Genomic DNA, 56,706 nt, shown 5'->3' on the forward strand with positions numbered 1-56,706 from the left:
AGATCCTCCAGGCGAAGAAGAACATCCGCATCCTGGTCGCCCCGGCCTGGAACCCGCCGCCCGCCGAGGTCAAGCAGGTCGGCGGCGGCATGCTGGTCCAGATGTCCGACCGGATCGACGCACCCGGCGACGACCCGGCGAACTGGACCCTGGCCACCGGAACGCCCGCGTCCCCGGCCCAGCTGACCGATCTGGTCTTCGCGTGGCGGGCGATCCGCAGCGTGAAGAGCAACGCGATCCTGCTGGCCAAGGACGGCGCCACGGTCGGCGTCGGCATGGGCCAGGTCAACCGGGTCGACTCGTCCAAGCTGGCGGTGTCCCGCGCGGGCGCCGACCGGGCGGCGGGCAGCGTGGCGGCGTCGGACGCGTTCTTCCCGTTCCCGGACGGCCTGGAGGTCCTGATCGAGGCGGGCGTCACGGCGGTCGTCCAGCCGGGCGGCTCGGTCCGCGACAACCTGGTGATCGAGGCGGCGGAGAAGGCCGGCATCACGGTCTACCTGACGGGTACCAGGCACTTCTTCCACTGATCGCACGCTTCGTGAGGCGGCCCCGGCTCTCTGCCGGGGCCGCCTCCGTTTTTGCGGTACGAGCGCGGAGCGCCGTCCCGTTCTGAGCGCCCGGGCCGCGACTCCGGGTCACTTCCGGAGGGGGCGGCTGTCCTGGTCGTCGTGGACGTCGAAGACCGGACCCGCGGCTCCGGAGACCAGGAGCCTGCGGCTGATCGGCTGGTTCGAGATCCTGGAAATCGACATATTCCGATGTCACGCCCGGCCGGTCAACGGTGGTTATCAGGGCGGTGTACCCGAAGCGAAGCTCGTGGGGCGTCCTCTCCTGGAAAGGTGGGGTGGAGGGCCGCCCGGCGATCTCCCGCGGGCGGGCAGTACGCTCGTACTGCTAAGCGTGTGTTTCGGAGAGGAGCGCCGGCCGATGGCGAAAATCAAGGTCAAGAACCCGGTCGTGGAGATCGACGGCGACGAGATGACCCGGATCATCTGGAAGCAGATCCGCGAGCAGCTGGTCCTGCCGTACCTCGACGTCAACCTCGAGTACTACGATCTCTCGATTCAATATCGGGACGAGACCGACGACCAGGTGACGATCGACTCCGCCAACGCCATCAAGCGGCACGGCGTCGGCGTCAAGTGCGCCACGATCACGCCGGACGAGGCGCGGGTCGAGGAGTTCGGGCTCAAGAAGATGTGGCGGTCGCCGAACGGCACCATCCGCAACATCCTCGGCGGGGTGGTCTTCCGTGAGCCGATCATCATGAGCAACGTACCGCGGCTGGTGCCGAGCTGGACGAAGCCGATCATCATCGGTCGTCACGCGCACGGTGACCAGTACAAGGCGACCGACTTCGTCGCGCCGAGCGCCGGCAAGATGACCGTCACCTTCACCCCGGCCGACGGCTCCGAGCCGATGGAGTTCGTGGTCTCGGACTTCCCGGCCGGCGGCGTGGGCATGGCGATGTACAACTACGACGAGTCGATCCGCGACTTCGCGCGCGCCTCGTTCCGGTACGGCCTGGCCCGCAACTACCCGGTCTACCTCTCCACCAAGAACACCATCCTGAAGGCGTACGACGGACGCTTCAAGGACCTGTTCGCGGAGATCTTCGAGACCGAGTTCGCCGACCAGTTCAAGGCCGCCGGCCTGACCTACGAGCACCGGCTGATCGACGACATGGTCGCCGCCGCGCTCAAGTGGGAGGGTGGCTACGTCTGGGCCTGCAAGAACTACGACGGTGACGTGCAGTCCGACACCGTGGCCCAGGGCTTCGGCTCGCTCGGCCTGATGACCTCGGTGCTGATGACCCCGGACGGCCAGACCGTCGAGGCCGAGGCCGCGCACGGCACGGTCACCCGGCACTACCGGCAGTGGCAGAAGGGCGAGAAGACCTCGACCAACCCGATCGCGTCGATCTTCGCGTGGACGGGCGGCCTGAAGCACCGCGGCAAGCTGGATGGGACGCCGGAGGTCACCCAGTTCGCCGAGACGCTGGAGAAGGTCTGCGTCGAGACCGTCGAGGGCGGCCAGATGACCAAGGACCTCGCGCTGCTGATCAGCCGGGACGCGCCGTGGCTCTCCACCGACGAGTTCATGAACGCGCTGGACGAGAACCTGGCTCGTAAGCTCGCCGCCTGAGTTTTCTCATCGAGGACGAGGCCCGCCGGCTGGCACCGGTGGGCCTCGTTTTTTGCTGCGCAATTCGGATGTTTAGGGACGTAACCTCAGGGTAAGGGGATCCGTTCTCTTAGTGGAGTGAGCGGATGCGCTTACCCGTCCCCTTCAGCGGGGGCCTTGTCCCGGGCCCCCGCTGAGCTGTCTTCACCACTCGCTCTTCTCGACCAGCGCCCACTCGTGGTCGTCGCCGGTCACGCACTGCGAGAGGGAGAGCCGGACGTCCTCGGCGGTGTCGCGTACGCCGAGAACGTCCAGGCAGAGGTTCGAGGACGTGTTGACCAGCCGGTAGTACTCCCACCCGCCCGAGGTGAGCTGCGGCTGCAGGCGGTAGTCCTGGTTGTCCACCTCGAAGCAGTTCGTCTCGGTGACCTCCGTACCCGAGGGGACCGGGTCCGCGCCGGGCACGTCGAGGCAGAGGCCGTCGTCCACGTTCCGGATCCAGTAGAGCTGGTCGCCGTCCGCGTCGATGCCGTGCGGCACGAACTCCCACTCCTGGTTGTCCTCGCCGGTCTTGACGCAGGAGTGCTGGTAGACCGCCTGGTCGGCGACACCGGGGCCGCTGCCCGGCAGATCGACGCACTCGCCGGTCGCCAGGTTGTGGATGAAGTAGGGACCGTACGCGGACGCCCCGCTGCCGTCGGCCGACTCGACCGGGGGCTGGTTCGTCCGCTTCGGCGCGGCGGTCTTCGTCGCCTTGGGCTTCTTGGACCGCGACGGGCTGGGCGAGGCGGACGGCGACAGCGACGGTGACGCCGACGCCGAGGCCGTTGTGGACGCCGGGCTGGGCGAGGCCGAGAAGGCGGCCGGTGCGGCGGCGGGCTCGGTGAAGATCGGCGCGGGTGGGTCGGTGTTCGAGTGGAGGGCGAACCCGGCACCGCCGACCAGCGCGATCACCAGGAGAAGCAGCGCGGGCACCAGGAGCCTGGGGCGCGGTTTCGCCGCGGTGACGGCCGGAGCGGCGACCGTCACCGGGCCCGAACCCAGCAGGCCGGCGAGCAGGTCACGAGCGGTCGGGCGCTGCTCCGGGTCGACCGAGAGGGCCCGCTCGACCAGGGTGCGCAGCGGCCCCTCCGCCATGCCGTCCAGCATCGGCGGCTGCGACATGATCCGGCCGAAGGTCGCCATCGCCGAGCCGGCCTCGAACGGTGCCTGCCCGGTTCCGGCGTACGCGACCACGCAACCCCACGCGAAGATGTCCGCGGCCGGGGTGATCGCGCGGGCCGGTCCGTCGAAGCGCTCCGGCGCCATGTAGCTGATCGTGCCGAAGAGCTGGCCGGTCCGGGTGTGCCCGTCGGTCGCCTGCGCCTCCATGGCCCGGGCGATGCCGAAGTCGATCACCTTGGGGCTGCCCGGCGCGAGCAGCACGTTGCTCGGCTTGAGGTCGCGGTGGATCACCCCGGCCTCGTGGATGGCGGTCAGCGCGGTCGCCACCCCGATCGCCAGCCCGTGCAGGTTCGACGGGGTGAGCGGGCCCTTCGCGGCGACCTCGTCGGCGAGCGTCGGGCCCTCGACGTACTCGACCACCAGGTACGGCTGCGGCGCCTCCGGATCGGCGTCGAGGACCTCGGCCGTACAGAAGGGTGGCACCTGACGGGCCCGGGCCACCTCGTCGCGGAACCGGCCCCGGAACGCGGCGTCACGGGCCAGCGCCTCGTGTACCACCTTGACCGCTACTCGCCGGCCGGAGCGTGACCGGGCCAGATAGACGACGCCCATCCCGCCGGCGCCGAGCCGGCCCAGCACCTCGTACTCGCCGATGTGCGTGGGGTCGTCCGGTTCCGGCCTGTGCTCGTTCACATCCTGCTCCAAGGCCACATTGATCCCGATAGCGACGGGGGATGCTATCAGGACCAATGCGGACCGTTGGGTGGTTACACGTCGCGGAGGAGCTGCGCGGCCTTCTCCGGTACGACGTCACTCACGAAGGCGCCCATCGCGGACTCCGAACCAGCCAGGAACTTGAGCTTGTCGGCGGCGCGGCGGATGCTGAACAGCTGCAGGTGCAGGTAGCCCAGTTCGCGGCCCTCGCCGACGACCGCCTGGTGCCAGGCCGAGATGTACGGCATCGGCTTGTCGAAGAGCCCGTCGAAGCGGCGCAGCATGTCCAGGTAGAGCGGGCCGAACGCGTCCCGCTCCGCGTCGGTCAGCCCGGGCAGGTCGGCGACCCGGCGGTGCGGGGCCAGGTGCACCTCGAACGGCCAGCGCGCGGCGGCCGGCACGTACGCGGTCCAGTGCTCGTTGGCGGCGATCACCCGGACCTTCGCGGCCTGCTCGGCGGCGAGGACGTCGGCGTACAGGTTGCGGCCGCCGGTCTTCTCGGCGTGCTTGCGGGCGGCCCGCAGCATGGCCTCGGTGCGCGGCGGCACCGTCGGGTACGCGTAGATCTGGCCGTGCGGGTGGTGCAGGGTCACGCCGATCTCGACGCCGCGGTTCTCGAACGGGAAGACCTGCGCCACGCCGGGGAGCGCGGACATCTCGGCGGTGCGGTCGGCGAGGGCGTCGACGACCGTACGCACCCGGGACGGCGAGAGCTTGCCGAAGGCACTGTTGTGGTCGCTGGTGAAGCAGACGACCTCACAGCGGCCGTGGCCCGGGCGTACCGGAACGAGCTCGGTCAGTTCGGTGATCTCGCCGCCCGGCACCTCGCGGTAGCTGAACGACGGGAACTGGTTCTCGAAGACCGCGACGTCGTAGCTCGGCGCCGGGATCTCGCTGGCGAACCGCTCGTTGGTCGGGCAGAGCGGGCAGGCGTCCAACGGCGGCAGGAAGGTCCGGGTCTGCCGGTGCGCGGCGACCGCGATCCACTCGTCGACCAGCGGGTCGTAGCGCAGCTGGGAGGCGGGCGGCGGCGGCGGGAGCTGCCGGGTGTCCGGGTACGCGGCGCGGCCGCTCTCCGGCTCCTCGTCGAAGTAGATCAGCTCGCGGCCGTCGGAGAGGGTGACGGTCGAACGGTACGGGGTCGTCATTGGGGGCTCACCACCAGAAGTTCGGGAACGGTTTCGGACAGGAGGGTGCGTGCGTTCGTGTCCAGACCGTCGTCGGTGATCAGGACATGCGCCCGCTCCAGGGGCACGATCGAGGAGATGCCGACGGTGCCCCACTTGGTCGAGTCGGCGAGCACGACCAGGCGCTCGGCCGCCTCGACCAGGGCGCGGTCGGCGTCCGCCTCCATCAGGTTGGGGGTGGTGTAGCCGGCGCGTTCGCTCATCCCGTGCACGCCGAGGAAGAGCACGTCCAGGTGCAGGGTGCCGATGGCGGCCACCGCGACCGGGCCGACCAGCGCGTCCGAGGGCGTACGCGTGCCGCCGGTGAGGATCACCGTCTGGTCGGGGCGCCCGGCCCGGTAGAAGACGTCGGCGACCGGGATCGAGTTGGTCACCACGGTCAGCGAGGGGACGTCGACCAGCAGCTGGGCCAGGACGGCGGTGGTGGTGCCGGCGGAGAGTGCGATGGCGTCGCCGGGGGAGACCAGGCTCGCGGCGCGCATCGCGATCGCGGCCTTCTCGTCGCGCTGCCGGACCGACTTGGCGGCGAAGCCGGGCTCGTGTGCCGAACCGGGACTGACGGTCGTCGCTCCGCCGTGTACCTTCGCCAGCAGGCCGCGGTCGGCGAGGGCCTCCAGGTCGCGGCGGATGGTCATGTCGGAGACGCCGTACTCCGCGGCGAGCTCGCTCACCCGGACGCCACCGGTGGCGCGTACCCGGTCGAGGATCGCGGCCTGGCGCTGCTGAGCTAGCATCCCGAATACCGCACTATTTCGAACACACTCGAACAATACCCTGTGATCGGGTGTGCGCGAAAGAGTGACTTCAGATACCCCTACCCCGTTTATGCAGGGCGGACAGCACATTCTCCACCTTCACCGCACCGGTCAGCGCGGCGATGGCGATCGCGGCCCGCGGCTCCCGCCAGTTCGCCCGGACCGCCTCCTTGCTGAACTTCCAGGCCTGACCGCGGTTGCCCGAGGCCGCCGACCAGCAGGCGAGCTGGCCGTAGACCCGGGCCGCGCCGGGTGCGCAACCGCTGATCTCCGGGTGCCGGCGCATCATCCAGCGCAGCGAGGAGATCTTGGTGGCGTACTCGTACGCATAATGTGAGGTCCGCCCCCAGAGGACCTGGACCAGAGGCTCGTCCAGATGCACGATCGGCGATCGGCGGGCCGCCCTGAGGAGAAGGTCCCAATCCTCGTTCTGGCTACCCGGTGCGTCCTCGGCGACCAGGCCGACGGCGTCCTCGGCGAGCGCCTCCCGGCGGATCAGGAACGACGAGGAGTGCAGCATCGCCATCCGGGAGCGGGCCAGGTCGTCCACGGTCACCCGGCTCCGTCCGGCGAGGCGTGCGGTGGTGTGGCCCTCGTACTCCACCTCGATCGCACACGTGGCGAACTCCGCGTCCGGCTCGGCGAGCAGCGCGGCCACCTGCCGCCGCAGCTTGTCCGGCTGCCAGCGGTCGTCGTCGTCGCAGAACGCCACCAACTCGCCGTCGAGGGCCAGGATGCCGGTGTTCCGGGCGCCGGCCAGGCCGGGCGCGCGCCAGTTCGTCAACACCGTCACGGGTACGCCCTCGCCCGGGTCCGTCCCCGCGAGCCGGTAGTCCGGCTCCGCCTGGTCGTAGACGACGACGATCCGCAGATCACCCGGGTACTTCTGGGCCCGGACCGCGGCGATCGACCGGCGGACCAGCTCGGGACGGTGCCGGGTGGGGATCACCACCCCAACGGACGGCCAGTTCATCGTGCCTCCTGGGGGTTCCGGGGGTATCCGTACGCGTGGAGCAGCGGTGCGCAGACCGCGCCCACCAGCCGGCGCTGGGCCGAGGGCAGCGCGTGGACCCAGGCGTCGTCGCGGCGCAGCGGCAGGCGGCCGACGGTGAAGCGCATCGGGTTGCCGGCGGCGCTGTGGCCGACGGTCAGATCGGCGTGGTCCGGGCGGAGGAAGTCCAGGTCCGAGGGGTGCAGCGGGAGATCGGCGAAGTCGGCGATGTCCAGCAGGCCGGCGCGCGGGTCGGCCACGAACTCCTCGTAGCGGATCCGGCGCACCGGGACGCCCCGCCGGGCGAGCAGGCCGAAGGCGGCGTTGTGCGCGTTCCAGAGCAGTGCCGAGCGGCCGGGGGAGTACCGGGTCATCTCGTCGGTGCCGTCCGTCTCCGGCCGGCTCACCTTCTTGGTCCAGGAGTACGCGACCCCGCGCGCGTCCCGGACCACGTGCACCACCCGCAGGTCGATCCGGTCGGACCAGCGCAGCACGTGGGCCAGGGCGGAGTGCTTGGACGAGTCGACGACCAGCCGGGCACCGGAGACCTCGGCGGCGGCGGTGTAGACACGGGTGTAGTAGGCGGCGTACTCGCGAACGGCCTCGGTGGGCGCGGTGCCGGCGGCGAGCCGGGGGATGTGCCGGGTCCGCTCGACCGCGTCGCGCAGTGCGTGCACCCGGTCGACGTCGACGCCGGCCCAGCCGCCGAAGGCACGCTGCCCGACCCGCTTCCAGAACGCGCACCCGGAGAAGCGCGAGCCGCAGCCGCAGCGCTCGTCGTCCCGCAGGTCCCGCTGCCAGAGATGGACGACCTCGCCGAGAGCGCACACACCGGGAAGCTCACCGAGCAGGCGTTCGACGAGCGTGGTTCCGCTTCGCCCCAATCCGCCCAGAAATAGCACCTGTGCCACTTTGGCTCGCCTTCGATCGTTTCGCTCTGGTAACGAGTGAAGCAGGCAAAAGGAGGCGTTAGATGGGTATCGAGGCTTTCGAGCGCGTGCACCTGGACGGCACCGGAATCGACCGGATCACCGAGGACGAGGTGGTCGCCGTGGTCCGGGACGCCCTCGCGCACCGTCGCGGCGGACGCATCGTCACCCCGAACGTCGACATCCTCCGCCGTGCCGCCGCCGACCCCGAGGCCCGCCGCCACCTCGACGACGCCGACCTGATCGTGGCCGACGGCATGCCGCTGATCTGGGCGAGCCGCCTGGGGGGCTCCCCGCTGCCGGAACGCGTCGCCGGCAGCAGCCTGATCTGGTCGCTCTCCCAGGGGCTGGGGCGCGACGGCCGCTCGATCTTCGTGATCGGGGGCAGGCCCACCACCCGCAAGGTCGGCAGCGTGCTGGCCGAGGACGTGGCCCGCCTGGAGAACGGGGTGGACCGGTTCGCCGCGGACGTCAGCCGCCTCGCCGCGCAGGTCGGCCGCCTCGCGGACGCCAAGCGGGTCAGTCGCTTTGCGGGTGCCGAACGTGCCGGCCGGCTTGCGGGTGCCGAACGTGCCGGCCGGCTTGCGGGCGTCGAACATGTCGGCCGTGTTGCGGGCGTCGCCGGGGAGGAGGGCTGGGCCGCCGAGGGGCGGCTGATCCGGCCCGCGCGCCCGGGGCTGCCGCTGGACGGGGCGGAACGCTGCGCGGCGCGGTTGGTGGCGGCCAGCCCCGGGCTGCGGATCGCGGGGACGATCAGCCCGGCCTTCGGCTTCGAGCGGGACGAGGAGGGGTACGCGATGCTCTGCGCGCGGGTGGCGGACGCCCGGCCGGACCTGGTCTTCGTGGGGCTGGGCTTCCCCAAGCAGGAGCGGGTGATCGAGCGTCTGCGCCCGGACATGCCCGCCACCTGGTTCGTCGGGTGTGGAGCCGCGGTCGACTTCGTCGCCGGCGACGTCGAGCGAGCACCGCGCTGGATGCAGCGCACCGGCCTGGAGTGGGCGCACCGGCTCGGCACCGAGCCCCGCCGGCTGGCCCGCCGTTACCTCCGCGACGACGCCCCCTACGCCCTGCGCCTGCTGGCCCGCGCCCGCCGCCGCGACCGCCGTGTCTGAATGCCCCACCGCCGGCTGGCGTTCATGGGTGTCTCAGCCGCTCCGAGGGACCCTTCAGCGCCAGCTCGTCCGGGCTGCCGGGATGTCGTGTACCGCTACCACCCGGCCGGGCGTGAGCGGCGGGGGTTTGCCTGGCGAGCAGAGCCCAGCCCGCGACCGAGCGCGGCAAAGGCGGCGGCTGGCCGAGTGATCACCTTCGGCCAGCCGCAGGCGTGAGCGGAGGATCGACGCGAATGGGAGCCGAGGCAGTGGGCGTGGGCCTGGGCGCAGACGCGGGCACGGGCACGGGCGTGGGCGTGGGCGTGGAGAAGGAAAGCGAGGGGCGGAGGGCGAGTGAGGCGAGTCAGCGGGAGCGGGTGAGGGCGAGTGAGTGCGGGTGAGGGCGGGTCAGCGGGAGCGGGTGGGGCGGGGATTGCGGCCGGAGAGGCGGCGTGGGGCGTGACAGCGGAGTAGGCCGGCCGGTGGGGCGTCGATCAGGGGCTGGGGGTAGTCGGCGGACTCGTACGACGAGTGCCAGGGGAAGTGGTTCGCCGGGGAGGGCCAGACGAGCTGCTGGAGACGGACCCGGGAGCGGCCGTAGCGGGCCAGCGCTGCGCCGGGCCAGAGGTCGGTGGTCGGCGTGCCCTGCAGGACGATCACGTCCTGCTCGGCGATCAGGTCGGGGAGGTGGCGGCCGTGCTGGAGGCGGACGCCCTCCTCGATGATCCGGCCGGCGATCTCGTTGATCAGCTGGTGGCCCAGGTCGGACGGCAGGCCGGCGATCAGCAGCTCCGGGTGGGCGGCGGCGGTCAGGCCGACCGTGTAGGCGAAGGCGACCGCCTCCTCGGGGTCGTCGTCGGCGGGGAGGACGTGCACCACCGCCCAGCCGAACCGCTGGATGAACGCGGTCTGTTCATGGAAGAAGTCGTCGCGGAAGGACATCGTTGACCCCTTTGGCTCGGCCGGGACGAGGACTGAGCCAACTATGGAACACACGTACGACAGTTTTCCGGGGATGGAAACCGTACGGTCGTACGGTCAGGGTGGGGTCATGGGGTTCAGCATCGATGATCTGCACCATGTCCAGCTGCTGATCCCGGGTGGGGGTGAGGCGGTGGCCAGGGAGTTCTACGGCGGCGTGCTGGGCATGGCCGAGGTGGTGAAGCCGCCGGTGCTGGCGGCGCGCGGTGGATGCTGGTTCCGGGCCGGCGGCTGGGAGGTGCATCTCAGCCCGGTGCCGGAGTTCGCGCCGGCCCGCAGGTCGCACCCGGGCGTGCTGGTCCGGGATCTGGAGGCGCTGGCCGTGCGGCTGGCGGCCGCCGGGCACCCGGTCGAGTGGGATCCCCACTTCCCGGGCTACCGGCGGCTGCACAGCGCGGACGGTCACGGCAACCGGCTGGAGTTTCTGGAGCGGATCACGGATTGAAGTACGGATCCTCGACCAGTGAGTGGAACGCGCCGAACGCCGCTCGATCGCCGCTGAGGCGGAACTGCTGGTTCGGGCCGTTGCCGTCCGGATCGGACTCGAAGTACGCGACCGCCTTGATCTGCCGGTTCGCCTTGAAGGTACGTTCCGCGTCGGCGAGCCAGGCCGCCCTGTTCGCCGAGCCCCACGCCTTCGCCACGCCGAACTCGCCGATCACGATCGGTTTCGGTCGCTGCGCGGCCCACTGTAGGAACGGGCCCATCAGGTCGCCGATCGGCTGGAACTCCGCGCCGGCGTAGACGTCCACACAGGTCCAGTCCACCTGGTCGTCGCCGGGGTAGAAGTCGGGCGCCTCGCCGCGGACGAAGCCCTCGGCGGTCGGGCACCAGACCCAGGACACGTTGTCGGCCCGCTCCTGCTTGAAGATCGCCCGGACGTACTTCCACGCGGCGACGTAGTCGGCGGCCGACCACATGGTGGCGCGCAGGTTGGGCCGGTCCATCTCCCAGCGCATCCGCAGCATGACCGGCCGGCCCACCGCGCGGATCGCGCGGGCCTGCTGCCGGATCAGGCGATCGTGCTCGCCGTCCAGGATGGACCGGTTGTCGCCGGTCGCCCAGCTGATCATGAGGTTCTGGCCGTCGGCGAGGAACTCCACGTCGGACTCGGTGCCGACCATCTGGTCGAAGCGGCGGTACGTGTTCAGGAAGTCCAGCCGCCGTCCGAGCGAGGTCTCCAGCTGGTCGACCGCCTCCAGCCGGCCGACGTGGGTCAGCTCGTCCGGCTTGATCCAGGCGCCGACGTAGGCACCCGCGGCGGGCGGCCGGAACGGCCCGGCGGCGAACGGCCCGTCCTGCACGGCGACCGCCGCGGGACGCGCGCTCAGGTCCGGCGCGGGCGGCGGGGTGGGCTTCGGCTCGTCGTCACCACAGGCGGTGGCGAGCAGTATCACCGCGGCGGCGAGCGCCGCCAGTACGGCCCTACGCATGGACCCGGCGCGCGGTGTAGAGGACGTTGACCGCGTACCCGTCGAAGCCCGGCACCCGGCGCGCGGCCGAGTCCGCCCAGCGGGCCACCTTGTGACCGTGCAGCGACGGGGTGAGCATGGAGAACCCCTGGCGCTCGACCACCTCGAAGCCGTGCCGGTCCAGCAGCGCCTCCACCTGCTCGTGGGAGAGCTCGGAGAACCAGCGCTCGTTCTGGTGCCGCTTGGCCCGCAGGTGCCGCAGCGATCCGGCGTTGCCATGGTTCTCCACCACGAGCAGCCCGGAGCCCCGGTGTGGCAGCGCCTTCGCGGCGAATGCGATGGCCCGGTCCCGGATCGGGTCCGGGACGTTGAGCAGCAGCCGGAAGATGGTCACCAGCGCGGGGAAGCCGGCCGCCACCGGCGTGGGCACCGGGCCGTCCATCGGCACCTGGTGCCAGTACGCCCGCGACCCCACCTCGGCCGCCTTCGCCATCATCTCGGCCGAGGTGTCGTACCCGTGCGCCTCGCGGACCAGGCCGTGCAACGTCCGGATCGCCCGCCCGGTGCCGCAGGCGAAGTCGTGCTGGACCGGTGGATGCTGTCCCTCGAACTCGTCGCGCACCAGTCTGCGCAGGTAGTCCCGCTGCCGGTCGTTGATCCGCGACGCGTAGCTGTCCGGGGCGTACGTCACGGTCTCGTACTTCTCGACCGCCTCGGCGTCCTGGAACACCTCGGTGTAATCGCTGGTCAACTCTCCTCCTGGTTTCGTCGGGTGAAGGCGGCGAGGGCGAGCCGGTCGCGGAGCAGCCACGCGCCGGCCAGGAAGGCCGGTACGGCGAGTGCGACGGCGGACGCCAGTGCGGCGGGACCGGAGCCGGCCAGCGCGGTCACCGCGGCGGGCAGGGCGCCGAAGCAGGCGGTGGTGAGCAGGACCGCGGCCCGGGTGCCCGGCCCGAACGGGTGCAGCCGGGCCGCATGGTGGATCTGGGCCAGCGGCAGCAGGTTGTTGGCGACCACCGCGCAGGCCAGGCCGGCGGCGGCGCCGAGCGCGCCCCATCGGGGGATCAACAGCACGTCCAGGCCGATCGTGACGGCGAGGGCGACCAGGACGTTGGCGAGGTTCGCCGAGGTGCGGCCGGCCATCGCCAGCACCATGTCGACCATGCCGCAACCGGTGGCGACCAGCATCGCGCCGGCCAGCACCACGACCACCGGCGCGCCGGACCGGTAGCCGTCCCCGAAGAACCCCAGGTAGTACGGCGCGAAGAAGATCACCAGCAGGCAGATCGGCCAGGTGACCAGCACCAGCCAGCCGGTCGCGACCTGGTAGAGCCGGTTCGCGGCGTCCCGGTCGCCGGTGCTCAGCGCCTCGGCGAGGCGGGGCTGGACGGACTGCGAGACGCCCTGGTTGGCGAACTGGATCAGCACCACGAACCGGCCGGCCACCGCGTAGACCGCGGCCGCGCCGAGCCCGCCGAGCGCCGCGACGAGCAGCACGTCCACACGTTGCAGGGCGAGCTGGGCCACCGCGGCGAGCGCTCGCGGTCCGGTGAAGCGCCAGAATTCCCGCCGGATCCGGAGTCGCTCCGACCGGGTCGAGACGGCGTCCGCGGGCCGTCCCTTTTCAAAGGCACTTCTTGCGGCGTACGCGGAGAGGAGCGCGACCGGAAGGTAGGGGGCGACCCACGCGGCCGCGAAGATCGGCAGGGAGGCCGCCGCCCAGAGTGACGCGATCCCGGCCGCACCCACCGCCACGAGCTGTAACGAGCTGCGCAACAGGCGATCGAGCAGGACGGTGGGCCGCATCCGCCGATAACCGCGGGTGACCGTCAGGAGGGCGTCGGTGAGCGCCTGGAGGGGCAGGAAGACGGCGAGCACGCGCAGGGCGGTGGTGTGCTCGGTGAGGACCGCGCTGGACCCGTGCGCGGTGTACCGGGCGATCCACGGCGCGAGCAGGACCATCGCCGCCGCCAGGACCAGCGAGAAGACCGCGACCGGGAGCAGCCCGGCACGCAGGCACGTGCCGAGCAGGCGGCTCTCGCCGGTGGAGCGCAGCCGGGCCGGCCAGTAGACCAGACCGGTGTTGGTGCCGAGCTTGGCCAGGCCCCCGGCCAGCACGAACGCGGCGGTGGCGGTGAAGAACGCGCCGGCCTGCTGGTGACCGAGGCTGCGGGCGACGATCCAGGTGACCACGACCCCGGTGGCACCGGCCAGCGCGGCGCCGGCCATGTTGGCCAGGCCGCCGCGCGCCACACCCCGGGCCTCGCGGGCCGTCGGGAGGGTGCCGGTGGTCATAGGCGTCGCCAGATCGGCGTACGGCCTAACCAGCCCGCGAGCGCCTCGTCGTGCGACTGGTAGTAGTTCCACAGGTCACGGCGTACCCGGGGGTCCATGTCGGACTGCCGGGGGCGCGCGTTGTGCTGCTCGAACGTGGGACGTTCCAGATCGGCGGGCAGGCCGAGGAACGCGCAGACCTCGTCGTAGACCGGGTCCGGTTCGGTGAAGAAGCGCTCGCTCTCCACCACGTGGATCCGCTCCCGGCCCACGTGCTGGACCATCACGCTCAGGTATCGGGCGTACTCGCCGCGCGCCCGGTACGCGTGGTGCTGGTGGGCGAAGCTGTAGTGCTGCGGGTCGCGGGCCAGCCGGGTCTCCTGCTGGTGCACGCGGGCCGGCTCCAGCGCGATCGCCGAGCCGAAGTCGCGCTCGATCTCGAAGCCGCGGGCGACCTCGTGGTGGTGCTGCGAGTACGCCCGCTCCACCGGATCCCGGACCAGCACCACGAGCTTGGCGAAGGGCAGGTCACGGGCGATTCGGGCGACCGCCTGCGGGTGGTACATGTAGTACGGGCTGGACTCGAAGGTCTGCGCCGGTACGCCGTACCGCTCGGTGATCCGCTCCGAGGTGCGCAGCGTCGGGAAGTGCGCGCGATACCAGTCGAGCCCCCGCTGGTACGACGTGTCGAAGTAGTGCACGCCCTTGTGCAGCACCGCCTTGAGTACCACCGGGTGCGCGGCGAGCGCCCGGTACAGCGAGGTGGTGCCGCACCGCTGGCCGCCGCAGATCAGGAACGACGGCAGCATCCGGCTCTCCGCGGTGAGCCGGCCGTACGAGCGGGACCCGAGGTGCACCACCCGCTTGACCGGGGTCGGCAGGTTGCGTACGTGCATGGTGTCTAGAGCTCCTCTACGCGGCGGACGAGCACCGGCAGCAGCCAGGTGCCGAGTACGCCGAGCCGGGCGCCGGCCTCGGCCTGGCGGTCGGTCAGGTAACGGACGGCGAGGTCGACCAGGTAGAGCAGCGCGGTGATCTCGCGGGCCACCGGGGCGACGCCGAACGGGGCGAGCAGCTCGTCGGCGCGCCGCAGGGTCGCCTCCACCGCGCCCCGGGCGTCGCCGGTGTTCTGGATGCGCCGCTGCAGCTCGTGGTGTACGGCGTCGAAGCCGAGCGGCACTCCGGTGGCGAACCGCTCCCAGTCCCAGACCAGCAGCGCGTCGGCGAGGTTCGCCATGTTCCAGGGCGCCCAGTCGCCGTGCCAGGCGCCGTACCGGAGGGTGGTCTCGCCGCTGTGCCGGGCGAGCATGTCGACCGCGGCGACCAGCTTGCTCCCCTCGGCCCGGTCGCCCACCGCGGCCAGCTTGCCGCGCAGGTCGTGCCAGTACGCGCTCCCGGTCAGCGGCCCGGTGGTGTACCCGGAGCACCCGGCGATGTCGAGCATCGCCGCGGTGAGCCGGCGCGGGGTGAGCGGCGATCGCGGCAGCCAGACCGGCAGGGCCGACTGGACCAGCACCTGCATGCCGCGCCACTGGCCGGCGTGCAGCACCCGGGGCACGGTCAGCCGGGTCAGCGAGCAGGTGCCGAGTGCGGTGAGCGCGGCGGTCTCGGCGCGGACCAGCCGCTGGGTGAGCGGGCCGGTGCCGATCTTGGTGAAGCCGAACGTCTCGCCCTCGGGGGAGAGCAGCTGGAGCACCGGTTTGCGGTTGGCTCGCGCCGGGCCAATATGGACAGATACTGACAAATCGCGCCGTAGGGCGCTGCTCAGGTATCCGTCGATGCTGGCGGACACCGGGCCGGCGATCCTGATCCGGTCCCGGAGGAGCAGCCCGGTGGTCCGGGTACGGACGGCGGCCACCACGGCGTCGCGCTTCAGCCGGGCCATCCGGGACTGCGGTTCGGCGTATCGGCGGACGGCGGCTGCGGCCACCGAGGCCGACGCGGCCGGGATGAGGAGACGGGGCCTGCGGGCGTTCGGGACGACCAGGTACTCGGCGATCTCCGGATCCCCGTCGCCGACCGTGCAGGGTGGTGGATAGAGGAGGCCGAGAACCTCTTCCAGGTACTGGGTGCGCAGGGCAGCGTCCCCCGCGGTCAGCTCCGCCGGCGCGGTCTTGACCGGACTCATGTGTTGTCCCCCTCCATCCAGTTGCGCCAGAGCAGCGCGTACGCCAGAACCATGAAGGCCAGGGGGGTGACCAGGGAGTTGTACCAGAGCATCGCCGAGAAGCTGGTGACCAGCGCGCCGCTGCCGGCGATGCCGATCGGGCTGCGGTCCCGGCGGAAGCGCCACAGGCCGTACGCGAAGAAGCCGAGATAGCCGACGGTGCCGGCGGCGCCGTGCGAGTAGAGCAACTGCCAGAGCTGACCGTTGCCGCCGACGGTGAAGTTGCCGCAGCGCTCACACTCCGAGCTCTCGCCGACCGTGATCGAGTTGCGGCCGCCGAGCGTGTTGCGGGTGCCGCCGTACCCGATCACCGGGGAGCCGGCGAAGCCGTCCACTGCCCGCTCGATCAGGAACGACCGGACGCCGTTGGACTTGCCGTTGTCCAGCCGCGCCTGCACGGTGCCGCCGAGCGGGGTGGCGGTCAGCGCCAGGGCCAGCGCGGCGCCGGTGACCAGCAGCGCGCCGAGCACCCAGACCCGGCCGGCCAGCACGTGACGGATCGCCACGTAGCCGATGAGCACGCCCATGCCGATCCACAGTCCACGGTTGAGCGAGAAGATCGCGGGGGCGATCGAGGCGAGCAGGCAGAGTACGGCGAACGTGCGCTTGCCGGCGCTGCGGGTCGCCGCGGCGGCCACCACGAGCCACCCGGCGAGCAGGCAGAAGTTGTTACCCCAGGTGTTGGTGTATCCCCAGGGCGCGGCGGGGCGCGGCTTGTCCCCGCCGACGATGTCCATGATCTGTGCGGCGTACGGGTGCACCAGCGACCGGACGAAGCCCTTCTCCCGGATCCCGTGCGGCAGCAGCCACTCGACCGGCGAGGTGAACTCGAAGTTCCCGGCGACCATGCCGAGGATCCCGCCGAGCACGGTGATCACGAACATCCCGCCGAGCAACCGGACCAGGCGGCGCTGGGAGAGCTCCCGCTCGGCCAGGTTGCCGGCGTAGACCAGCAGGACGGTCAGCGCCAGGTACATGGCCAGCTTGTAGGCGGCCGGGAGCAGGCGGGTGCGGGCGTGCTCGACGACCGTACCGGCCGGGTCGGCGCCGAGCGCGGCGATGCTGATCACCGCCACCGCCAGGAAGACCAGCCACCAGGCGAAGCCCGGCGGCAGGAGCAGCGGCCGTCCCGCCGCCCGCCGCCGGATGAGCAGGAACAGCATCGGCGCGGCCATCATCGGGAAGATCAGCACGCCGAGCCCGAGCGCCCACCAGAGCGGGTAGAGCAGCAGGATGCCGGCGACCGGCCAGGACGGCAGGTCGCGGTTCTTGGTACGGCTCCCCGGAGCGGCGAACGGCGTCGCCGGGGCGACCGTCGTCACTTCTCGTCGCCGTCCGTGGCGGTCTTGACGGTGTCCTTCATGCCGGTGGACTGCTGCGGTGCGCCCTTGAGCGCGGCGAGCTGCGCGGTGGACTCGTCGAGCACCGGCAGCACGGCCGGCGAGAGAGTGACCGCCGGGGCCTCCGTCTCGCCGTCGCGCCGGCCGGTGAGCCGGGGCAGGACCACCGCACCGAGCAGCCGGGTGCCGACCCGGTGCAGCTGCTCGGTGGCGTCGGTCAGCGCCGGGCGGCCGGAGCGGCGCAGCTCGACGGCGAGGATCGCGGCGTCGGCGAGGCTGGCCAGGCTCTGCGCGTCGGCGCTGCTGCTGGTCGAGGGCGCCTCGATGACCACGTACCCGCCCTGCCGGCGCAGCGTCTCCAGGGTGTCCTTCAGCCGCTGCGACTGCATCAGCCCGGCCGCGGTCGCGGCGCCGCCGGTGGTGATCACCCGCAACGACGGGATACGTGCGGTCTGCTGCAGCGCCCGGGCCAGGCCGACCCGTCCGGCCAGCAGCTCGGAGAGGCCCGGCGTGGCCGTCACCCCGAGCATCCGGGCCAGCGGCGCGGCGTCGACCACGCTGTCCGGCAGGTGCGCGCCGATCAGCACGACCTCACTTCCGGTACGCGCGAGAGCCGCCGCCAGATTCGCCGCCACCAGCGTGCTGGCCGATCCGCGACTGGTTCCGGTCACCACGATGACCTGGTCGCTCGCGTCCAGTGTGGCCAGCACCTCGTTGCGCAGCCGGTTGAAGATCCGCCCGCCGGGACCGTACGGCTGGAGCACGTCGTCGAAGTGCGGGGTGGTCCGCTCGTCCAGCGCGGCCAGCACCGGCACCCGGCCCCGGTCCCGGACGTCCGCGGCGGTGACCAGCCGGCGGTCGAACCGCTCGCGCAGGTACGCCATCGCCAGCCCCACGAGCAGGCCGATCATCGCGCCGGTGGCGATGTCCAGCATGGTGTTCGGGCTGCTCGGGGCGTCCGGCAGCCGGGCGTCGCTGATGATGCTGCCGCCGCCGACCGTGGTGGTGGTGAGTTCGTTCAGCTTGCCGGACAGGTTGTTGAGCTGGTTCTGCGAGTTGTTCCGCAGGCTCAGCAGGTTGCTCTCGATCGCGCTGCCCCGCTTGGCGATCGCCAGTTTGGCGTTGATCGAGGTGAGCGCCGTGGTCAGCTGCCTGACCTTGAGGTTCAGCGAGGCGGTCTGCCGGTCCAGCTGGGAGCGCGCGGTCTCCTCCCGGTTGCGCAGGTACGCCTCCGCGAACGCGTGCGACCCGGCCTGCGCCTTGGCCGGGGTGTCCGCCTGGAACGTGATCACCAGGACCGTGGTGTTCGCCGGTACGCGTACCGAGACCGAGTGGGCCAGCTCGATCGGCGACACCTGGGTGCGCAGCAGCTCGGCGGCCTTCGCCGCGACCGCGCCGGAGCCGACGAGCTGTGCCTCGGTGTCCAGGTTGACGGTGCCCTTGGTCCGGCCGCCCTGGGCGTTCACGTCCTGGTCGACGGATTGCACGAGGACGGACGAGGAGGACTCGTACACCTTGGTGGCGGCCACCGCGGTCACCGCCCCCGCGCCCAGCCCGGCGACCGTCGCCGCCAGCGCGATCCACCAGTGCCGGCGGATCGCGCCCAGGTAGTGCGCGACATCGGAGGACGGTGGACGTGACGCTTCCATCGGGTTCGCGGCCTTTCGAGGAGTGGTGATGCCGGCCCTGGGGCGTGCCAGCTTTGGGCGTTTCGCCCCAGAGGGGTAACGCCACACTCCTGCCGCGAGTGATGGGCTTACGTGAGTTTGGGCTCTATCCAGCCGTTCTCCACGAGGTGGTTGAGGACCAACTCGACGGCCTCCGGGAGGGAGACCGTGCTGGTGTCGATGGCGAGCTCGGCGTCGAGCGGCTCCTCGTACGGGTCGTCGATGCCGGTCATCCCGCGGAGCTTGCCGGCGCGGGCCTGCGCGTACAGGCCCTTGCGGTCACGCGCCTCGCAGACCTCGAGCGGGGTGGAGATGTGCACCAGGATGAACCCGGCGCCCGCCTCCACGGCCATCCGGCGGGCGGCGGCGCGGGCCTCCTCGTACGGCGCGATCGGACAGGCCACGGCCATCCCGCGGTGCCGTCCGATCTCGGCGGCGACCCAGCCGATCCGGCGGACGTTGCGGTCCCGGTCGGCCTTGCTGAACCCGAGACCGGCGGTGAGCTCGCGCCGCACCACGTCGCCGTCGAGCAGGGTGACCGTGCGCTCGCCGGTCTCCCGCAGCGCGTCGGCCAGGTTGTGCGCGACCGTCGACTTGCCCGAGCCGGAGAGGCCGGTGAAGAAGAGCACCAGACCGCGGTGCCGGCGTGGCGGGCGGACCCGGGACAGCTCCTTCGCCACGGCCGGGGGCGTGTGCCACTCGGGCAGCGGGAAGCCCCGGTCCAGCAGATCGTCTATCTCGGCCGGGGCCATCGCGAGACGGCGGTTGCGCGGCGGGATGTCCTCGCGCCAGCGCCACTGGCCGTCGCGGTTGTCGTACGCCAGCTCCCGCGGGACCAGCACCCGCACACCCGCCCCGGAGAGCGGCGCCTCGCCGGTGGAGAGGACGTGGCTGACGCCGTACGCCGAGGCGACCCGGGCCCGCAGCAGCGCGTCGGCCATCTCGTCGCCGCGGTCGAGTACCGGCACCGCAACGATGGTCGCCGGGGGCATCCGGTCGCGGGCCGCGAAGATCGCCCGGACCAGCGACTCCGGGGGCAGCCCGTCCGGGCCGGGTCCGCTCACCGGGATCAGGATCAACAGGTGGGCCGCGAGGGTACGGGCGGCGTGCGCGATCTGGGCGAGCTGCGGCCGGTGCAGTGGCCGGTCGGCGATCACCCCGAGCACGCGTCCCGGCGGGAGCAGACCTCGTACCTCCTCCGGCGTACGCCGCAACCGCTGGAAGGGTCCGTGTCCTCCGTCACCGAGAGGCCGGACCGGGCCGCCGGCGCCGTACCTGTTCTCGGCGATCCGCCAGACGTCGGTCGCCTCGAGGGTGGCGACCGGCGCCCCCTCCAGGTCGGTGAGGACCACGGTGCGCTGTCCCGGATCGGCCGGATCAAGCTTGGTGGCCAGCTCACCGGGGAGTTCCAGGGTGACCGGGACCGGCCAGTGCGTGCCGTCCGCGAGACGGCCCGTGCGCGCGACCGAGGTCAGGTCGGCGCGGCCCAGGAAGCCGGCCAGCGGCGCGTACGCCCCGGACAGGAGTAACTCCAGGTCGGCCAGCTCATAGGGGCGGGGTGCATACGACGGAGCGTCCCGCAGGACGTCCTCGGGTAGTACCGAACCAGTCACCTTTGTTATCCCCTTGCCGACGACTTGGGTGACAGTTTCTCAGCCCGGAGCGTGTCGGTCGAGGCGGGCTCGCGATCTCAATTTTCGGACCACGAAATCACTTGTTTACCCGAAACTGGTTGAAAAATCGGGCTTCCTGGACAAAGGGGAGTATCCCTTTGATACTGGGCGGTTGTGAGACAGATCTACTCCTTTGTCGGGGTGCTCGTCATGGTGACGGCGGCCCTGATAGCACCCACTCCTCCCGCTGTCGCGATATCGACGAATCCGGCGCACCGTTCCTGCCACACCGGTCCCAGACTGGTCCCCACCTGCGGAATCCTCTGGGGTGTGGCGCCCGGCGCGTGGACCGACGCGCGCGGTTTCGCGGCCCTCGACGACTTCGAGCGCAAGACCGGGCGGCATCAGGCGGTCTTCCACTCCTACCACCGGGGTGTCCGGCAACTCTTCCCGACCGAACAGGAGATGGCGATCGCCCGGCAACCCGGCCGTGAGCGGATTCTTTTGATCAACTGGAAACCGGAGAGCACCACCTGGGCGCGGATCGCGCGCGGGGACCGGCGTACCGACGAGTTCCTGGACCGGCTCGCCGCGTACTGGAAGCAGAATTTCCGGGATCGGTTCTTTCTCGCGATCCACCACGAGGCCGAGGACCAGGTCCGGGAACGGCGTGGCTCCGGGTACACGGCCCGCGACTACGCGGCGATGTTCCGGCACGTGGTGGACCGGCTGCGGGCGAACGGCGCGACCAACGCGGTCACCGTGCTCATCCACATGGCGTATGTGCCGCACACCACCAAGAGCTGGTTCAGCGACATGTACCCGGGCGACGACGTGGTCGACTGGATCGGCTTCGACACCTACTCCTACAGCGACCCCGGGTACGGCCACGGCGACTTCGCCGAACTGCTCAACCGCCGGTCGTCGCTCAAACCCGGCTGGCCCGGCTTCTACAACTGGGTACGCATGCACCACCCCAGCAAGCCGCTGATGGTCGCCGAGTGGGGTGTGTGGTTCTCCAAGCGTAACCCGGGTCACATGGCCGAGTTCTACCGCGAGGTGGGTCAGCAGATCGGCCGCTTCCCGGCGATCAAGGCGATGGTCCACTTCGAGACACCGGGGAACCGGAAGGGCCAGGACTCCCAGGTGGACAGCACGCCCGCGGCCCTGCGTGAATACCGCCGTCTGGGGAAGCTTCCTGTCTTCCAGGTCGCCGTTAGCTGAGTGTGGGAAACGCACATGAGGCCGGGCGGATGGGTTGGCTGGATGCACTGAGAGGACTGGCCGCCATCACGGTCGTGTGGTGGCACCTCGGTGCCGCGGCGATCGTCAACCTGCAGGACTGGCACGGCCAGGCCGACTTCGGTAAGGCCGGCGTCGTGCTCTTCTTCCTGGTCAGCGGCTATGTGATCCCGATGTCACTGGAACGGTACAACGATCTGCGCCGCTTCTGGATCTCCCGCATCCTCCGCCTGTACCCGGCCTGGGCCGTCTCGGTGCTGCTCGCCCTCGCGGTGCTGGCGGCCGGCGGAGAGGGCGTGCCGGAGCCGCTGAGCCGCGACCCGCTGAGCGTCCTGCTCGGTCACCTCAGCATGACCCAGGGGCTGCTCGGCATCCCGAACCTGGTCGGCGTCTACTGGACCCTCTCGTACGAGATGGTCTTCTACCTCGTGGTGGCCGGGCTCTTCGGGCTCGGCCTGCACCGGCGGCACGGCTGGCCGGCCCTGCTGCCGGCCGGCGTCGCGCTGCTCGCCGGGCCGCACCTGCCCGGCGGCGTCCTCACCGGATCCGCGGGTCAGCGGCTCCCGGCCGCCGTGGTGGTGCTCACCGGCCTGGTCTTCGTGGTGATCGCCGCGGTCAGCGGCCGGCGTGCCCTGCTCCTGCCCGCCTCGGTCCTCGGCGTCGCGATGATCGCGCTCCCGCTGGTCAACGGCCGTCAGTCGGTCCGGGACGGCTGGCAGACGCTGCTGATGATGGCGGTGATGTTCGCCGGAACGGTGATCTACCGGATGCACCGCGGCCAGATGAACCGGCTCGCGGGCGCCGCGGTGCTGGCCGCCGTCGGCGGGTGCTGGATCGCCGGGGCGTGCCGCTACCTCCCGCCGGGCCAGGAGCGCCGGGTGTGGATCGCCATGCTGGTGCTCGCCGCGGCCGGGTTCGGTGTCGGATTCCTGATGCGCCACCACTCGGTGCCCCCGCTGCTGACCTGGCTGGGCCGGATCAGCTACTCGGTCTACCTGCTGCACCTCACCCTGCTGGTGGTCTTCACCCGGATGACGCCCGGACTCGCCGAGCGCTCCCTGCCGGTACGCATCCTCGCCCTCGTCCTCTACCTGGTGGTGACCCTGGGCCTGGCCGAACTGGTCTACCGCTACGTCGAGGTGCCGGCGCAGAACCTGGGCCGCCGCGTGGTCCGCCGCCGGGCCCCGCTGCCCACCCCGCGCGCCGAGAACCCGGCCGAAGCTGAGAGGAAGCTGAGGCTCCTCGGGGTCGACTAGGGGTAAAACCCGATCCGGCCCGGTGACAGCGTTTTCTACGCTGACGCGGTGACCATCATCGCTACGCAGGCGCTGACGAAGACGTACGGGGGCGGGGTGACCGCCCTCTCGGACCTGACCGTGGACGTCGAGGCCGGTGTCATCGGGCTCGTCGGCGCCAACGGCGCCGGCAAGAGCACCTTCATCAAAATCATGCTCGGGCTGATCCCGCCGACCAGCGGCGACGTCCGGGTCTTCGGCCTGGACCCGGTCACCGAGACCGACCAGGTCCGCGCGCGGGTCGGCTACATGCCGGAGAACGACTGCCTGCCGCCGGACGTCTCGGCCGCCGAGTTCGTCACCCACCTGGGCCGGATGAGCGGCCTGCCGCGGACCGCCGCCCGGGAGCGCGCCTCCGAGGCGCTGCGGCACGTCGGCCTCTACGAGGAGCGCTACCGCCAGATCGGCGGCTACTCGACCGGCATGAAACAGCGGGTCAAGCTCGCCCAGGCGCTGGTGCACGACCCCGACCTGCTGCTGCTCGACGAGCCCACCAACGGCCTCGACCCGGCCGGCCGGGACGCCATGCTCGCCCTGGTCCACCGGATCGGCACCGAGTTCGGCATCTCCGTGGTGGTCTGCTCACACCTGCTCGGCGAGGTCGAGCGGATCTGTGACTCGCTCATCGCGATCCAGGGCGGCCGGCTGCTGCGCGCCGACCGGATCTCCACGATGACCGCGGCCTCCGACGTCCTCGCGGTCGAGGTCGCCGACGGTACGGACGAACTCGCGGCCGCCCTCGCCGCCGCCGGGTTCGCGGTCTCCCGGGAGGGGCGGCTGCTGCTCGTGCCGATGGACTCGGACGAGGCGTACGACCGGATCCTGCGCGCCGTGACCGAGCTCGACCTCAACCTGCACCGCCTGGACCAGCGCCGGCACCGCGTCGCCGAGCTCTTCACCGCGAAGGAGACCGCCGATGTCTGAGGCCGGCGTCATCCACGACATCGGGTACCAGCGGTACACCGGCCCCCGGCTGGGCCGCGGCGCCGCGTTCGGTGCCCTCTACCAGCACGGTCTGCGCGCCGCGTTTGGGCTCGGCCGCTCCGCCAAGGCGAAGATCTTCCCGTGGCTGGTGATCAGCGTGATGCTGCTGGTCGCGGTGATACTCGCGGCGATCCGCTCGCAGACCGGGCAGAACCTCGTCGACTACTTCGAGTACGACGACAGCATGAGCTGGCTGATCATCTTCTTCGTGGCGATCCTCGCGCCGGAGCTGGTCTCCCGGGACCTGCGCTCGGGCACGCTGCCGCTCTACTTCAGCCGGCCGCTGCGGGCCGTCGACTACGTCGCCGCCAAGGTGGCCGCCACGGTCACCGCGCTCTGGCTGCTGATGGGCGTACCCCAGCTGATCATGTTCCTCGGGGCCGCGTTCACCACGAAGGACGGCGCCAAGGGGGTCTGGAACGAATTCCTCGACCTGCTCCCCGGCTGGGGCTACAGCCTGCTCTGGGCCGCCCTCTTCGCCGCCATCGGGCTGCTCGTCGCCTCGCTCACCGGCAAGCGCGCGTTCGCGGCCGGCGGCATCGTCGCGGTCTTCCTGATGACCACGCCGGTCGTCGGGGTGCTCAGCGTGCTGCCCTCCAGCACCACGAACCACCTGGCCTTCCTGGCCAGCCCGATGACCCTGATCCAGGGCGTCGGCGTGTGGCTGCGGGACAACCACGAGACGATCGACCTGGGCCGCTTCGGCCCGATCTACGGCATCGAGGCGGTCTGCCTGATCACCGCCTGCCTGCTGCTCCTGCTCGCCCGCTACCGGAAGGTGGCCTCGCTGTGACCACCGTCGACCTGACCAACGTGACCCGGTGGTACGGCAACGTCGTCGCGGTCAACGACATCACCATGTCGCTCGGCTCCGGTGTCACCGGCCTGCTCGGCCCGAACGGCGCCGGCAAGACCACGGTGCTGCACATGATGGCCGGCTTCCTCGCCCCGTCCCGCGGCGCGGTGACCATCGACGGCAAGCCGACCTGGCGCAACCCGGCCGTCTACCGCGACCTCGGCCTGGTCACCGAGCGCGAGGCGGTGCACGCCTTCCTCACCGCCGAGCAGTTCGTGCTGGCCTGCGCCAAGATGCAGAAGCTCGGCGACCCGGCCGGGGCCACCCGCCGCGCGCTCGAGCTGGTCGAGATGACCGAGGCCGCCGGCCGCCGGATCGGCACCTTCTCCAAGGGCATGCGGCAGCGCACCCGGGTCGCCGCGGCCCTGGTGCACGAGCCGAAGGTGCTGCTGCTCGACGAGCCGTTCAACGGCATGGACCCACGTCAGCGGATGCACATGATGGAGTTGCTGCACAAGCTCGGCGACAACGGCCACACCATCCTGTTCAGCTCGCACATCCTGGAGGAGGTCGAGCAGGTCGCCGGACTGGTCCAGGTGATCGTCGCCGGCCGCCTCGCCGCCTCCGGTGACTACCGCAAGATCCGTCGCCTGATGACCAACCGCCCGCACGTCTTCGCGGTGCGCAGCTCCGACGACCGCAAGCTCGCGGTGGCGCTGATGGGGGAGGACTCGGTGGCCGGCATCGAGGTCGCCGCCACCGGTCTGAGCGTCCGCGCCTCCGACTACGGCAGTTTCACCCGGGCGCTGCCCCGGATCGCGCTCGACCAGGGCATCCGGCTGCAGCAGCTGGTGCCGTCCGACGAATCCCTGGAGAGCGTCTTCTCCTACCTTCTGGAGGCCTGAGATGTCGACGGTCGCTCTCATCACGGCGCGCGGCCTCTTCGGCCGGCGCCGGGTGCTGCTCCTTCTCCCACTGCCGCTTCTGCTGGTCGGCCTCGCCGCCATGTGCCGCTCGTACGACCTGGACCCGGGCCAGTGGGGCCAGTCGGTCATCGTCGGCCTCGGCTTCGCCGTGGTCCTCCCGGTCATCGCGCTGATCGTCGGCACCGGCGTGCTCGGCTCCGAGGTGGACGACGGCACCCTGGTGCACATCCTCACCAAGCCCCTGCCCCGCCGCGACATCATCCTGGCGAAGTACTTCGTCGCCGTCGTCGCGACGGCCGTCACCACCGCGGTCCCGCTCTTCCTGACCGGCCTGCTCGCCGGCTCGGCCTCCCTGGGCGCCGCCCTGGCCGCGGCCGCCGTCGTCGGCGCGCTGGCATACTCGGCCCTGTTCCTGCTGCTCAGCCTGGTGACCCGCCGCCCGGTCCTGCTCGGCCTGGTCTACATCCTGATCTGGGAGGGCCTGCTGAGCCGCTGGGTCTCCGGCACCCGCGTCCTCTCCATCGAGCAGTACGTCATCACCATCGCCGACAAGATCCACGCCACCCCGATGCTGACCGCCAACGTCAGCCTCACCACGGCCGCGGTGATGAGCGCTCTCTTCGTCCTCGGCTGTACCGTCATCGCCATCAACCGCCTGGGTTCTTTCTCCTTGGCCGGCGAAACCAGCTGACCGAGCCCACCCTTGAGCCGGACCCGCACGACGGCGGTCGTGCGGGCCCGTTCCACCCTCCGTGGTGACCGCCCTGCGTTTCCCCGGATCCGGGCGTTCAACCCGCTCGACGCCCTACCGGAGCGCCCGGGCCGGGGTGACGAAATGGCCGAGGACGAGTGGTGGGAGCGGCACGACGAGGCGGTCTACGACCCGGCACTCTCCCACGGCCTGCTCTACCTCTGCCACCAAGGGTGCGCGCTGCGCGAGGGTCTCGTGGTCACCGGACCCGCGCGCGGCCAGATGTGGGCCGACGACCGTGCCGACGGGGGTGGCCTCTACCCGTTGACCGGCGGCGACGGCGCGCCACTGGGCTTCGTGGCCTGGTTCCGCCGCTGGCTCGACCGGGCCGAGCAGTCGCCGAGCTGACGGAACGGGCCCGCCGACCGATGGTCGACGGGCCCATGTGGCCGGTACGGGTCAGCCGGTGTTGCGCATGCCGGCGGCGATGCCGTTGACCGTGGTCAGCAGGGCGCGCTCCAGGGCCGTCGAATCCGACGGGCCGCGGCGGGCGCCCGGGGCCGTCGGCATCTGGCGGCCGGAGTCGCCCAGGTCGCGGTACTGGCGGAGCAGGGCGACCTGCAGGTGGTGCAGCGGCTCCAGGTACGTGTCGCGGACGCCCAGCGTGCGGGAGAGCTCCGGCTGGGCGCCCAGCAGGCCGGTGCCGCCGGTGATGGCCAGCACCTCCTCGACCGTGCGGGCGTACTCCTGCTCGATCCGGGTGAAGATCGGGCGGAGGTCCTCGGGGACCAGGGTCTCGACGTAGCGGCGGGCGATCGAGAGGTCGGTCTTGGCGAGCATCATCTCGACGTTCGAGAGGAACGTGCGGAAGAAGTGCCAGTTCTCGTGCATCTCGTCGAGGTGGCCGCCCATGCCGGCGGCGCGGACGGCGGCGAGGCCGGTGCCGACACCGAACCAGCCGGGGACGATCTGCCGGGTCTGCGTCCAGCCGAAGACCCACGGGATGGCGCGCAGGCCGCCCAGTCCGGCGTCCGCGTTGGGGCGCTTGGCCGGGCGGGAGCCGATGTTCAGGGCGCCGAGCAGCTCGGTCGGGGTGGCCGCCCAGAAGTACGCCGGCAGGTCCGGGTCCTCGACCAGTTCGCGGTACGCCCGGAACGCCGCGTCCGAGGCGGTGTCCATGGTCGCGTCCCAGACCTTGAGGCGGACCGGGTCCACGCGCAGGCTGGTGTGCAGCAGGGTGGCCTGGAGCACCGCGGCGGTGGTCAGCTCCAGGTTCTCCCGGGCCAGGGCCGGGATCGTGTACTTGTCGCTGATCACCTCGCCCTGCTCGGTCACCTTGATCGCGCCGTCCAGGGTGCCGTACGGCTGGGCCAGGATCGCCTCGTGGGTGGGGCCGCCGCCCCGGCCGACGGTGCCGCCCCGGCCGTGGAAGAGCCGCAGGCGTACGCCGTGCCGGGCCGCCACGTCACGCAGCGAGCGTTGCGCCTTGTGGATGCGCCACTGGCTGGTGGTGATGCCGGCTTCCTTGTTCGAGTCGGAGTAGCCGAGCATGACCTCCTGCACGTCGCCGCGCGCCCGGACGATCTCCCGGTACGCCGGCAGCTGCAGCATCTCGTCGAGCAGGTCGCCACCGGCGTCCAGCTCGGCCGGGGTCTCCAGCAGCGGCACGATGTTGACCCGGGCGCGGCCGGTGTGGATGTCGACCAGGCCGGCCTCGCGGGCGAGCACGGCGGCGGCGAGCACGTCGTCCACGCCGAGGGTCATCGAGATGATGTAGGTCTCGATGACGTCCTGCCCGAAGCTGTCCTGCGCCTCGCGGATCGTGTTGAACACGTCGAAGGTCTTGCGGGCCGAATCGGTCAGCGGGGTGTCGGCGCTGGAGAGCGGCCGGCGCCCGCCGAGCTCGGTGGCGAGCAGCTTGGTGCGCTCCTCGCGGCTCAGGGAGGCGTAGTCCTCGACCTCGCCGACCTGGGTGTACATCTGCTGGAGCACCTCGTGGTGCTTCTCGGCGTGCTCGCGCACGTCGAGGGTGGCCAGCTGCAGGCCGAACGCGGAGACCTTGCGGATCGCGGTGGCGACCACGCCGACCGCGGGCAGCTGGCCGGAGTTGCGGGCCAGCGAGGCGCGCATCAGCTCCAGGTCGGCGATCAGTTCGTCGCTGCCCAGGTAGTCGCGGCCGGGCACGTGCGGGGTGTTGTTGACCAGCCGGGCCCGGGTGTTGGACAGCTTCGACTTGATCGCGCGGACCTTGAGGCGGTACGGCTCCTCGGCGTTCACCCGGCGGAAGCGGGACGCCACCTCGGGCAGGTTGTCCAGGTCCTGGGCGAGGCTGGCGGAGAGATCCAGGGAGACCCCGCGCAGCCGCCGGGAGACGGACAGCTCGTCGATCAGCTTGTCCATCGCCTTCTCGGTGGCCTGGATGCCGTGCTCGTGCTGGATGAGCAGCACGTCCCGGGTGACCGCGGGCGTGACGAACGGGTTGCCGTCCCGGTCGCCGCCGATCCAGGTGCCGAAGGTGAGCGGGCGGGAGGTCGGCGCGGTCTCCACGCCCAGCCGGCGCAGCGTCTCGGCCAGGTCGTCGAGGACCTGCGGCGCGGCTTCGGCGTAGAGGTCCTTGAGGTAGTAGACCGCGTTGCGCGCCTCGTCGGTCGGGTCCGGCCGGTCCAGGCGCAGCTCGTCGGTCTGCCAGAGCAGGTCGATCAGCTCGGCGAACCGCTTGGTCGAGGCGGTGGTGTCGGTGTCGCCGTAGAGCGCGGCCGCGGCGGACTCGGCGTCCAGCGAGTCGGCGACCTGGCGCAGCTTCGACAGGATCGAGCGGCGGGCGGCCTCGGTGGGGTGCGCGGTGAAGACCGGGCGGACCGCGAGCCGGCGGGCCGCGGCGGCGATCTCCTCGGCCGGGATGCCCCGCTCGGCGATCAGCTTGGCGGCCTGGTCCAGCCAGCCGCCCACCTTGGCGCGGCGGCGGCGCAGGTCGCGGGCGCGGTGCACCTGCTCGGTGATGTTCGCGAGGTGGAAGTAGGTGGAGAAGGCACGGGCCAGCTTGGTGCCGGTGGTGATGTCCATGGCGGCGAGCCGGTCGGCCGCGGCGGGGGCGTCCTGCCGGACCAGAGCCCGGATCTCCTCGACCAGATCGAGGAGCGGGCGGCCTTCCTGACGGGCCAGTGTCTGGCCGAGCAACGTGCCGATCCGGCGGATATCCGCACGTAGATCGGCGTCGGGCCCTTCCCGCTCGTCGAGGTGGGCAGCCTGCTCTGTCATCGGGGCGCTCCTTCGCTCGGATGGCTCCAGGACGGCGCTGTCCCGACTTCGCCGATGGTATCGGCGTACCCCTGTGCGGGGGTGAATTGAGTCAAGAGTCTCATGCGCGGCCCGGCCGCGGGCCGTCACCTGGCCAGTGACAGCGCGTAAGACGGGAACCAGTGCCCGGCCGGGGGAGCTCCGGTTCCGCACGTGCCGTCGGACTCACCCGGTCGTTTGACCCAGAGGTACGCGTCGGCGAGCGGCTCGCCGGTCTCCAGCGTGGGTGTCTCCCCGAGTCGCCGGCCGGGCGGGTTGCACCAGTGGTGGTCGCCCTCGCCACGTTGCGCGGGCCCGTTCCCGTTACGGCTGGTGTCGACGACGAAGTGCCGTCCGTCGAGCAACGCGCTCAGCTCCGCGCCGTACCGTAAATTGTCCTGGGTGGTCTCGAAGTTGGCGACGTTGAGGGCGAAGCCGGTGGCGCTCTCGATGCCCGCGCGGCGCAGCGCCGGGGCCATCTGATCGGCCGGCACCCAGGTGGGATTGCCCGCGTCCAGGTAGACCGCGACGTTCGGCAGCGCGCGCAGCGACGTCACCGCGTAGGTGAGGAGCTCGTAACGCTGGATGGTCCGTTTCGGTCCGAGGCAGCCGCGCACGGTCTGGGCGACCGCATCCGGTTCCACGATCGCCAGCACGCGGTGTCCCCGCAGCGCGCGGATCACGGTCAGGATCCATTTCCGGTACGCGTAATCGCTGGGTGCCCCGCCCCCGGAATGCCCCGCGCAGTCGCGATGCGGGATGTCGTAGAGCACGATGACCGGCAGCCGTCCGGCCTCCGTGGCGGCGGCCGTCAACCGGGTGACCCGCTGTACGTCGTCGTCCGCCCCGGTCAGCCAGGTGGCCACCGGCTGCTCGGCGATCCTTCGGAGCACCGCCGCCTCGTCCGCCCGCCCGGCCTGCTCCATCGCGGTGACCTGCTCGGCCGCCGCGCCCGAGGAGTCGACGTAGAGCGCGATCTGCTCGGCCTCGGTCAGGCTCGGGACGTGCTCTGCCGGGACGTGTACGGCGGGCGCCGGACCACGGTCGCGCAGCAGGAACACCCCGGTCACGGCGACGGCGAGCAGCGCGGCGAGCGAGAGCCCGCGGCGCCATCGGCCACCGGTGTAGACGTGCCTGCCCATGATCAGCCCGGGACCGGGATCGCCGGGCGGACCGCCGGGCGCCGCTGGTCGACCGGTCCGTTCGCCGGCCGGACCCGTCCGGTGACCGCCGGGCCGGTGTTCCCGGCGAGCAGCAGCCGGCGCGGGGTGCCGCCCGGGCGGGCCTTGTTGACGAAGGCGCGGCGGGCGGCGGCGAACCCGGAACGGTCGGTGTAGACGTCCCGGCTCATCTCGGCGAGCTCGCGGGACTCGTACACGTCCAGCGGGATCCGTTCGGCGTTCAGCCGCCGGGCCTTGGCCGCCCGGCGGCGGCGCGACTCGCGGGCGTCGGCGTGCCGCTCGGCGAGCGCGGTCAGCCACTGGGCGTACGCCTCGGGGTGCCGCGGCCCGATCTCGTCGATCAGCCCGAGGCGGGCCGCCTCGCCGGCGCTGACCGGGAGCCGGTCGTCGATCAGCTGCTGGGCGCCGTCCGCGCCGACCCGCCGGGGCAGCGTGTACGTGTGCAGCTCCGACCCGAAGAGCCCGATGTCGTAGTACGGGTTGAGCACGATCCCGTCCCGCGCGGCCACCACGTCGGCGCCGAGCCCGAGCATCACCCCGCCCGCGCCGGCGTTGCCCGCGTACGCCGCGACCACGACCTGCCGCGTGCAGGTGATGATCTCCCGGCACACGTCGTTGATCGCCCGGATGTTCGCCCAGGTGGCGCCGGCCGGGTCGGGCGCGCTCTCGATCACGTTGAGGTGCAGGCCGTTGCTGAACGCCTCGATCCCGCCGCGCAGCACCAGCACCCGGGTGTCCTGTCCGGCCGCGTGCCGCAGCGCGGCGAGCAGCCGGCGGCAGTGCCCGGGCGCCATCGCGCCGTTGTAGAAGTCGAAACTCAACCAGCCGACCGGCCCGGCGCGCCGGTACCGGACCTGCCGGTACGCGTTCGGCGCCTCCGGTTCGGCGTACGCCTCCACGGGGGAGTTCGGCACCCCGCGCAGCCGTTCGCCGAGGGCCGTGGTGGCGGGCAGCTTGATCCCGCCCTCGGTGACCGGCCGCAGGTGACCGATCCAGAGGCTGCCGTCCCCGGTCGCCACCAGCACCGCGCCCTGCCGCCGGGCCAGGATCGTGCCGGGCCGGGCGCCGCGGGCCACTCCCGGGTGCGCGTCGTACGCGTACGCCTCCAGCCCGCCCACCCGGGTGCGTACGCCCGGCACCCCGTCCGCGGCCCGGATCCGGCGCAGCACGGTCTCGGTCGGCGCACTCCAGTCGAACGCCCGGTCGGCCTGGGTCATCGCCGGACGCGGCCCGGTACCGGGCGCCTGGGTCGGCGCGTTCTCGGCGGGTACCGGTGTGAACGCCGGGTCGCCCGCCTTCGCGACCACCTCGAAGACGCACTCCACGGCGGCGTCCGCGACCGGCCCGCCATAGAGCGCCGACCGGCGCGGCGGCATCGACGGCATCCCGAACGTCCGGGTGGCCCAGACCGCCCCGGCGTGCCGGTCCCCTTCGCCCTGGTCCCCTTCGCCCCGGTCCCCGGTGTCCTGGTCCCCCGTCGCCTGCAGCGCGGTGACGCCCCAGGTCCGGGCCCCGTCCGCGATCGCCCAGTCCAGCGCGGACGGCCCGCGGTCGCCGACCGGGCCCGGGTGCAGCACGATCGTCCGCCAGGTCCGCCGGATCCCGGCCGGTACCCGCTCGGTGAGGTGCGGGCAGATGATCAGGTCGGGCGCGGCCGCGTGCACTCCCTCGACGGTCTCGCGCTCGCCGGTGGCCAGCAGGACCCCGACCTCGTGCCCGGCGTCCCGCAGGGCGCACCAGACCCGCTGGCTCAGCCCGTCGAACGCACTGACCAGCAGCAGAATCCGCACGTGACCCCTCCCCGAAGTACCGCAACGCCTCGGCACTTTCCCCGACCCGAGGGTTGCCATGTCGGACATGTTGTGCGATAAGCCGCGGCCTCCCAGCTTGGTCGGCGTGTCGGACTAAGCTGTGGGTGTGCCCCCTGGCCCTTCGGTGTCCGGGGGCGTTCGTCGTGTCCAGCTCTCGTCCCGGGGGTCCCTCGCATGCAACTCGCCGGACTCATCCCGGCCGCCCTGCGCGACCGTGGCCTCGCCCGAGCCCGCGACCTGGCCCGCAAGGCCTTCGTCGACGCGGACTCGCTGGATCTCACCGCGCCGGTCTCGCTGCGCCCGTTCGTGGTCGCCGCGGTGGCCGCGCCGCAGGACGCCGGCGGAGCCCAGCGCCCGGTGCTCGCCGTCACCGCGACCTCCCGCGAGGCCGACGACCTGGCCGACGCACTCGGCTGCCTGATCGACCCGGACGGCATCGCGGTCTACCCGTCCTGGGAGACACTGCCGCACGAGCGCCTCTCGCCCCGCTCCGACACGGTCGGCCGCCGGCTCGCGGTGCTGCGCCGACTGGCCCACCCCGGTGACACGCCGCTGCGGGTGGTCGTCGCGCCGGTCCGCTCGCTGCTCCAGCCGCAGCTCAAGGGCCTCGGCGAGCTGGAGCCGGTGGAGCTGGTCACCGGGCGCGAGGCCGAGCTCGAGGAGGTCGCCCGCCGGCTCACCGACATGGCGTACGCGCGGGTCGACCTGGTCACCAAGCGCGGCGAGTTCGCGGTCCGCGGCGGCATCCTGGACGTCTTCCCACCCACCGACGAGCACCCGTCCCGGGTCGAGTTCTGGGGCGACGAGGTGGAGGAGATCCGTACCTTCGCCGTCGCCGACCAGCGCACCATCGACCAGGTGCCGCACCTGTGGGCGCCGCCCTGCCGCGAGCTGCTGCTGACCCCGCAGGTCCGGGAACGGGCCGCCGAGCTGTCGGCCGAGCACCCGGAGCTCGCCGAGATCCTGGACAAGCTCGCCGAGGGCATCCCGGTCGAGGGGATGGAGTCGCTGGCCCCGGCCCTGCTGCACGGCACCGACAGCATGGAGCTGCTGGTCGACTGCATGCCGGCCGGCACCCACGTGCTGCTCTGCGACCCGGAGCGGATCCGGACCCGGGCGCACGACCTGACCCGGACCTCCGACGAGTTCCTGGAGGCCTCCTGGGCCGCGGCGGCCGTGGGCGGCCAGGCGCCGATCGACGTCGGCGCGGTCGCCTTCCGCACCCTCGCGGAGGCCCGCGCGCACGCCGCCACCCTCCGCCAGCCGTGGTGGACGCTCTCCCCGTTCGGCCTGGCCCCGTCCTCCCCGGCCGACGAGACGCTGCCCTGGGAGGCCGCCGCGCCGGTCGAGGTCGCGCCGGACACCGGTGACGCCGTCACGCTGGCCGCCCAGCCGGTCCCGCTGTACCACGGCGACACCGCCCGGCTCGCCGCCGACCTGGCCGGCTGGGCCGCCGCGGGCTGGGCGATCGCGCTGGTCTTCGAGGGTAAGGGCACCGCGCAGCGGGCCGCCGAGCTGCTCCGCGACGCCGGGCTCGGGATCACCCCGGTGGACGCGATCACCGAGCCGATCGAGGACAAGCAGATCCTGATCACCTGCGGCGGGCTGAACCACGGCTTCGTCGACGAGGCGTCCCGGCTCGCGGTGATCACCGGCAACGACGTCTCCGGCGGGCGCGGCGCGTCCACCAAGGACATGCGGAAGATGCCGGCCCGGCGGCGCAACACGATCGACCCGCTCGAGCTCAAGACGGGCGACTTCGTGGTGCACGAGCAGCACGGGATCGGCCGCTACATCGAGCTGGTGCAGCGTACGGTCAACGGCGCGGACCGCGAGTACCTGGTGATCGAGTACGCCGCCTCCAAGCGCGGCCAGCCCGGCGACCGGCTCTACGTGCCGACCGACCAGCTCGACCAGCTCTCCCGCTACGTCGGCGGCGAGTCGCCCACCCTGCACAAGATGGGCGGCGCCGACTGGCAGAAGAGCAAGGCGCGGGCCAAGAAGGCGGTCAAGGAGATCGCCGCACAGCTCATTCAGCTGTACGCCGCCCGCCAGGCCTCCACGGGGCACGCGTTCGGACCGGACACGCCCTGGCAGCGCGAGCTCGAGGACGCGTTCCCGTACACCGAGACGCCCGACCAGATGGCGGCGATCATCGAGGTCAAGCACGACATGGAGCTGCAGGTCCCGATGGACAGGCTGATCTGCGGCGACGTCGGGTACGGCAAGACCGAGATCGCGGTACGGGCGGCGTTCAAGGCGGTGCAGGACGGCAAGCAGGTGGCCGTGCTGGTGCCGACCACGCTCCTGGCCCAGCAGCACTTCAACACGTTCACCGAGCGGATGAGCCAGTTCCCGGTGCAGATCAAGCAGCTCTCCCGGTTCCAGACGCCGAAGGAGGCCGCGCTCGCGCTGGAGCAGGCCGCCGACGGCACCGCGGACATCGTGATCGGCACGCACCGGCTGCTCGCCAAGTCCACCCGGTTCAAGAACCTCGGCCTGATCATCGTGGACGAGGAGCAGCGCTTCGGCGTCGAGCACAAGGAGCAGCTCAAGGCGCTGCGGGCCTCGGTGGACGTGCTGACCATGTCGGCCACCCCGATCCCGCGGACGCTGGAGATGGCGATCACCGGCATCCGGGAGATGTCCACCATCGCCACCCCGCCGGAGGAGCGGCACCCGGTGCTCACCTACGTCGGCGGGTACGACGACAAGCAGGTGGCCGCCGCCATCCACCGCGAGCTGCTCCGCGACGGCCAGGTGTTCTACCTGCACAACCGGGTCGAGTCGATCGACCGGGCGGCCCGCCGGCTGCGCGAGCTGGTCCCCGAGGCCCGGGTCGCGATCGCGCACGGCCAGATGAGCGAGGAGCAGCTCGAGAAGGTGATGGTCGGCTTCTGGGAGAAGGAGTTCGACGTCCTGGTCTGCACCACGATCGTCGAGTCCGGCATCGACATCCCGAACGCCAACACGCTGATCCTGGAGCGCGCCGACCTGCTCGGCCTGGCCCAGCTGCACCAGATCCGCGGCCGGGTCGGCCGGGGGCGGGAGCGGGCGTACGCGTACTTCCTCTACCCCCGGGACAAGCCGCTCACCGAGCACGCCCACGAGCGGCTGGCCACCATCGCCCAGCACACCGAGCTCGGCGCCGGCATGTACGTGGCGATGAAGGACCTGGAGATCCGCGGCGCCGGCAACCTGCTCGGCGGCGAGCAGTCCGGGCACATCGAGGGCGTCGGCTTCGACCTCTACGTACGGATGGTCGGCGAGGCGGTCTCCGCGTTCAAGGGTGAGCGGCCCGAGGAGGAGCCCGAGGTCAAGATCGACCTCCCGGTCGACGCGCACCTGCCCACCGACTACATCGCGGTCGAGCGGCTCCGGCTGGAGATGTACCGCAAGCTCGCCGAGGCCCGCGACGACGCCCGGCTGGAGGAGGTGATCGCCGAGATGACCGACCGGTACGGCGAGCCCCCGGCCCCGGTGGTCAACCTGATCGCGGTCGCCCGCTTCCGCCAGCTGGCCCGGGCGTACGGCCTCACCGACGTGTCGATGCAGGGGAAGCACCTCCGCTTCGCCCCGCTGGCCCTGCTCGACTCCAAGCAGATGCGGCTCAAGCGCTACCACCCCGACTCGGTCTACAAGGCGGTCAACGAGCAGGTCAGCGTGCCGCGCCCGAGTACCCGCCGGGTCGGTGGCGAGCCGCTGCGCGACCAGGAGCTGCTGCAGTGGTGCGGCCAGCTGCTCAAGGACGTGCTCGGTGAGGCGCCGTCCGCGGCCGTCTCACCGGCCGCCGCGAAGGCTCCGGGGAAACGCTGAACGGGGTGGGTGCCGAAGATCACATCGGCGTGAGACAGTGTTGACCATGCATCGTGCCCGTCGACTCGCATCCATGGCCGTCGTCGCGTCCTGCGCGCTCGGCGGCCTCACCGCCTGCCGTGCCGAGCCCTCCGTGGCGGCGTATGTCGGCGATTCCCGGATCACCGAGAGCCGCGTCCAGGCGATCTGGGACGACGCCCGGGCCAAGCTCACGGCCGAGGCCCGGACGGCGGCCCAGGCGGGCGGGACCGGCACCGCCACGATGCCGATCAGCCGGGCCGACATCGTCAGCGTGCTGGTCGGCCGGAACCTGATCACCAAGGTCGCCGAGAAGCACGGCGTGACGATGCCGGCCGGGCTCACCTACGACAACGTCGCCTCGGTGGTCGGGCTCCCGGCGACCACCGAGTACGTGCACCTCTTCACCGAGTACAACGCGCTGCAGGACGCGGTGAAGCAGGCCGAGACCGGCACCGCGGCGCTCTCCGACGAGGACTGGCAGGACGTCCTCCAGCGGCTCTCCGAGAACGGCACGGTGGACGCGGGGACCACCGTGGAGAGCCTCAGGAGCACCCTGCCGGACACCGTGACCACCCAGCTGCAGAGCGCGATCGCGGTCCGCGACGAGGTGACCGCGGTGGCGGGCACCCAGTCGATTCAGATCAACCCGCGGTACGCCCCGCTGGAGATCGGCGTCTACCCGATCCGGAACAGCGAGACCAGCCCGCTCTACCAGCTCGTCGTCGCTCCGCTGGGCGAGGACACGGCCGTACCGGTGGACGACGTCTCTTGAGCCTTCGGATCGTTCTGCTGGTCACCTCGCCGCGGCTGCCGGCGGGCCTGCTCACCGCACAGGCGTGGGACACCGTACGCTCCGGCCCGGTCTTCGCCGCGTCCGAGAGTGATCAGGCGGCGGCGCTGCGGGCCTCCGGCGTACCGGTGACGGTTCTGCAGACCGACGCCCAGGGCCTGCTCGACGCGATCGCCGCGCTTCCCGGCGCCGGTGCCCCATCGCCGGGCGACCCGGCGGCACCGGCCGTGCGGACCGCGGTCTGGCTGGCCGGGCCCGGCGGTGATCAGGACTTCGCGCGGCAGCTCGGGCTCCGTCTGGCGCGCGAGCCCGCTCTGGCCGAGCTGGAGCTGATGTACGGCTCCTGGGACCCGCCCGGCGCCCGCCTGCTCGACGCGGTGGCCGTGATGGACCGTCTCGTCTCGCCCGGCGGCGACCCGTGGAAGCGCGCGCAGAACCACCGCACCCTGGCGCCGTACCTGCTGGAGGAGAGCTACGAGGCGTACGACGCCATCGAGCAGGACGACCTGGAACTGCTCCGCGAGGAGCTCGGCGACGTGCTGCTGCAGGTGGTGCTGCACGCCCGGCTCGCCGAGGAGCTGCCGGACGGCCGGGCCTGGACCGTCGACGACGTGGCCGGGGTACTGGTCGAGAAGATGATCCGGCGCAACCCGCACGTCTTCGCCGGGGAGACCGCCACCGACCTGGAGGAGATCACCGCGAACTGGGAGCGGATCAAGCGCGAGGAGAAGGCGCGGGAGTCGGTCCTGGACGGCGTGGCGCTGAGCCAGCCGGCCCTGTCGCTCGCCGCGAAGGTGCTCCAGCGGGCCGAGCGCGGGGGAGTGGACGCTCCACTGCCGACCGGGGACGACCTCGGACCTGCCCTGCTCCGGGTGGTCGCCGAGGCCCGGGCCGCCGGTCTCGATCCCGAGGCCGAGCTGCGACGCGCCGTCCTGGAGTACGCGAGGGCCGTACGGGAGAAAGAAAAAGAGTAGTTTTCTCGGCATGCCCGAGTTCGTACCGCTCGCCGAGAGCATCGTGGACGCGCTGCTGGAGAGCGATCCCACCACCGCGTTCTGGGCCGGGGACCACCGGTTCGACGACCGCCTGCCCGACCTCTCCGCCGACGCCGTCGCCGGCCGTACGACGATGCTCCGCGACGCCGGCGACGCGCTCAGCGGGATCGACGCCGAGAGCCTCGCGCCGGAGGACCAGGCCGATCATGCGATCCTCGCCGCGCTGGTGGAGCGGGCGCACTTCGAGCTGACCGACATCCGCGAGCACGAGTGGAACCCGCTCGAACACAACCCGGGCCCGCTGCTGCACGGGCTGATCGCCCGGCCGTTCGCCCCGGTCGGCGAGCGGCTGGAGAGCCTGCGCGCCCGCCTCGCCGCGATCCCGGACGCGCTGGCCACCGCCCGCGCGGTGCTGCGCGACGTGCCCCGGATCCACGCCGAGACCGCGGCCGGTCAGTTCGCCGGCACCGCCGGGCTGATCCGGGCCGAGGTGCCCGCCCTGCTCGACCAGGAGCCGGGTCTGCGCGCGAGCGTGGCACCGGCCGCCGAGGCCGCGCTGGCCGCGCTCGGCGAGTTCGACGGCTGGCTGCGTGCCCGGCTGGACGACGTCGACCCCGGGCGGGACCCGAGGCTCGGGCGACGGCTCTGGGAGGCCCGGCTCTGGCACACGCTGGACACCGAGCTGACCGCCGCCGAGGTGCTGGAACGCGCCTGGGCCGGCCTGGAACGGGACAGCGCCGAGCTGCGCGAGGCCGCGGCCGAGCTGACCGGCGGCCCGGCCACCGACGAGACGGTCCGGCGCGCGCTGGACTCCGTCGCCGAGAAGCACCCGGACAACACCACGATCGTCGGGCTGGCCAGGCTGACCATGGACGAGGCGACCGCGTTCGTCCGGGAGCACGACCTGGTCTCGCTGGTCGACGACCCGTGCGTGATCGAGGAGATGCCGGAGTTCGCCCGGGGCGTCGCGGTGGCGTACTGCGATCCGCCCGGACCGCTGGAGACCGCCGACGTACCGACGTTCTACTGCATCGCCCCGGCGCCGGCGGACTGGCCCGCCGGGCGGGTGAGCAGCTTCTACCGCGAGTACAACGACCAGATGATCCGGAACCTGACCGTGCACGAGGCGATGCCCGGCCACTTCCTGCAGATCGCGCACGCCCGCCGGTTCCGCAGCGGCACCCGGGTCCGCGCGATGGGCTGGTCCGGCACGTTCGTCGAGGGCTGGGCGGTGTACGCGGAGAGCGTGATGACCGGCCTCGGCTTCGGCGGGCTGCCGGTGCGGCTGCAGCAGCTCAAGATGCGCCTGCGGATGACCCTGAACGCGATCATCGACCAGCTCGTGCACTGCGAGGGCCTCACCGAGGCGGAGGCGATGGAGCTGATGACCGTACGCGGCTTCCAGGAGGAGGGCGAGGCGGCGGGCAAGTGGCGGCGTGCCCTGCTCACCTCGACCCAGCTGTCGACGTACTTCGTCGGATACACGGAGGTCGCGGCGATCGCGGCGGCCCGGCCCTTCGGCGCCACCCCGAAGGCCTGGCACGACGCGATGCTGGCGCACGGCTCCCCGCCGCCCCGCCACCTGGCCACCCTGCTCGGCGTCTGAGCGCCGGGCCTCACACCGCGGCGGCCGCCGTCCTGCGGGCCTGCAGCTGGTTCTGGATGATGTATCGCCGGACGATCCGGGCCTGCGACTCGTCCTGGTCGAAGAGGGCGACCAACTCCACCGAGAGCGGCCCCCGGAACGGCACCTGCTGCCGGATCGCGCTCGCCTTGAGCGCGGTCGCGTGGAACTCCGCCACGTCCATGCCGAGCTGGATCCGCAGGTCCATCTCGTGGCCGGGGCGCACCTCGATGTCGGTGAAGTGGGCGCGCACCGAGCTCTCGCCGATGTCGTGCACCCAGCCGATCGACTCGCCGAGGCCGGGGCGGTACATCACGATCGCCTCGCCCCCGCCGCCGCGGACGAACCGGCGGCTCTGCGCGATGGCCGGGTCGGCGGTCATCCGCACCTCGACCCGGTTCTCGTCGGCGGCGACCACCACCGCGGTCACCACGTTCCGGCCCCGGGGCGCCGCCGACCAGCGCAGGGTCACCGCGGTCCCGGCCGGTGGCACGTCGGCCGCGGCCATGGAGAGGGTGAGCTCCGGCCCGGCGGACCGGACGACACGGATTCCGGGTACGAACTCGCCCTCGGCCTCCATCTCGACGCGGAAGCCGTCCTCGGGAAACAGGCTGCTGGTCATAGTGCCCCTCCGGTGATGGTCCTCCTCGGTTCGGCAGCGGCGGGGCCGGTCTGAGGCATTGGCCGGGCCGACTGGATCACCGGATGGACCGGCCGGCCCTACCGGCGAGTTGACCGGCCGCGCGAACCTGAGCGGGTCCGGCTCGATACCCTCAGGTGCGTGGTCGGCCCGCAGGGTCGCGGACCGGAATCGCATTCGTACAACTGTTGGGAGCGACACGACTAATGGCCACCATTGAAGCGATCGTCGCCCGCGAGATCCTGGATTCCCGCGGCAACCCCACCGTCGAGGTCGAGGTCGGCCTGGACGACGGCACGGTCGGCCGCGCGGCGGTTCCCTCCGGTGCCTCCACCGGCGCGTTCGAGGCGCTGGAGCTGCGTGACGGCGACAAGGGCCGCTACCTCGGCAAGGGCGTCGAGAAGGCCGTCGCCAACATCGAGGACAAGATCGCCGACGAGCTGATCGGCTACGAGGCGAGCGAGCAGCGCCTGATCGACCAGAAGATGCTCGACCTGGACGGCACCGACACCAAGTCGGAGCTGGGCGCCAACGCCATCCTCGGTGTCTCGCTCGCCGTCGCCAAGGCCGCCGCGCTCTCCGCCGAGCTGCCGCTCTTCCGCTACGTGGGCGGCCCGAACGCCGCCGTCCTGCCGGTGCCGATGATGAACATCGTCAACGGTGGCGCGCACGCCGACTCCAACGTCGACGTGCAGGAGTTCATGATCGCCCCGATCGGCGCCCCGACCTTCCGCGAGGCGCTGCGCACCGGTGCCGAGGTCTACCACGCGCTGAAGTCGGTGCTGAAGAAGAAGGGCCTCTCGACCGGCCTGGGCGACGAGGGCGGCTTCGCGCCGAACCTGCCGGCCAACGCCGCCGCGCTGGACCTGATCGCCGAGGCCGTCCAGGCCGCCGGCTTCTCCCTGGGCAGCGACATCGTGCTGGCGATGGACGTCGCCGCGACCGAGTTCTACAAGGACGGGTCGTACGTCTTCGAGGGCGCCCCGAAGTCGACCGACGAGATGATCGCGTACTACGCGAAGCTCGCCGCCGACTACCCGATCGTCTCGATCGAGGACCCGCTCTCCGAGGACGACTGGGTCGGCTGGTCCGCGATGACCGCCGAGCTCGGCGACAAGCTGCAGATCGTCGGCGACGACCTCTTCGTCACCAACCCGCAGCGCATCGCCCGGGGCATCGCCGAGAGCGCCGGCAACGCGGTCCTGGTCAAGGTGAACCAGATCGGCTCGCTGACCGAGACGCTGGACGCCGTGGACATGGCCCACCGGGCCGGCTTCAAGACCATGATGTCGCACCGTTCCGGCGAGACCGAGGACGTCACCATCGCCGACCTGGCGGTGGCGGTCGGCTCCGGCCAGATCAAGACCGGCGCCCCGGCCCGTTCGGACCGTGTCGCGAAGTACAACCAGCTGCTGCGCATCGAGGAGCAGCTGGAGAGCGCCGCCCGGTACGCCGGTGCGGGCGCGTTCCCGCGTTACCGCGTCGGGTAATACCCGTCCGGCAGATCATGGATTTGTGGCACCCGCGCGTGGCGGCATAGGTTTCCTCCACGGGTGCCACAATCCGTGACGGCCGTCATGGCCGAGCGGGGGAGGGGTGGAGATGACGCAGCGTCGCATGCCGAGCGGACAGGGCCCGGCCCGTCGCTCCGGCACGAGCGGCCGACCCGGCACACCCCGGACCCGCGCCACCGGACAGATCAGGGTGGACACCCGGCCCACCGTGCGGCTGCCCCGCGGTGGCCGTCCGGCCGCTTCCCGCCGTACCCAGGGATCCGCCGGTGGCGCAGCCACGAAGCGCACCGCGGCACCTCGCCCGCGCGCGCTGACCGGCCGGGCCACCGTCCTGCTCGCGGCCTTCATCGCGCTGGCGCTGGCCTACACGATCCCGATCCGCACCTACATGCAGCAGCAGTCACAGATCGCCGAGATGGAGGCCGCGCAGGCCAGCCAGCAGGCCGAGATCGACGCGACCCGCAAGGAACTGGAGAAGTGGAACGATTCGGAGTACGTCCGGATCCAGGCCCGCGAGAAGTACTTCTACGTGCGTCCCGGTGAGATCCCGCTGCTCGTCTACGAGGACCCGGACGGCGCCGCCCGCGACGCCAAGAAGAACGCCCCGGCGGCCACCCCGGACCGCTGGTACGACACGCTGTGGAACAGCGTCCAAGCCGCCGACGCGGAGCCTGCGAACTGACATGGAATCACCGTCCCAGGAAGACCTCGACGTCGTCGCGGCCCAACTCGGCCGCCCGCCCCGCGGCACCCGCGCGATCGCGCACCGCTGCCCGTGCGGCAACCCGGACGTGGTGGAGACCGCGCCCCGGCTGGACGACGGCACGCCGTTCCCGACGCTGTACTACCTGACCTGCCCGCACGCCACCGCCGCGTGCAGCCGTCTGGAATCGGCCGGTGTGATGCGGGACATGCAGGAGCGGCTGAGCACCGACCCGACCGTGGCCGCCCAGTACGCGAAGGCGCACCAGGACTACCTGGACCGCCGTACGGCCATCGAGGACGTCCCGGAGATCGCCAAGGTCTCCGCCGGCGGGATGCCCGACCGGGTCAAGTGCCTGCACGTCCACCTCGGCCACGCGCTCGCCGCGGGCCGGGGGGTCAACCCGTTCGGCGACGAGGTCCGCGACGCGGTCGAGCCGTGGTGGATCGACGGACCCTGCGTGAGAAAAGACGCATGATCATCCGTCGTGCGCGGACGGGGGACGTCAAGGGGATCCGGTCCCTGGTCGACACCTACACCACGGACCGGCGGCTGCTCAGCAAGGCCACGGTGACCCTCTACGAGTCCGTCCAGGAGTTCTGGGTGGCGGTCGACGAGGACGACGCCGTGATCGGCTGCGGCGCGCTGCACGTGATGTGGGAGGACCTGGCCGAGATCCGTACGGTCGCGGTCGACCCGTCCCAGCGCGGCCGGAGGATCGGCCACCGGATCGTCGCGGCGCTCCTCGACCAGGCCCGCGAGCTCGGCATCCGCCGGGTGTTCTGCCTCACCTTCGAGACCCGCTTCTTCGGCTCGTTCGGCTTCACCGAGATCGACGGGGCCCCGGTACCGCACGCCGTCTACGAGCAGCTGCTGCGCAGTTACGACGAGGGCGTCGCCGAGTTCCTCGACCTGGAGCGCGTCAAACCCAACACCCTGGGCAACAAGAGGATGCTGTTACACCTATGACCAGAGTCGCCGCCATCGACTGCGGGACCAACGCCGTCCGCCTGCTGATCGCCGACGTGGACGGCGAGAAGCTGGTCGACGTGGACCGCCGGATGGAGATCGTCCGGCTGGGTGAGGGCGTGGACCGGACCGGGATGCTGTCGCCGGCGGCGATCGAGCGCACCCGGACGGCCCTGCTCGGGTACGCCGCCGAGATCGAGGCACACGGCGCGACCGCGATCCGGATGTGCGCCACCTCGGCCTCCCGGGACGCCTCCAACGCGCAGGACTTCCGGGACATGGTCCGGGGCGTGCTCGGCGTGGACCCCGAGGTGATCACCGGCGAGGAGGAGGCCGCGCTCTCCTTCCTCGGCGCGGTCCGGGGCCTGGCCGCGCCGGGGCCGTACCTGGTCTTCGATCTGGGCGGCGGCTCCACCGAGTTCGTCACCGGCACGTCGACGGTGGAGCGGGCGATCTCGATGGACGTCGGTTGCGTCCGGATGACCGAGCGGCACCTGCACTCCGACCCGCCCACGGCCGCCGAGATCGCCGCTACGGAGGCGGAGGTCACCCGGGCCGTCGACACGGCCCTTCAGGCCGTGCAGGGCCGTTCAGCCCCGACTCTGGTCGGTCTGGCGGGGACGGTCACGACCGTTGCCGCTCTTGCTCATGGCCTTTCCGCGTACGACTCCAGCCTCATCCACCACAGCGCGATCAGTCGTGCGGAGGTCGACCGGGTCACCGGCGACCTGCTGCGGATGACCGTCGCCGAGCGGCTCGCCCTCCCGGTGATGCACCCGGGCCGGGCCGACGTGATCGGCGGCGGCGCCCTGATCATGCGGATCGTGATGGAACGCTCCGGCCACGACACCGTGATCGCCTCGGAGCACGACATCCTGGACGGCATCGCCTTCGGCTTGTCCGGCTGATCCGGCATTCCGGCATGGCCGAACGGCCGACCGCAGCCGCCTTTCGGCTCGGTTTTCGCCGCCATGTCGTGTCGGCGATTGCGGCACGGCCGGACGTTTTCCCAGCAAACGCACAGCGCCTACCGATAGGGCGTTCATAAACGCAGGTGGAACGGGGTCGCGAGGGTGCTTAACACGCATTAATCTCCCGGGCCAGCGATCGATTGTCGATCGGCCCGGAAAGGAACACCCCCATGTCAGACCCGGTCGTGCCGCCCGCCGGCGCGCAGAGCTTCCCGCCGCCGAACGCCGGTGGCCCGGCGCAGCCGGTCGCCTACCCGGCGCCGAACGCCGGTGGGGAGTATCCGCAGCCGAACGCCGGCGCCCCCGGCTACCCGGCGCCCGGTACCCCCGGATACCCGCCGCCCGGCTCGCCCGGCCTGAACCCGCCCGGCGCGGTCCCGCCCGCGCCCGAGGAGAAGTCCAAGGGCAAGGTTCTCAAGATCGTCGGCGGTGTCGTCGTCGCGATCGTGGTCATCGCGCTGAAGCTCGGTGCGGTCGCGGGCGTCCGCGCCCTGTTCCACGAGGACCCGACCGGCGACGCCAAGGTCGGCGACTGCGTCACGGTCGGCGACGACCTGAACGAGACCTCCGCCGAGGTGGACGCGAAGCAGGTCGACTGCGCCTCCGCGGACGCCCAGTTCGTCATCCTCAGCCGGATCGAGGGCGACACCAACGTGGACGGCACCGGCTGCGACGCCACCTTCGAGACCGGTCTCAAGGAGGGCGAGGAGGGCGCGATCGTCGCCAGCTACGAGGGCGACGGCTACCTGCTCTGCCTCAAGACCAAGGCCTGATCGCGGTAGCACCACCCGTGTGTGCGGGGCGCCTCCCGGGGCGCCCCGACCCGGTTGCGGGGCACGTGACCCGGGATGCTCTTCTGGACGTGTGCTTCCGTCCAGCGACTCACCGCGTACCCCGGAGACGGTTGTCGCACAGGCGGCCGGGTCCGCCTCACTGAGCGTGCTGGACGCCCGGATCGCGGATTGTTTCGCCTGTCCGAGACTGGTCACCTGGCGCACCGAGGTGGCCGCCATCAAGCGCGCGTCCTTCCGTGACCAGGATTACTGGGGACGGCCGGTGCCCGGGTTCGGTGCGCCGGACGCGGAGATCGCGATCCTCGGCCTCGCGCCCGCCGCGCACGGCGGCAACCGGACCGGACGGATCTTCACCGGCGACCGCTCCGGTGACGTGCTCTTCGCGGCGCTGCACCGCGCCGGCCTCGCCAATCAGCCGACCAGCGTCGCCGCCGACGACGGCCTCACGCTGCGGCACACCCGGATCTTCGCGGCGGTGCGATGCGCGCCGCCGGAGAACAAGCCCACGCCCGCCGAGCGCGACACCTGCGCTCCGTGGTTCCAGCGCGAGCTCGAACTGATCAAGCCCACCCTGCGCGTCGTGGTCACGCTGGGTGCCTTCGCCTGGGCCGCGTGGTGGCCGGCACTGACTGTCGCGTACGGCCTGCGCCCGCCGGTCCCGCGCCCGAGGTTCGGACATGGTGCCGAGGTTCACCTCGAGGGTGCGCCCCCGCTCCTCGGGTGCTTTCATGTCAGCCAGCAGAACACGTTCACCGGCAGGCTCACCCCCGACATGCTGGACGACGTGTTCGGCCGTGCGAAGGCTCTGGCGGGCCTGGCATGATGCGTGTTCTGCACGATTTCCCTCGAGTTTTGGATCTGAGCCCGCCCGGATGGATCTGAGCACCTATCGCCGTTGGTGGCCCCTGGCCGCCGTCTTCGTGCTACTCCTGGTCACCTCGCTGGCCGCCACCCGTTCCTCGCCCCAGCTGGATCGGATCACGCCCGAGGAGACGCTGCCGACCACCCAGGCACCACTGCTGCCGCCCACCGAGCACCCGTCCGCCGCCGCCACCTCGGCGCCCGCGGTCGAGGCCGCCGAGGGCCTGCCCGGCTGGGTGGGCACCGCAGCCCTGGTGGTGCTCGCGATCGTGGTGCTGGTCATGGTGGTCGTGCTCTCGACGGCGCTGTTCCGGGACGCGTCCCGCCGCCGGGGCCGCCGGGGTGGCAAACACGGTCCGCGCCGGGCCCGTACGGCCGAGGACCTGGTCGCCGCGCTCGACGCCGGTCTGGAGGAACTGTCCGACACCGACCGTGACCCGCGCCGCGCCGTGATCGCCTGCTGGGTCCGGCTGGAGGAGGCCGCGGCCGCCGCCGGCACGCCCCGGCACCCCGGGGACAGCCCCACCGACCTGGTCGGCCGGCTGCTCGCCGAGCACCAGGTGGACGCGGCCGTGCTCGCCGGGTTGCTGGAGGTCTACCGCGAGGCCCGCTACGCCACGCACACCGTGGACGATCAGATGCGGTACCAGGCCCGTACGGCGCTGGAGCGGGTCCGCGCCGACCTCGGCGCGGAAGCGGGGGTCCCGGCATGAGTGACGGTGGTCTCGAGAATCTCTTCGGGATGACCGAGGAGCCGGAGCAGGCGCCGGCCGAGCGCACCCGCAAGCGGCGTCACCCGGCCGTCCGGCTGCTCGGCGAGGCGGTGCTGATCACGCTCGCCACCGTGGTCGTGGTCGCCGCGCTGCGGGCCGGCGGGATCCACATCTCGCTGCTGCTGATCGTGGCCACCCTGGGCGGCCTGCGGCTGGTCACCATCGGGGCGTGGGCGGTCCGCCCGCCGGCGCAACCGAAGGGCCGGGCGCGCTCCGGATCGGCCGCGAACGCCGTCGACGACGTGCTCCGGGCCTCGGTGCGCCGCTGGGAGCGCAACCTGAACCAGGCGCAGTCCGACCCGGACGTCCATGCGCGTAGCCTTCTGCCGGTGCTCGCGGAGATGGCGGACGAGCGACTGCGTCTCCGGTACGGCATCACCCGGGCGAGTGACCCGAGCCGGGCCCGGGAACTGCTCGGTGAGCACACGTGGGCGGTCCTCGCCGATACGGGGCGGCGGGCGCCGAAGGCACGGGATCTTGAGACGTACGTTGAAGCTCTGGAACGACTGTGAGAAAGGTGCGACGGTGACGCAGGCTCTTCCCCCGTACGAGGTCGGGCGGCTGGCCGGAGCGGTACTCGACGCCGTCGGCACGGTGGTGGTCGGCAAGCGCGACTCGCTCGAACTGGTGCTGGCCGGCATCCTCGCCGGCGGGCACGTGCTCCTGGAGGACCTGCCCGGTCTCGGCAAGACGCTGACCGCCCGGTCGTTCGCCCAGGCGCTGGGCCTGGACTTCCGGCGGCTGCAGTTCACTCCCGACCTGCTGCCCGCCGACGTCACCGGCTCCTTCCTGTACGACCAGCGCAAGGGCGACTTCGCGTTCCGGGCCGGCCCGGTCTTCACCAACATGCTGCTGGCCGACGAGATCAACCGGACGCCGCCGAAGACCCAGTCCGCACTGCTCGAGGCGATGCAGGAGAAGCAGGTCTCGGTGGAGGGCGTGACGTACCGCCTGGACCCGCCGTTCCACGTGCTCGCCACCGCCAACCCGATCGAGTACGAGGGGACGTACCCGCTCCCCGAGGCGCAGCTGGACCGCTTCCTGCTCCGGGTCTCGTTCGGATACCCGACGGCCGAGGAGGAGTGGGAGGTGATGCGGCGCCGGATGTCGCGGCGTCAGGAGGAGTCCCAGCTCAACCCGGTGGTGAACGCGCAGACCCTGCAGGCCATGCAGGGTGCTCTGGAGTCGGTGACGGTCGAGGACTCGATCGGGCGGTACATCGTCTCGCTCGCCGCGGCCACCCGGGAGCACAGCGCGGTCCTGGTCGGCTCCTCGCCGCGCGGTTCGCTGGCCCTGCTGCTGCTCGCCCGGGCCCGCGCCGCGATGTCCGGCCGTGACTACGTGGTGCCGGAGGACGTGAAGGACGTGGCGATCCCGGCGCTGGCCCACCGGATCACGCTGCGCCCGGAGATGTGGCTGCGCCAGGTGAACCCCTCCTTCGTCGTGCAGGAGGTGCTCAACGCGGTGCCGGCACCGGCGAGCGGGGCGCTGCCCACCTACGCGCGGCACGACTGAGAGCCGACCATGACCGAGAGCCGAGCATGACCGAGACCTGGGCACCCACTCGGGCGCTGAGCAGGTCGGTGCTGCTCACCGGCCTGCTGATGCTGCTCGGGGTGATCCTCGGCCGGGTCGACCTGGTGCTGCTCGCGGCGCCGTTCGCGATCGGCGCGGCCTGGCACCTGAGCCGCCGCCCGCGCGCGATGCCCGAGGTGGCCATCACCGCCGACGAGTCCCATCTGGTCGAGGGCGGCGAGGTCGCCGCGGGCCTCACCGTCTCCAACACCGACCTCATCCCGTACGACCTGGTGGTGGTCCGGACGCGTACCTCCCGCTGGCTGAGGCTGGAGCACGCGGACCGGCCGTTCGCGCTCACCGTCCCGTCGGACGGCTGGGCCGCGATCGACCTGCCCGGCGAGGCGCTGCGCTGGGGCCGACAGGACGTCGGACCGGCCGCCGCGCGCGCCGCCGCCTGCGGAGGGCTGCTCGCCTGCCGCCCGGTGGTCACCCCGGCGCGCGGCGTGCGGGTCTACCCGACCACCGAGCCGTTCCGGGCGACCGAGGCGATGCCCGCCGCGGCCGGTCTGGTCGGCGCGCACCGCTCCCGGCGTCTCGGCGAGGGCGGCGAGCTGGCCGGCGTACGGCAGTTCGCCCCGGGTGACCGGTTGCGCCGCATCGACTGGCGGGTCTCGCTGCGTACCCGTGACCTGCACGTGGCCTCCACCCTCTCGGACCGGGACGCCGAGGTGCTGCTCCTACTCGACGTGCTCGGCGAGGTCGGTCTCTCCGGCGGTGTCCGGGGCGGCTCGTCGGTGCTGGACACCACGGTCCGCGCCGCCGCGGCCGTGGCCGAGCACTACCTGCACCGCGGCGACCGGGTCTCGCTGCTGGAGTACGGCGCGACCGCTCGCCGGCTGCGTGCCGCCTCCGGCCGGCGCCAGTACCTGACCGTTCTCGAATGGCTGCTCGACGTGCACGCCGACCCGGTCGACGAGCGGTACGAGCCGGCCCTCGGCGCCCACCACATCTCCACGTCCGCGCTGGTCGTGGTCCTCACCCCGCTGCTCGACCCGCGCGCTGCCGACATGCTGGCCCAGCTCACCCAGGCCGGCCGGTACGTGGTCGCGGTCGACACGCTGCCGCCGGACGAGGCACCGCCGGTCCGCAACCAGTGGACCCCGCTGGCCACCCGGCTCTGGCGCATCGAGCGGGAGAACGTGCTCGGCCGACTGCGTGAGCACGGCGTACCGGTGGTGGCCTGGGCCGGCGCCGGCAGCCTCGACCAGGTTCTGCGTGACGTGGCCCGGATGGCCGCCGCACCGAGGGGGCGCTGACTGTGCTTGCCGCGATCGTCCGGCGTCTCCGGGGTGCGCGTACCGTCCTGCGCCGTTTCACGCTGATCCCGCTCATCGTCCGCTTCGGGATCGGCGTCTGCGGGCTGCTCGCGATGGCGGTGGCCTGGCCGGCCTCCCTGCTCTCCAGCGAGTACGTGGTACCCCTGGTGGTCGTCGCGCTCTGGCCGGCCTTCGCGCCGCGCGGGCGCAGCGCCACGGTCGCCGCGCTGATCACGGTCGGCGGCTGGATCGTCGACACCGCCGGGTACGACTCCCGGATCGCCCTGTGGCGGGTGATCGCCCTCGCCGCGGCGCTCTACGTCGGGCACACCCTGACGGCCCTCGCCGCGGTCCTGCCGTACGACGCGGTGGTGAATCTGGACGTGCCGGGCCTCTGGTTGGGAAGGTCCCTTCTTGTGGTGTTGGTCTCGGCCGTGCTCATCGTCCTCGCCCTCGGACTCACCGCCGACCTGGTGGGAGACGCATTTCAAGTGGCGACATTGATGGGATTGGTCGCTGCGACGGCTGTGACACTTCTCCTAGCACGTCTGGCCAGGCGAGGCTGAAATTACTGCGACTTCTGTGGCTTACGACACTTGACTTTCCACGTTGCGATGGTCACAGAACAACGCATGAAATGGCTCACGCGCGCGACAATAGAGCCGTGAATCCGCCGCGCATAGTCGTCGTAGGAGCAGGTCACGTCGGGCTTTACACCGCCCTCCGCCTGTCCAAGAAGCTGAACCGGAACCACGCCGAGGTCGTCGTCATCGACCCCGTTCCGCACATGACCTACCAGCCCTTCCTCCCTGAGGCAGCCGCCGGTAGCATCTCGCCGCGCCACGCCGTTGTGCCGCTGCGTCGTGAGTTGAAGAAGTGCCGCATCGTCTCCGGTGAGGTCACCAAGGTCGAGCACGCCCGCAAGACCGTGACCATTCAGCCCATCGACGGTCCTGCCTACGAGATGGCGTACGACCACATCATCGTGGCGCCCGGCTCGGTGTCGCGGACCCTGCCCATCCCGGGTCTGAGCGAGATCGGCATCGGCCTCAAGACCATCGGCGAGGCCATCTACCTGCGTAACCACATCCTGGACCGCCTCGACGTCGCGGCCGTCACCCCCGACCCCGAGGTCCGCAAGGCCTCCCTGAACTTCGTCTTCGTCGGCGGTGGGTTCGCCGGCATCGAGGCGCTCGCCGAGATGCAGGACGTGGTCGCCGACGCGCTGAAGTACTACCCGGAGCTGGACCCCAAGGAGGTCCACTTCGTGCTGGTCGAGGCGACCAACCGGATCCTCCCCGAGGTCGGCCCCGAGATGGGCGCGTACGCTGCCCGCCAGCTCGCCGCCCGCGGCATCGACCTGCGGCTCGAGGTCTTCCTCAAGTCCTGCGTCGACGGCCAGATCGAGCTCTCCGACGGTGACTCGTTCCGCGCCGAGACCCTGGTCTGGACGGCCGGCGTCAAGCCGTCGCCGATGCTGGAGCAGACCGACCTGCCGCGCGGCCCGCGCGGGCACGTCAACTGCCTGCCCACCCTGCAGGTCGCCACGCTGGAGGGCGAGGTGCTCGAGGGCGCCTGGGCCGCCGGCGACTGCGCGCAGGTGCCCGACCTGACCAACCCGGGTGGCTGGTGCTCGCCGAGCGCCCAGCACGCGGTGCGCCAGGCCAAGGTGCTCGCCGACAACATCCGCCAGGTCGTCCTCGGCGGCGCCCCGGTGGAGTACCGCCACAAGCACGTCGGCGGCGTCGCGGGCCTCGGCATCAACAAGGGCGTCGCGCACGTGTACGGCATCAAGGTCAAGGGCTACCCCGCGTGGCTCATGCACCGCTTCTACCACGTGAGCCGCATCCCCTCCTTCAACCGCAAGGTCCGGGTGCTCGCCGACTGGGTTCTGGCTTTCGTGCTCAAGCGGGAGACCGTGGCGCTGGGCCAGCTGCACCACCCGCGCGAGGAGTTCCTCGAGGTCACCCCGCCGGTGGCGCCGAAGGTCGAGGAGAAGAAGGCCGACGAGAAGGTCGCCAGCGGATCCCGCTGACGGCAAGGCCGTTCCCCACCATCCGGGCGGCACCAGCTACGGTGTTCGCAGGACTGCCCGGGTGGTGGAATGGCAGACACGGCCGCCTTAAAAGCGGCTGCCTCACAAGGCGTGCGGGTTCGAGACCCGCCCCGGGCACGGATAACGAAGCGGTCGCGGCATTATGTCGCGGCCGCTTATTGTTTGGGCGTTTTGTCCCACGTCGCGGCTACCATCGGCCCCCCATCCGCACCCATGACACCTGTCATTTTCAGACTGCTCACAGCTTCGGGGAGCGCCGGTTCATGCGCGGAGCGCTTACCCTTGAACCACAGGCATGGTGCCGGAACCTCAAGGGAGGCTGGACACAGTGAAATCATCGAACCCGGTGCTCTCGCGCCTCGGCCAGGCGGCCGAGCGGGAGCGCTCGTCCGGGTACGGGTCCTACGGGCCGGCCGGCGCGGGTTACGGTCAGCCGGGCTACGGGCAGCCGTACCCGACCGCGACGGATTACCCCGCCGCCCCGCCTGCCGTGCGGCCGATGACCATCGACGACGTCGTCGTCAAGACCGTGACCCTCCTCGGCATCACCGGCATCTCGGCGATCGCCGCGTGGAACCTGATCCCGGTCGAGATGACCGGCGTCGCGTGGATCGGCGCCGCGATGGGCGGCCTGGTGCTCGGCCTGATCATCTCGTTCATGCGCATCGCCAACCCCGCGCTCGTCATCGCGTACGCGATCGTCGAGGGTGTCTTCGTCGGCATGGTGAGCAAGGCCTACCAGGACATCTTCGGCTACCAGGGCATCGTCCTGCAGGCGGTGGTCGCCACCTTCGGCGTCTTCTTCCTGATGGCGGCGCTCTACCGCGCCCGGGTCATCCGCGCGACACCGAAGTTCACCCGCGGCCTGATCGCCGTCATGGGTGGCCTCTTCATGGTCATGCTGATCAACTTCGTGCTCTCGATGTTCGGCGTCAGCACCGGACTGCGCGACAACGGCCCGCTGGGCTACATCTTCAGCCTGGTCTGCATCGTGGTCGCGGCGCTCAGCTTCATCCTCGACTTCAACCAGATCGAGGAGGGCGTCCGGATGGGCCTCCCTCAGCGCTACTCCTGGACGGCCGCCTTCGGCATCCTGGTCGGCCTGATCTGGCTCTACCTGGAGATCCTGCGCCTGCTGAGTTTCCTGCAAAGCGGCGGCGACGACTGACCTGCGGCCAGCCCCGCCACTCCCCACAACGCCCGGCCCGTCTCCCCACGGACCGGGCGTTGTCCCGTTCCTCCACCCGCCCGTCCCTGCCGCCCGCCGCCCGCACCGGCCGCGCCGCTTGCCGCCGCTGCCCGCCGCCTGCCGCAGCCCGCCGCCCGCCGCCGCTCGGGCCGGGTCGGTAGGCTCGCCGGGTGACCGACTTCGTGACCGCCGTCGAGCGGCTGCTGGGCCAGATCGGCCACTGGGAGGAGCGGCGCTGGCAGGGCGCCGCGACCGGTGCCGCGCCCGCCACCGGTGGGTCGCGTGCCGATCTCGTGCGCGGCCTGGTACAGCGGCTCGCCGACCTGGGCGCCGCGGCCGAGCGGCGCGCGCCACGTCCGGTCCCGCGCATCCACGACCTGGTGCTGCCGGACCAGCTGCGCGTGATCGCCGACGACCTCACCGCGGCGAACCCGTCCGGCGACGTCCTCCGCGCCGCGACCGCGGCGGTCGACGAGGTCCGCGCCGCCCTCTGACCCGCGCCGCCTTCCTCGCCGGCCGCGCCGCCTTCCTCGCCGGCCGCGCCGCCTTCTTCGCGGCCGCGCCGCCTTCCTCGCTCGCGGCCGCGCCGCCCTCTAACCCGCGGTCAGTGACAGGTTGAGCAGGTCCAGGCCGGTGACGTGCCGGAAGCCCAGCGAGGCGTAGAGAGCCTGGGCCGCGGTGTTCTCCGGCTCGGTCTGGAGCGAGACACGCAGCGCCCCGGCGGTCCGGGCCTCGGCGATCACGTGGTCCAGCAGCAGGCGGGCGACGCCGCCACGGCGCTGCTCCGGCGCGACGAACAGATCGCGGATCATGCAGACGGTCCCCAGCCGCAGCGAGGCCGGCTGCGCCACTCTGGTGATCAACCCGGCGGCCCGGCCGTCCTCCCGCACCGCGACGGTCATCGCCATCCGGCCGCTGCTCAGCTGCGCGGTGAGCCAGTGCCGGGTGCGCTCCGGCTGCGCGGTCTCGCCGTAGTGCACCCGGTACTCGTCGAAGAGCGCCGCCGCCGGCCCGAACGAGGCGTCCCCGCTGATCACGTCCGCAATCGAGATCGTCATTGTTCGATCATTCAACGCGGCGGGCCCGGCGCGTGAGAGCGGCCGGGCCCGGGCGTACCCAAGAAGGAATCAGCTGAGGCGCTCGATGACGAGGGCCATGCCCTGGCCGCCGCCGACGCACATGGTCTCCAGGCCGATGGACTTGTCGTGCCAGGAGAGGGAGTTGAGCAGGGTGCCGGTGATACGCGCGCCGGTCATGCCGAACGGGTGGCCGACCGCGATCGCGCCGCCGTTCACGTTGAGCTTGTCCAGCGGGATGCCGAGGTCCTTGTAGGAGGGGATGACCTGGGCGGCGAACGCCTCGTTGATCTCGAACAGGTCGACGTCCGAGACGGACATCCCGGCGCGCTGCAGGGCCTGCTTGGACGCCTCGACCGGGCCGAGGCCCATGATCTCGGGGGAGAGCGCGGTGACGCCGGTGGAGACGATCCGGGCGAGCGGGGTGACGCCGAGCTCGCGGGCCTTGGTGTCGCTCATGATGACCACCGCGGCCGCGCCGTCGTTCAGCGGGCAGCAGTTGCCGGCGGTGACCCGGCCGTCGGGGCGGAACACCGGCTTGAGCTGCGAGGTCGCCTCGATGGTGACGCCGGGGCGGGGGCCGTCGTCCTTGGACACGACCGTACCGTCGGGGAGGGTGACCGGGGTGATCTCGCGCTCCCAGAAGCCGTCGGCGATCGCCTTCTCGGCCAGGTTCTGCGAGCGTACGCCGAACTCGTCCATCTCCTCGCGGGAGACGTTCTTGATCTGGGCGAGGTTCTCGGCGGTGTAGCCCATGCCGATGTAGATGTCCGGGAGCAGCCCGTCCTCGCGCGGGTCGTGCCACACGCTGCCGCTCTCCGCGCTGGTCCGGGTGCGGGCCTGGGCCTCGGCGAACTCCGGGTTCTCCCAGCCGCCGCCGAGCAGCGCGGCGGCCGCGGAGGGCAGGCCGTCGGAGCTGCCGCGGGCGAAGCGGGAGACGGTCTCGACACCGGCGGAGACGAAGATGTCGCCCTCGCCGGCCTTGATCGCGTGGAACGCCATCCGGGTGGTCTGCAGCGAGGAGGAGCAGTACCGGGTGATGGTCGCGCCGGGCAGGCCGTCCAGGCCGAGCTTGGTGGCGACCACGCGGGCCATGTTGAAGCCCTGCTCGCCGCCGGGCAGACCGCAGCCGAGGTAGAGGTCCTCGATCAGCGTGCGGTCGAGCTGGGGCACCTTGTTCAGTGCGGCGTCGACGATGGTGGCGGTGAGGTCGTCGGGGCGCAGGTCCTTCAGTGAGCCCTTGTGGGCGCGGCCGATCGGGGAGCGGGCGGTGGCGACGATGACAGCTTCCGGCATGCGCTCAGTTTACTCGCGGGTAACATGGTCGGAAGGGTGAATTTGTCACACGCCGGTCACCGAGCGTGCCGAAGTGCCGTCATACCCCGCTCATCGCGGCCCTGAGCACCGCCGGGTAGAGCGCGTGCGCCCAGACGCGGTACCCGTCCGCGGATGGGTGGAAGCCGTCGTAGCAGAGTGTCCCGGCGTCGGCCCGGAACACCGCACCGGTCTCCGCGGCCAGGTCGACCACGATCCCACCGGCCTCGCGGACCGCCGCGGCCTGAGCCTTCGCCGTACGCCGTCCGAGCGCCCCGGCGATCTGCCGCAGCGGCGGCGCCATCGACCGCAGCGCACCGAGGTCGGGGCAGGTGCCCACCACGACCCGTACCCCGGCGGAACGCAGGCGGCGGACGGCCTGGCCCAGATGACCCGCCGCCTCCTCGGGCGCGCGCAGCGGCCCGGTGTCGTGCGACCCGATCAGCACCACCGCGACGTCCGGACGGTCGCCGAGCAGCGCCCGGGCCACCTGGGTCGCGAGATCGCTGGACCGGGAGCCGGCCACCCCGACGCTGGAGAGCAGCACGTGCCGCGGACCGGACTCCGGGGTGCCCTCGGCGACCAGGCGGGCCAGCTGGCCGCCGACCGTGTCGGAGAGCCACTCCACGCCCACCCCGACCGCGGCCGAGTCGCCGAGCAGCACCAGGCGCAGCGGCGGCGCGGTGAGCGGGCCCATCGAGGTGCGCAGCGCGAGACCCATGGTCGGCTTCGCATACCGGCGGGCCTTGGCGGCGAGCGCCTCGCCGGCCAGCAGGGCGACCCCGCCCAGCGCTCCGGCGAGCAGGCCCGTGGCCGCAGCCTTGGTCATTCGTACCGGCAGACCCGCCATGTCCCGCCTCCCTGCTCCAGCGACTCGATGATCCTTCTTCGTCCTACCCTACGGCGCGAACGGCACTCGTCGCGCCGGCCGGCTTCCCGAACCAGTGCCGGGACTCCCCGAACCAGGGATGCCGCCGCAGCCGCGCCCACCGGTGGCCGGTGGTCACCGGGCTGACCTCGGTGCCCGGTGCGCGGACCGCCTCGGAGGCGGCCTCGGGCAGGGTGAGCACGTCCTCGGCGGCGGGCGCGACCGGCCGGTGGTCCTCGCCGAGCGCGGCCATCACGGTCGGCATCATCACGGCCGCCGCCCGGGCG

52 protein-coding genes and 1 tRNA gene (2 of these 53 cut by a window edge) are annotated in these 56,706 nt (G+C 71.8%); 31 read left to right on the forward strand and 22 right to left on the reverse strand.

Translation table 11 applies throughout. From position 1 onward, the window contains the following. Both purH and AB0M08_RS08885 read left to right on the forward strand, forming a co-directional pair. Positions 1–527, forward strand: the 3' end of a protein-coding gene (gene purH, locus AB0M08_RS08880; RefSeq protein ID WP_364490662.1) for a bifunctional phosphoribosylaminoimidazolecarboxamide formyltransferase/IMP cyclohydrolase. It extends 1,033 nt beyond the left edge of the window; the window shows 527 of its 1,560 coding nt (coding positions 1,034–1,560); the start codon falls outside the window, past its left edge; its stop codon occupies positions 525–527. Positions 528–927: 400 nt separating this feature from the next. Beyond that, positions 928–2,145 (forward strand): NADP-dependent isocitrate dehydrogenase, encoded by a 1,218-nt coding sequence (locus AB0M08_RS08885; protein ID WP_364490663.1) that lies wholly within the window; start codon positions 928–930, stop codon positions 2,143–2,145. A 183-nt stretch (positions 2,146–2,328) separates the two neighbouring features. Here AB0M08_RS08885 and AB0M08_RS08890 read toward each other — a convergent pair whose 3' ends face one another. The 5 genes from AB0M08_RS08890 to AB0M08_RS08910 form a co-directional block, all read right to left on the reverse strand. Next, positions 2,329–3,981 (reverse strand): serine/threonine protein kinase, encoded by a 1,653-nt coding sequence (locus tag AB0M08_RS08890; RefSeq protein WP_364490665.1) that lies wholly within the window; start codon positions 3,979–3,981, stop codon positions 2,329–2,331. A 74-nt stretch (positions 3,982–4,055) separates the two neighbouring features. Next, on the reverse strand, positions 4,056–5,150 hold the full coding sequence (gene galT, locus AB0M08_RS08895; protein ID WP_364490667.1) for a galactose-1-phosphate uridylyltransferase: 1,095 nt from the start codon (positions 5,148–5,150) through the stop codon (positions 4,056–4,058). After that, complete coding sequence (locus tag AB0M08_RS08900) at positions 5,147–5,923, reverse strand: DeoR/GlpR family DNA-binding transcription regulator (RefSeq protein WP_364490669.1); 777 nt, start codon at positions 5,921–5,923, stop codon at positions 5,147–5,149. Before AB0M08_RS08900 ends, galT begins: the two co-directional genes overlap by 4 nt. Before the next feature lie 70 nt (positions 5,924–5,993). After that, positions 5,994–6,917 carry a glycosyltransferase family A protein gene (locus AB0M08_RS08905; protein WP_364490671.1) on the reverse strand — a complete coding sequence of 308 codons (924 nt, stop codon included), beginning with the start codon at positions 6,915–6,917 and terminating at the stop codon, positions 5,994–5,996. Beyond that, on the reverse strand, positions 6,914–7,846 hold the full coding sequence (locus AB0M08_RS08910; RefSeq protein ID WP_364490673.1) for a sulfotransferase: 933 nt from the start codon (positions 7,844–7,846) through the stop codon (positions 6,914–6,916). The genes AB0M08_RS08905 and AB0M08_RS08910 overlap by 4 nt, the downstream gene beginning before the upstream one ends. Positions 7,847–7,908: 62 nt before the next feature. Here AB0M08_RS08910 and AB0M08_RS08915 point away from each other — a divergent pair, with 62 nt between their 5' ends. Next, entirely contained in the window at positions 7,909–8,976 is a 1,068-nt protein-coding gene (locus AB0M08_RS08915) for a WecB/TagA/CpsF family glycosyltransferase (RefSeq protein ID WP_364490675.1), read from the forward strand. A 387-nt stretch (positions 8,977–9,363) separates the two neighbouring features. On the opposite strand, the gene AB0M08_RS08920 is transcribed toward AB0M08_RS08915, so the two are convergent. After that, a complete protein-coding gene (locus AB0M08_RS08920) occupies positions 9,364–9,897 on the reverse strand; it encodes a DUF4262 domain-containing protein (RefSeq protein WP_364490677.1) in 534 nt (177 codons plus the stop codon). Positions 9,898–10,006: 109 nt separating this feature from the next. On the opposite strand from AB0M08_RS08920, the gene AB0M08_RS08925 reads away from it, so the two are divergent. Next, entirely contained in the window at positions 10,007–10,381 is a 375-nt protein-coding gene (locus AB0M08_RS08925) for a glyoxalase (protein ID WP_364490679.1), read from the forward strand. On the opposite strand, the gene AB0M08_RS08930 is transcribed toward AB0M08_RS08925, so the two are convergent. The 8 genes from AB0M08_RS08930 to cysC all read right to left on the reverse strand — a co-directional run bounded on the left by AB0M08_RS08930 (position 10,371) and on the right by cysC (position 20,409). Then, positions 10,371–11,369 (reverse strand): glycosyl hydrolase, encoded by a 999-nt coding sequence (locus tag AB0M08_RS08930; protein ID WP_364490681.1) that lies wholly within the window; start codon positions 11,367–11,369, stop codon positions 10,371–10,373. The two genes, AB0M08_RS08925 and AB0M08_RS08930, sit on opposite strands and share 11 nt — an antisense overlap. Beyond that, positions 11,362–12,099, reverse strand: coding sequence for a methyltransferase domain-containing protein (locus tag AB0M08_RS08935; RefSeq protein ID WP_364490683.1), 738 nt, complete (start codon positions 12,097–12,099; stop codon positions 11,362–11,364). The genes AB0M08_RS08930 and AB0M08_RS08935 overlap by 8 nt, the downstream gene beginning before the upstream one ends. Next, positions 12,096–13,643 carry an MATE family efflux transporter gene (locus AB0M08_RS08940; RefSeq protein ID WP_364490685.1) on the reverse strand — a complete coding sequence of 516 codons (1,548 nt, stop codon included), beginning with the start codon at positions 13,641–13,643 and terminating at the stop codon, positions 12,096–12,098. The genes AB0M08_RS08935 and AB0M08_RS08940 overlap by 4 nt, the downstream gene beginning before the upstream one ends. Continuing rightward, on the reverse strand, positions 13,640–14,518 hold the full coding sequence (locus tag AB0M08_RS08945; RefSeq protein WP_364490687.1) for a sulfotransferase domain-containing protein: 879 nt from the start codon (positions 14,516–14,518) through the stop codon (positions 13,640–13,642). The genes AB0M08_RS08940 and AB0M08_RS08945 overlap by 4 nt, the downstream gene beginning before the upstream one ends. 5 nt (positions 14,519–14,523) lie before the next feature. Beyond that, positions 14,524–15,750, reverse strand: coding sequence for a hypothetical protein (locus AB0M08_RS08950; RefSeq protein ID WP_364490689.1), 1,227 nt, complete (start codon positions 15,748–15,750; stop codon positions 14,524–14,526). Beyond that, entirely contained in the window at positions 15,747–17,111 is a 1,365-nt protein-coding gene (locus AB0M08_RS08955) for a hypothetical protein (protein WP_364490691.1), read from the reverse strand. Before AB0M08_RS08955 ends, AB0M08_RS08950 begins: the two co-directional genes overlap by 4 nt. Then, positions 17,108–18,778, reverse strand: coding sequence for a Wzz/FepE/Etk N-terminal domain-containing protein (locus AB0M08_RS08960; protein ID WP_364490693.1), 1,671 nt, complete (start codon positions 18,776–18,778; stop codon positions 17,108–17,110). Before AB0M08_RS08960 ends, AB0M08_RS08955 begins: the two co-directional genes overlap by 4 nt. Positions 18,779–18,885: 107 nt before the next feature. Beyond that, on the reverse strand, positions 18,886–20,409 hold the full coding sequence (gene cysC / locus AB0M08_RS08965) for an adenylyl-sulfate kinase (protein ID WP_364490695.1): 1,524 nt from the start codon (positions 20,407–20,409) through the stop codon (positions 18,886–18,888). Positions 20,410–20,739: 330 nt separating this feature from the next. On the opposite strand from cysC, the gene AB0M08_RS08970 reads away from it, so the two are divergent. The 7 genes from AB0M08_RS08970 (at position 20,740) to AB0M08_RS09000 (ending at position 26,751) form a co-directional block, all read left to right on the forward strand. Then, positions 20,740–21,633, forward strand: coding sequence for a glycosyl hydrolase (locus AB0M08_RS08970; RefSeq protein ID WP_364490697.1), 894 nt, complete (start codon positions 20,740–20,742; stop codon positions 21,631–21,633). Between the two features lie 29 nt (positions 21,634–21,662). Then, entirely contained in the window at positions 21,663–22,907 is a 1,245-nt protein-coding gene (locus tag AB0M08_RS08975; protein ID WP_364490699.1) for an acyltransferase, read from the forward strand. Positions 22,908–22,955: 48 nt separating this feature from the next. After that, on the forward strand, positions 22,956–23,870 hold the full coding sequence (locus tag AB0M08_RS08980; RefSeq protein ID WP_364490700.1) for an ABC transporter ATP-binding protein: 915 nt from the start codon (positions 22,956–22,958) through the stop codon (positions 23,868–23,870). Next, positions 23,863–24,723, forward strand: coding sequence for an ABC transporter permease subunit (locus tag AB0M08_RS08985; protein ID WP_364490701.1), 861 nt, complete (start codon positions 23,863–23,865; stop codon positions 24,721–24,723). The genes AB0M08_RS08980 and AB0M08_RS08985 overlap by 8 nt, the downstream gene beginning before the upstream one ends. Next, positions 24,720–25,631: an ABC transporter ATP-binding protein gene (locus AB0M08_RS08990; protein WP_364490702.1), complete on the forward strand. Its 912-nt coding sequence runs from the start codon at positions 24,720–24,722 to the stop codon at positions 25,629–25,631. The genes AB0M08_RS08985 and AB0M08_RS08990 overlap by 4 nt, the downstream gene beginning before the upstream one ends. 1 nt (position 25,632) lies before the next feature. Further along, complete coding sequence (locus AB0M08_RS08995) at positions 25,633–26,343, forward strand: ABC transporter permease (RefSeq protein WP_364490704.1); 711 nt, start codon at positions 25,633–25,635, stop codon at positions 26,341–26,343. Positions 26,344–26,487: 144 nt separating this feature from the next. Next, a complete protein-coding gene (locus tag AB0M08_RS09000; protein WP_364490706.1) occupies positions 26,488–26,751 on the forward strand; it encodes a hypothetical protein in 264 nt (87 codons plus the stop codon). Between the two features lie 51 nt (positions 26,752–26,802). On the opposite strand, the gene ppc is transcribed toward AB0M08_RS09000, so the two are convergent. The 3 genes from ppc to AB0M08_RS09015 all read right to left on the reverse strand — a co-directional run bounded on the left by ppc (position 26,803) and on the right by AB0M08_RS09015 (position 32,590). Further along, positions 26,803–29,601 carry a phosphoenolpyruvate carboxylase gene (ppc, locus tag AB0M08_RS09005; protein ID WP_364490708.1) on the reverse strand — a complete coding sequence of 933 codons (2,799 nt, stop codon included), beginning with the start codon at positions 29,599–29,601 and terminating at the stop codon, positions 26,803–26,805. Between the two features lie 125 nt (positions 29,602–29,726). After that, positions 29,727–30,761 carry a glycoside hydrolase family 6 protein gene (locus AB0M08_RS09010; RefSeq protein WP_364490710.1) on the reverse strand — a complete coding sequence of 345 codons (1,035 nt, stop codon included), beginning with the start codon at positions 30,759–30,761 and terminating at the stop codon, positions 29,727–29,729. 2 nt (positions 30,762–30,763) lie between these two features. Further along, complete coding sequence (locus tag AB0M08_RS09015; RefSeq protein WP_364490712.1) at positions 30,764–32,590, reverse strand: enoyl-CoA hydratase-related protein; 1,827 nt, start codon at positions 32,588–32,590, stop codon at positions 30,764–30,766. A 195-nt stretch (positions 32,591–32,785) separates the two neighbouring features. Here AB0M08_RS09015 and mfd point away from each other — a divergent pair, with 195 nt between their 5' ends. The 4 genes from mfd to AB0M08_RS09035 all read left to right on the forward strand — a co-directional run bounded on the left by mfd (position 32,786) and on the right by AB0M08_RS09035 (position 39,839). After that, positions 32,786–36,427: a transcription-repair coupling factor gene (gene mfd / locus AB0M08_RS09020; RefSeq protein ID WP_364490714.1), complete on the forward strand. Its 3,642-nt coding sequence runs from the start codon at positions 32,786–32,788 to the stop codon at positions 36,425–36,427. A gap of 73 nt (positions 36,428–36,500) precedes the next feature. Beyond that, positions 36,501–37,220: a hypothetical protein gene (locus tag AB0M08_RS09025; RefSeq protein WP_364490716.1), complete on the forward strand. Its 720-nt coding sequence runs from the start codon at positions 36,501–36,503 to the stop codon at positions 37,218–37,220. After that, a complete protein-coding gene (locus AB0M08_RS09030) occupies positions 37,217–38,212 on the forward strand; it encodes a MazG family protein (protein ID WP_364490718.1) in 996 nt (331 codons plus the stop codon). Before AB0M08_RS09025 ends, AB0M08_RS09030 begins: the two co-directional genes overlap by 4 nt. Before the next feature lie 10 nt (positions 38,213–38,222). Further along, positions 38,223–39,839, forward strand: a complete 1,617-nt coding sequence (locus AB0M08_RS09035; protein WP_364490720.1) for a DUF885 domain-containing protein — start codon at positions 38,223–38,225, stop codon at positions 39,837–39,839. 10 nt (positions 39,840–39,849) lie between these two features. Here AB0M08_RS09035 and AB0M08_RS09040 read toward each other — a convergent pair whose 3' ends face one another. Beyond that, the gene (locus tag AB0M08_RS09040; protein ID WP_364490722.1) at positions 39,850–40,479 is read right to left on the reverse strand and encodes a hypothetical protein; all 630 of its coding nucleotides are present in this window, start codon (positions 40,477–40,479) and stop codon (positions 39,850–39,852) included. A gap of 224 nt (positions 40,480–40,703) precedes the next feature. Here AB0M08_RS09040 and eno point away from each other — a divergent pair, with 224 nt between their 5' ends. The 16 genes from eno to AB0M08_RS09120 all read left to right on the forward strand — a co-directional run bounded on the left by eno (position 40,704) and on the right by AB0M08_RS09120 (position 53,655). Continuing rightward, positions 40,704–41,987, forward strand: coding sequence for a phosphopyruvate hydratase (gene eno / locus AB0M08_RS09045; protein WP_364490724.1), 1,284 nt, complete (start codon positions 40,704–40,706; stop codon positions 41,985–41,987). A 112-nt stretch (positions 41,988–42,099) separates the two neighbouring features. Next, positions 42,100–42,693 carry a septum formation initiator family protein gene (locus tag AB0M08_RS09050; RefSeq protein ID WP_364490726.1) on the forward strand — a complete coding sequence of 198 codons (594 nt, stop codon included), beginning with the start codon at positions 42,100–42,102 and terminating at the stop codon, positions 42,691–42,693. Position 42,694: 1 nt separating this feature from the next. Continuing rightward, positions 42,695–43,192: a DUF501 domain-containing protein gene (locus tag AB0M08_RS09055; RefSeq protein WP_364490728.1), complete on the forward strand. Its 498-nt coding sequence runs from the start codon at positions 42,695–42,697 to the stop codon at positions 43,190–43,192. Further along, positions 43,189–43,683, forward strand: a complete 495-nt coding sequence (locus AB0M08_RS09060; RefSeq protein ID WP_364490729.1) for an amino-acid N-acetyltransferase — start codon at positions 43,189–43,191, stop codon at positions 43,681–43,683. The genes AB0M08_RS09055 and AB0M08_RS09060 overlap by 4 nt, the downstream gene beginning before the upstream one ends. Next, entirely contained in the window at positions 43,680–44,591 is a 912-nt protein-coding gene (locus AB0M08_RS09065) for a Ppx/GppA phosphatase family protein (protein ID WP_364490731.1), read from the forward strand. The genes AB0M08_RS09060 and AB0M08_RS09065 overlap by 4 nt, the downstream gene beginning before the upstream one ends. A 233-nt stretch (positions 44,592–44,824) precedes the next feature. Further along, complete coding sequence (locus tag AB0M08_RS09070) at positions 44,825–45,427, forward strand: hypothetical protein (protein ID WP_364490733.1); 603 nt, start codon at positions 44,825–44,827, stop codon at positions 45,425–45,427. 91 nt (positions 45,428–45,518) lie between these two features. Continuing rightward, positions 45,519–46,271, forward strand: a complete 753-nt coding sequence (locus AB0M08_RS09075; protein WP_364490735.1) for a uracil-DNA glycosylase — start codon at positions 45,519–45,521, stop codon at positions 46,269–46,271. Between the two features lie 49 nt (positions 46,272–46,320). Beyond that, on the forward strand, positions 46,321–47,022 hold the full coding sequence (locus AB0M08_RS09080; RefSeq protein WP_364490737.1) for a DUF4129 domain-containing protein: 702 nt from the start codon (positions 46,321–46,323) through the stop codon (positions 47,020–47,022). Further along, positions 47,019–47,594: a hypothetical protein gene (locus AB0M08_RS09085; RefSeq protein ID WP_364490739.1), complete on the forward strand. Its 576-nt coding sequence runs from the start codon at positions 47,019–47,021 to the stop codon at positions 47,592–47,594. Before AB0M08_RS09080 ends, AB0M08_RS09085 begins: the two co-directional genes overlap by 4 nt. Before the next feature lie 13 nt (positions 47,595–47,607). Then, a complete protein-coding gene (locus tag AB0M08_RS09090) occupies positions 47,608–48,597 on the forward strand; it encodes a MoxR family ATPase (protein ID WP_364490741.1) in 990 nt (329 codons plus the stop codon). A 26-nt stretch (positions 48,598–48,623) separates the two neighbouring features. Further along, the gene (locus tag AB0M08_RS09095) at positions 48,624–49,916 is read left to right on the forward strand and encodes a DUF58 domain-containing protein (protein WP_364490743.1); all 1,293 of its coding nucleotides are present in this window, start codon (positions 48,624–48,626) and stop codon (positions 49,914–49,916) included. A 2-nt stretch (positions 49,917–49,918) separates the two neighbouring features. Next, a complete protein-coding gene (locus AB0M08_RS09100) occupies positions 49,919–50,482 on the forward strand; it encodes a hypothetical protein (RefSeq protein ID WP_364490745.1) in 564 nt (187 codons plus the stop codon). A gap of 98 nt (positions 50,483–50,580) precedes the next feature. Next, the gene (locus AB0M08_RS09105; protein WP_364490747.1) at positions 50,581–51,951 is read left to right on the forward strand and encodes an NAD(P)/FAD-dependent oxidoreductase; all 1,371 of its coding nucleotides are present in this window, start codon (positions 50,581–50,583) and stop codon (positions 51,949–51,951) included. A gap of 55 nt (positions 51,952–52,006) precedes the next feature. Beyond that, positions 52,007–52,089: transfer RNA gene (locus AB0M08_RS09110), tRNA-Leu, on the forward strand. A 211-nt stretch (positions 52,090–52,300) separates the two neighbouring features. Further along, entirely contained in the window at positions 52,301–53,140 is an 840-nt protein-coding gene (locus AB0M08_RS09115; RefSeq protein ID WP_364490749.1) for a Bax inhibitor-1/YccA family protein, read from the forward strand. A gap of 191 nt (positions 53,141–53,331) precedes the next feature. Beyond that, positions 53,332–53,655 (forward strand): hypothetical protein, encoded by a 324-nt coding sequence (locus AB0M08_RS09120; protein WP_364490751.1) that lies wholly within the window; start codon positions 53,332–53,334, stop codon positions 53,653–53,655. Between the two features lie 99 nt (positions 53,656–53,754). Here AB0M08_RS09120 and AB0M08_RS09125 read toward each other — a convergent pair whose 3' ends face one another. From AB0M08_RS09125 to AB0M08_RS09140, 4 genes are all read right to left on the reverse strand, one after another. Further along, positions 53,755–54,219: a GNAT family N-acetyltransferase gene (locus AB0M08_RS09125; protein WP_364490753.1), complete on the reverse strand. Its 465-nt coding sequence runs from the start codon at positions 54,217–54,219 to the stop codon at positions 53,755–53,757. A gap of 69 nt (positions 54,220–54,288) precedes the next feature. Continuing rightward, positions 54,289–55,533: an acetyl-CoA C-acetyltransferase gene (locus AB0M08_RS09130; protein WP_364490755.1), complete on the reverse strand. Its 1,245-nt coding sequence runs from the start codon at positions 55,531–55,533 to the stop codon at positions 54,289–54,291. A gap of 79 nt (positions 55,534–55,612) precedes the next feature. Then, a complete protein-coding gene (locus tag AB0M08_RS09135) occupies positions 55,613–56,401 on the reverse strand; it encodes an SGNH/GDSL hydrolase family protein (protein WP_364490757.1) in 789 nt (262 codons plus the stop codon). Positions 56,402–56,444: 43 nt separating this feature from the next. After that, positions 56,445–56,706, reverse strand: the final stretch of a protein-coding gene (locus AB0M08_RS09140; RefSeq protein WP_364490759.1) for an SGNH/GDSL hydrolase family protein. The gene runs 749 nt beyond the window's last position; 262 of the gene's 1,011 nt are visible here — the last part of the coding sequence; its start codon lies off the right edge, out of view; it ends in the stop codon at positions 56,445–56,447.

Origin of the sequence: Actinoplanes sp. NPDC051851 (genome assembly GCF_040681165.1) — a bacterium.
Classification (GTDB): Bacteria; Actinomycetota; Actinomycetes; order Mycobacteriales; family Micromonosporaceae; genus Actinoplanes.

Bases quoted from the DNA above. Each gene is read 5' to 3' on its own strand.
- AB0M08_RS08885 (WP_364490663.1), top strand. From the start codon at position 928: ATGGCGAAAATCAAGGTCAAGAACCCGGTCGTGGAGATCGACGGCGAC.
- galT (WP_364490667.1), bottom strand. From the start codon at position 5,150: ATGACGACCCCGTACCGTTCGACCGTCACCCTCTCCGACGGCCGCGAG.
- AB0M08_RS08900 (WP_364490669.1), bottom strand. From the start codon at position 5,923: ATGCTAGCTCAGCAGCGCCAGGCCGCGATCCTCGACCGGGTACGCGCC.
- AB0M08_RS08905 (WP_364490671.1), bottom strand. From the start codon at position 6,917: ATGAACTGGCCGTCCGTTGGGGTGGTGATCCCCACCCGGCACCGTCCC.
- AB0M08_RS08915 (WP_364490675.1), top strand. From the start codon at position 7,909: ATGGGTATCGAGGCTTTCGAGCGCGTGCACCTGGACGGCACCGGAATC.
- AB0M08_RS08920 (WP_364490677.1), bottom strand. From the start codon at position 9,897: ATGTCCTTCCGCGACGACTTCTTCCATGAACAGACCGCGTTCATCCAG.
- AB0M08_RS08925 (WP_364490679.1), top strand. From the start codon at position 10,007: ATGGGGTTCAGCATCGATGATCTGCACCATGTCCAGCTGCTGATCCCG.
- AB0M08_RS08930 (WP_364490681.1), bottom strand. From the start codon at position 11,369: ATGCGTAGGGCCGTACTGGCGGCGCTCGCCGCCGCGGTGATACTGCTC.
- AB0M08_RS08940 (WP_364490685.1), bottom strand. From the start codon at position 13,643: ATGACCACCGGCACCCTCCCGACGGCCCGCGAGGCCCGGGGTGTGGCG.
- AB0M08_RS08945 (WP_364490687.1), bottom strand. From the start codon at position 14,518: ATGCACGTACGCAACCTGCCGACCCCGGTCAAGCGGGTGGTGCACCTC.
- AB0M08_RS08950 (WP_364490689.1), bottom strand. From the start codon at position 15,750: ATGAGTCCGGTCAAGACCGCGCCGGCGGAGCTGACCGCGGGGGACGCT.
- AB0M08_RS08960 (WP_364490693.1), bottom strand. From the start codon at position 18,778: ATGGAAGCGTCACGTCCACCGTCCTCCGATGTCGCGCACTACCTGGGC.
- AB0M08_RS08975 (WP_364490699.1), top strand. From the start codon at position 21,663: ATGGGTTGGCTGGATGCACTGAGAGGACTGGCCGCCATCACGGTCGTG.
- AB0M08_RS08985 (WP_364490701.1), top strand. From the start codon at position 23,863: ATGTCTGAGGCCGGCGTCATCCACGACATCGGGTACCAGCGGTACACC.
- AB0M08_RS08995 (WP_364490704.1), top strand. From the start codon at position 25,633: ATGTCGACGGTCGCTCTCATCACGGCGCGCGGCCTCTTCGGCCGGCGC.
- AB0M08_RS09000 (WP_364490706.1), top strand. From the start codon at position 26,488: ATGGCCGAGGACGAGTGGTGGGAGCGGCACGACGAGGCGGTCTACGAC.
- ppc (WP_364490708.1), bottom strand. From the start codon at position 29,601: ATGACAGAGCAGGCTGCCCACCTCGACGAGCGGGAAGGGCCCGACGCC.
- AB0M08_RS09010 (WP_364490710.1), bottom strand. From the start codon at position 30,761: ATGGGCAGGCACGTCTACACCGGTGGCCGATGGCGCCGCGGGCTCTCG.
- mfd (WP_364490714.1), top strand. From the start codon at position 32,786: ATGCAACTCGCCGGACTCATCCCGGCCGCCCTGCGCGACCGTGGCCTC.
- AB0M08_RS09025 (WP_364490716.1), top strand. From the start codon at position 36,501: ATGGCCGTCGTCGCGTCCTGCGCGCTCGGCGGCCTCACCGCCTGCCGT.
- AB0M08_RS09035 (WP_364490720.1), top strand. From the start codon at position 38,223: ATGCCCGAGTTCGTACCGCTCGCCGAGAGCATCGTGGACGCGCTGCTG.
- AB0M08_RS09040 (WP_364490722.1), bottom strand. From the start codon at position 40,479: ATGACCAGCAGCCTGTTTCCCGAGGACGGCTTCCGCGTCGAGATGGAG.
- eno (WP_364490724.1), top strand. From the start codon at position 40,704: ATGGCCACCATTGAAGCGATCGTCGCCCGCGAGATCCTGGATTCCCGC.
- AB0M08_RS09050 (WP_364490726.1), top strand. From the start codon at position 42,100: ATGACGCAGCGTCGCATGCCGAGCGGACAGGGCCCGGCCCGTCGCTCC.
- AB0M08_RS09055 (WP_364490728.1), top strand. From the start codon at position 42,695: ATGGAATCACCGTCCCAGGAAGACCTCGACGTCGTCGCGGCCCAACTC.
- AB0M08_RS09060 (WP_364490729.1), top strand. From the start codon at position 43,189: ATGATCATCCGTCGTGCGCGGACGGGGGACGTCAAGGGGATCCGGTCC.
- AB0M08_RS09065 (WP_364490731.1), top strand. From the start codon at position 43,680: ATGACCAGAGTCGCCGCCATCGACTGCGGGACCAACGCCGTCCGCCTG.
- AB0M08_RS09070 (WP_364490733.1), top strand. From the start codon at position 44,825: ATGTCAGACCCGGTCGTGCCGCCCGCCGGCGCGCAGAGCTTCCCGCCG.
- AB0M08_RS09080 (WP_364490737.1), top strand. From the start codon at position 46,321: ATGGATCTGAGCACCTATCGCCGTTGGTGGCCCCTGGCCGCCGTCTTC.
- AB0M08_RS09085 (WP_364490739.1), top strand. From the start codon at position 47,019: ATGAGTGACGGTGGTCTCGAGAATCTCTTCGGGATGACCGAGGAGCCG.
- AB0M08_RS09095 (WP_364490743.1), top strand. From the start codon at position 48,624: ATGACCGAGACCTGGGCACCCACTCGGGCGCTGAGCAGGTCGGTGCTG.
- AB0M08_RS09125 (WP_364490753.1), bottom strand. From the start codon at position 54,219: ATGACGATCTCGATTGCGGACGTGATCAGCGGGGACGCCTCGTTCGGG.
- AB0M08_RS09130 (WP_364490755.1), bottom strand. From the start codon at position 55,533: ATGCCGGAAGCTGTCATCGTCGCCACCGCCCGCTCCCCGATCGGCCGC.
- AB0M08_RS09135 (WP_364490757.1), bottom strand. From the start codon at position 56,401: ATGGCGGGTCTGCCGGTACGAATGACCAAGGCTGCGGCCACGGGCCTG.